This window comes from Blastococcus sp. SYSU D00868 (assembly GCF_054050575.1).
Genome location: NZ_JBJGZO010000019.1, coordinates 1 through 56758, shown reverse-complemented (window position 1 = coordinate 56758; position 56758 = coordinate 1). Strand labels below are relative to the sequence as shown.

Below are 56758 nucleotides of genomic sequence, written 5' to 3'. Positions count from 1 at the left end.
TCAGGACGGCGGCGACGCGGTCCCGGCCGGCCTGCTTGGCCTGGTACATCGCCGCGTCGGCGCCGTCGAGCAGCCGCCACAGGCCGTCGGCCGGGTCCTCGCCCTCGGTCGGGCGGACCAGCGCGATGCCGATCGAGGCGGTCACGGTGTGCCCGTCGCCGGTGCGCGCCGCGGCCACGGCGGAGCGCAGCCGCTCGGCCAGCCGGTTGGCCTCCGCCGCGTCGCCGACCACGCCCAGCACCGCGAGCTCCTCGCCGCCCAGGCGGGCGAGCACGTCGGTGGGGCGGACGCCGGCCGACAGCGCCGCCGCGACCGCGCGCAGCACGGCGTCCCCGGCGGCGTGGCCGTGGGTGTCGTTGAGCCGCTTGAAGTGGTCCAGGTCCAGCACCATGGCCACCACGCGGGCGCCGTCGCGCCGGGCCTGCCGCCACACCCGGCCGGCCTGCTCCTCGAGGTGGCGGCGGTTGCTCAGGCCGGTGAGCGGGTCGCGCAGGGAGAGCTGCTGGGTGGCGCTGAGCAGCCGCTCGATCCGCCGGCGCAGCACGAACACCCCGGCCGAGGCGAGGTCCAGCACGCCGGCGTTGACGCACACCTGCACGGCCAGGGCCGTGTGGTTGTCGTAGCTGCCCCACAGCGCGCCGGCCACGACGGCCGGGGTCAGCACGAGGTGCACCACCAGCATCCAGCCGTCGAGGAACCACGCCGCGACGAAGGCGGCGAACAGCATCATCAGCGGCGTCGCGTACCGGGTCGGGTCGGTGATCGACAGCGCGACGACGAGGTAGACCAGGTCGCCGAGCAGGACGAGCCCGAAGATCGTCCGGCGGCCGATGCGCCGCCGCACCGCCAGCGGCACCGCGACCGCGACGAGCAGCACCATCGTCGCGGCGTAGACCCAGCGCGAGGCGCCCGGGCGCAGCACGCCGTCCACCAGCAGGTTGACCGACCCCATCAGCGCGCCGGTCGCCAGCAGGACGGCGACGGTCAGCGCCGCCACCCCGCGCTCGCCCACCCGCGTCGGCGGCGCGGCCGCGGGCCCCCCGTCCCCCCGTGCGGCTGTCACGGCTGCAGGATGCCGTACCGGGAGGACGGGCCGGGACGTCGTCGTCCTGCCGGGTCGCACGAGGGGGTGGTCACGACACCCGCCCGGGGGCCAGGGTGGGGGCGTGACGCACCTGGAGCCCGGCCTCGTCGACGTCCGGACGCTGGCCGACCACCCGCTGACCGAGGCCGGGTCCGCCGCCCTGCGCATGGTGGCCCCCGGGGCCGTGACCGCCGGGCGCTTCGGCCTGGTGGAGTACCGCCTGGCGCCGCGCTCCGGCGGGGCCGCCCCGCACTACCACCAGACGTTCTCGGAGTCCTTCTACGTCGTGTCCGGCGAGCTGACGCTCTACGCCGGGGACCGGTGGCAGCCGGCCCGGGCCGGCGACTTCGCCCTGGCCCACGAGCGCGGGGTGCACGGCTTCCGCAACGACTCCGACGAGCCGGTCACCTTCCTCATCCTCTTCACGCCGGGGATCGCCCGGGAGACGTTCTTCGCCGAGATGGCCGAGCTGCGCCGCAGCGGCCGCAGGCCCAGCCCCGAGGAGATGACCGCGTTCTACGCCCGGCACGACCAGGTCATGGTCGATGTCTGAGGCCGTCTCCGAGGAGTTCGACGCCTACGTGCTCAACGACCGGGTGACGGTCGTCGTGGTGACCACCGACGGCGGCGACCGCTACGTGCTGCGCGACACCGACGCCCACCGGGCGGAGATGGCGGCCGCGTTCGGCCCGGACTCGGAGGAGGCCACCGCGCTGGACGAGTCCGTCGAGCTGACCGACGACCTGCGCGTGCGGCTGGGCATCGGCCTGGTGACGCTGTGGGACTACACCGGCCACCGCCCGGGCCCGGTCGACGACCGGCGCGGGAAGGGCTGAGGTCCTACCGTCCGTTGCAGTCGACCGTCCGCGCCCGCCGGGCGCGGGCACGCCGTCCGAGGAGGACAGATGGCCGAGGGCCCGTGGTTCTACTGCCTGAAGCACCACACCGTGGAGACGCGGGACGGCTGCGCCGAGCGGCACCGGCTCGGCCCGTACGCCACCCGCGAGGAGGCCGAGCACGCCCTGCAGTCGGTGGCCGAGCGCGAGCAGCGGCTCACCCAGGAGGACCGCGCGTGGGAGGGCGACTGACCCGCCCGGCATGATCGGGCCGGGACGCCGGACGGTCCGGGGTCGCGAGGAGGCACCGTGTCGGACGGACGCGCCGTGGAGGATCTGGTCGTCGGGGTGCTCGGGGGCACCGGACCACAGGGCCGGGGCCTGGCCGTGCGGCTGGCCGCCGCCGGGCAGCGGGTCCTGCTGGGCTCCCGCGACGCCGACCGCGCCGCGGAGGTGGCCACCCAGGTCGCCGAGCGGGCGTCGACCGCCGGCGGCCTGGAGGCCTCGGTGCAGGGCGGCGGGAACGCCGACGTCGCCGGCGCCGCCGACCTGGTGATCGTCGCGGTGCCCTTCGACGGGCACGCCGCCACGCTCGCCGACCTGGCCGCCCCGCTGGCCGGCAAGGTCGTCGTCGACTGCGTGGTGCCGATGGGCTTCGACGAGCTCGGCGCCTACGTCCTCGACGTCCCGGAGGGCAGCGTCGCCCAGCAGGCGGCCGCACTGCTGCCCGACTCGCACGTCGTCGGCGCGTTCCACCACCTCTCCGCCGTCCTCCTGGAGGACCTGTCCAGGCCGACGCTGGACGGCGACGTGATGGTCGTCGGCGACGACCGCGCCTCGACCGACCTGGTGCAGGCGCTGGCCGGCCGACTGCCCGGCATGCGCGGCGTCTACGCCGGCCGGCTGCGCAACGCCCGCCAGGTCGAGGCGCTCACGATCAACCTGGTGTCGGTCAACCGCCGCTACAAGGCCCACGCCGGCGTCCGCATCACCGACGTCTGACCCTCGCGGCCCGCCCCGCCCGGCCCGCATCGCGGGTTCCTCGTCCCTCGGCGGTCCTGCAGCACCCGCGACACGCGAGGAACGCCCGCAATGCGCCGGTGCGGCCCGGCGGGGGGCTACTCGAAGCTGTGCTCCGGGCCGGGGAAGGTGCCGCCGCGGACGTCGTCGGCGTACTCGCGGGCGGCCCGCAGCAGCTCGGCGCGCAGGTCGGCGTACTTCTTCACGAAGCGCGGCACCCGCCCGCCGGTGAGACCGGCCATGTCGGGCCAGACCAGCACCTGCGCGTCGGTGTCCACGCCGGCGCCGATGCCGATCGTCGGGATGCGCAGCTCCTTGGTCACCTCGCCGGCGATCGCGGCGGGCACCATCTCCAGGACGACGGCGAACGCCCCGGCCTCCTCGACCGCGTGCGCGTCGGCCCGCAGCTGCTCGGCGCCGGCGCCGCGGCCCTGCACCCGGAACCCGCCGAGCGCGTGCTCGCTCTGCGGCGTGAAGCCGATGTGCGCCATGACCGGGATGCCGGCGTCGACCAGGGCCCGGATCTGGGCGGCCACCCGCACGCCGCCCTCCAGCTTGACCGCCTGCGCCCCGCCCTCCTTCATCAGCCGGAACGCGTTCTCCAGCGCCTGGGCCGGCCCGGCCTCGTAGCTGCCGAACGGCATGTCGGCCACGATCAGCGACCGCTTCGTCGACCGGGTGACGGCCTTGGTCAGCAACAGGATGTCCTCGACGGTGACCGGCACGGTGGAGGTGTGCCCGAGGACGACGTTGCCCGCCGAGTCGCCGACGAGCAGCACCGGGATGCCGGCCTCCTCGAACACCGACGCGCTGACCGTGTCGTAGGCGGTGAGCATCGCCCACTTCTCGCCGCGCTCCTTGGCCTGCTGCAGGTGGTGCACCCGCACCCGCGCCGTCGACGTCCCCCCGTACAGCGGTGACTCGCTCATGCCTGTGCTCCCTCGCGGACGGTCGGCAGGGTCTCCCGCCAGCGGTTGGTGACGGGCAGCCGGCGGTCCCGGCCGAACGCCTTGAGGCTGATCTTGGTGCCGGGCGCGGACTGCCGGCGCTTGAACTCCGCGCCGTCGACCAGCCGCAGCACCCGCGCCACCACCTCGGGGTCGTGGCCCCGCTCCAGCAGCTCGGCCATGCCGAGGTCGCGGTCGACGTAGTCGGCGACGACCGCGTCGAGCTCGTCGTAGGACGGCAGCGAGTCGGTGTCCTGCTGGCCGGGGGCGAGCTCGGCCGACGGCGGCTTGTCGATCGAGTTCTGCGGGACGGGCTCGACCTCCCCGCGGTCCCGGGCGTACGCGTTGCGCCACCGGGCGAGCTCCCACACCAGGGTCTTGGGCACGTCCTTGATCGGCCCGAAGCCGCCGGCCGAGTCGCCGTACAGCGTCGAGTAGCCGACGGCGATCTCGCTCTTGTTGCCGGTGGTCAGCAGCAGGTGCCCGTGCTGGTTGGACAGCGCCATGAGCAGCGTGCCGCGCACCCGCGCCTGCAGGTTCTCCGCGGCCAGCCCGGACAGCTCGACCGACGACTCGTAGGCGTCGACCATCGGCGCGATCGGCACCACCGAGTAGTGCAGCCCCAGCCGCTCGGCGCTGTCCTCGGCGTCGGACAGCGAGTGCTCGGTGGACCATCGCGACGGCAGCCCGACGCCGTACACCCGGTCGGCGCCGAGCGCGTCGACGGCGATCGCGGCCACCAGCGCCGAGTCGATGCCGCCGGACAGCCCCAGCACCACCGAGGGCATGCCGTTCTTGTCGATGAAGTCGCGCAGCCCCAGCACCAGCGCCCGCCAGACCTCCTCGCAGTCGCTCAGCGGCTCCGCCACGGTCCCCGGCCGGGGCTCGAACGCCGGCACCGGCTCGGTGGACACCACGTGCCGGGTCACGGTCATCGGGCCGATCCGGCCCTCCCGCCGCTCCGGCACCGCCGCCGGGTCGATCGCGAGGTCGACGGTCAGCAGGTGCTCGACGAACTGCGGCGCGCGGGCCAGCAGGGTGCCGTCGGCGGCGACGGCCATCGAGTCGCCGTCGAAGACCAGCTCGTCCTGCCCGCCGACCTGGTTGCAGTAGACGATCGTCGCCCGCGCCTCCGCCGCCCGGCGGCGCACCAGCGGCAGCCGCAGGTCGTCCTTGGCCCGCTCGTAGGGCGAGGCGTTGGGGGAGAGGACGACGTCCACCCCGGCCTGGCCGGCGACCCCGCACGGCCCGCCCTCGACCCACAGGTCCTCGCAGATGGTCAGCGCGACGTCGACCCCGTGCAGCCGCACCACCGGCATCTCGGTGCCGGGCACGAAGTACCGCGCCTCGTCGAAGACGCCGTAGTTGGGCAGGTGCCGCTTGTAGTAGCGGACGACGACCTCGCCGCCGTGCAGCAGCGCCGCGGCGTTGCGCGGGGCGCCGCGGCGGGGGTTGGCGTCGCCGGGCCGGTCCTCGTCGGCGGTCGGCGGCTCGTCGACGGCGGCCGGCCCCGGGCCCTCGGTGTGCGCGAGATAGCCGACGACGACGGCGGTGTCGCCGAGCCCGCGGTCGGCCAGCGTCGCCGCCAGCTCGACCAGGGCCCGCTCGCTGGCCCGGGCGAAGGACTCGCGCAGCACCAGGTCCTCGGGTGGGTAGCCGGTGAGGGTCATCTCGGGGAAGACGACGACGTGCGCGGCCTCCCGCGCCGCCTTCGCCGTCCACTCGATGACGAGCTCCGCGTTGCCGGTGACGTCGCCGACGCGGGTGTCCACCTGCGCGAGGGCGACCCTGAGCTGCACCTGTTCTCCCACGCGACCATCCAACTCCGCGCCCCCGGGCGCGGCCACGCGGGTCCCGGTGCGGGGCGTTCAGCCGCCGAGCAGGGCCGCCAGCTGGTCGGCGTGGTCGCGCTGGTGGCCGGGGAGGAAGCCGAGGACGTCGGCGAGCGTGACGGGTCCGTCGGTCTCGTGGACGCCGGCCCGGCTCAGCTCGTCGGTGCGCAGGCCGGCCACGCTGCCGAACAGCGCCGCCTGGGCCGCGCGCAGCTGCTCGGCCAGCTGCACCGGCGGCACCGCGGCGTAGCTGGCCACCCGGGCCGGGTCGGTCGGGACGAAGTCCGGGAGCAGCGGGCCGTCCTCGGTGCGCAGCCGGTAGATCCGCTCGGTGAAGACCAGGGCGCTGTCGCGCAGGTGGCCGGCGACCTCGCGCGGCGTCCAGTCCAGCTCGGCGGCGTAGGCGGGGAAGTGCCCGAGGCGCGCCAGCTCGGCCCGCCCGGCGGGGGAGGGGCGGGCGTCCCAGCCGTCCCCGGCCAGGGCGCGGGCCACCCGGACGTCGACGCGGGCCTGCTGGCGCGCGAGGGAGTCGGCGGTCTCGGCCACGAGGTCGCGTACGGCGGTCATGCGGCCGGAGCCTGGCGGCCCCGGCCGGGACCCGCCAGGGACGTCGTCCCCTGTCGGGGGTGTGTGCTCCGCCACACCCGCGCCCGGTCGCGCGGGGAGCCGCACCGGCGGCTTTCTTCCGTCAACGGTGATGAGTTCTAGAATCCCGGCATGGACGACGCCGTCTCCGCGGTCGCCGCGCTGGCCGAGCCGACCCGCCGCCAGCTGTACGAGCACGTCGTCCGCCGATCCGCGCCGGTCGGCCGGGACGAGGTCGCCGGCGCCCTGGGCCTGCCCCGGGCGACCGTGGCCTTCCACCTGGACCGGCTCGTCGCCGACGGCCTGCTCGCCGTCCACTTCGAGCGGCGCAGCGGGCGCACCGGCCCGGGCGCGGGCCGGCCGGCCAAGCTGTACCGGCGCGCGGAGTGCGCGATCGAGGTGTCGCTGCCCGGGCGCCGCTACGACCTGGCCGGCGACCTCCTGGCGGGCGCGCTGGAGGAGGCCGACGCCTCCGGGGAGCCGCCGCGCGCGGTCCTGGCCCGGCGTGCCCGCGCGCGGGGGCTGGCCCTGGCGGGCGCGGCCGCCGGCGGCGGGGACCGGGAGACCGTCCTCCGCGTGCTCGAGGAGCACGGCTTCGAGCCCCGCGACGAGGACGGCGGGATCGCGCTCGCCAACTGCCCGTTCCACGACCTGGCCCGCGAGCACACCGGCCTGGTCTGCGGGATGAACCTCGCCCTGCTCGCCGGGCTGCTGGAGGGCTCGCCGGCGGCCGGCCTGGTCGCCCGGCCGGCCGCGGGCCCGGGGCGCTGCTGCGTGCATCTGGAGGCCGCCGGCGCGACCGGTTGACAGGGGTGTGGTCCGGGTCTCTACTAGCAACATCGATTGGTCTTAGAAGCGCCCCGGGACGCACCCGACCGGAGGTGGGACATGCCCACGACCCGTCCGTTCGTGATCGTCGGCGCCGGGCTGGCCGGCGCCAGGGCCGCGGAGACGCTCCGCGACGAGGGCTTCGACGGGCCGGTGGTGCTCGTCGGCGCCGAGCCCGAGCCGCCCTACGAGCGGCCGCCGCTGTCCAAGGGCTACCTGCTCGGCCGGGCCGAACGGGACGAGGCCCGGGTGCACGAGGCGGGCTGGTACGCCGGGCACGACGTGGACCTGCGCACCGGCGTGCGCGTCACGGCGCTCGACCCGGCCGCGCACCGCGTCACCCTCGGGTCCGGGGAGGAGCTGACCTACGCGCGGCTGCTGCTGACCACCGGGTCCTCGGCCCGCCGTCTGCCGGCGCCCGGGGCCGACCTGGACGGCGTCCGCCACCTGCGCACCCTCGCCGACGCCGACCGGCTGCGCGCCGACCTCGCCGGCGGCGGGCGGACGGTCGTCGTCGTCGGGGCCGGGTGGATCGGCATGGAGGTGGCCGCCGCCGCCCGCACGCTGGGCAACGACGTCACGGTGGTCGAGCCGCAGCTGGCGCCGCTGTTCAGGGTGCTCGGCCGGGAGATGGGCGGAGTCTTCGCCCGGCTGCACCGCGCCCACGGGGTCGACCTGTTCACCGGCACCCGGGTCCGGGAGCTGCGCGGGGAGTCCGGCCGGGTGACCACCGTGGTGACCGACGACCTGGTCCTGCCCGCCGACCTGGTGGTCGTCGGCATCGGCGCCGTCCCGGAGGTGGGGCTCGCGGCCGCGGCCGGCCTCGACGTCGACGGCGGGGTGCTGACCGACGCCGGCCTGCGGACGTCGGCGCCGGACGTGTACGCCGCCGGCGACGTCGCGGCCTCGTTCTCCCCGCTGTACGGCCGGCACGTCCGGGTGGAGCACTGGGCCAACGCCCTCCACGGCGGCCCGGCCGCGGCGCGCGCCATGCTCGCGCAGCCGGTGGCCCACGACCGGGTGCCCTACTTCTTCACCGACCAGTACGAGCTCGGCATGGAGTACTCCGGGCTGGCCGACCCGGAGGACACGGTGGTCTGCCGCGGCCTGCCCGACGACGGCGAGTTCATCGCCTTCTGGCTGCGCGACGGGCGGGTGCAGGCCGGCATGAACGTCGGCGTCTGGGACGTCACCGAGCCGATCCAGGCGCTGATCCGGTCGGGCCGGCCGGTCGGCGCGGCCGCGCTCGCCGACCCCGCCGTCCCGCTCGCGGAACTGGCCGGCTGACCCGACACGCCCCGGGCACCGGCGGAGGACCCGTGTGCGAAGGGCCCGGAGGGGGCAGGCTGGGGGACGGCGTCACATCCCGGAAACGAGCGGACTGGATCATGGCGAGCATGGACCGACAGCAGGAGTTCGTCCTGCGCACCCTCGAGGAACGCGACATCCGCTTCGTGCGGCTGTGGTTCACCGACGTCTCGGGCTACCTCAAGGCGGTCGCGGTGGCCCCGGCGGAGATCGAGGCGGCCTTCGCCGAGGGCATCGGCTTCGACGGGTCGGCGATCGAGGGCTTCGCCCGGGTCTACGAGTCCGACATGCTCGCCAAGCCCGACCCCGGCACGTTCCAGGTGATGCCCGCCCGCGAGGGCCGGGCCAGCGACACCGCGCGGATGTTCTGCGACATCACGCTGCCCGACGGCTCGCCGGCGTGGGCGGACCCGCGGCACGTGCTGCGCCGGGCCCTGGGCAAGGCCGCGGACATGGGGTTCACCTTCTACACCCACCCCGAGGTCGAGTTCTTCCTCCTCGAGGACCTGCCGACCGACGGCAGCCCCCCGCGGCCGGCCGACAGCGGCGGCTACTTCGACCTGTCCACGCACAACGTGGCGCACGACTTCCGCCGCGAGGCGGTCTTCGCGCTGGAGGCCATGGGCATCTCGGTGGAGTTCAGCCACCACGAGGTCGCGCCCGGCCAGCAGGAGATCGACCTGCGCTACGCCGACGCCCTGTCGATGGCCGACAACATCATGACCCTGCGGCACGTCGTCCGTGAGGTGGCGCTGGCCCAGGGCGTGCACGCGACCTTCATGCCCAAGCCGTTCACCGAGCTGGCCGGCTCGGCGATGCACACCCACCTGTCGCTGTTCGAGGGCGACCGCAACGCCTTCCACGACCCGTCCGACCCGATGAAGCTGTCCACGACGGGCAAGCAGTTCATCGCCGGCCTGCTGACCCACGCCCGCGAGGTCACGGCCGTCACCAACCAGACGGTGAACTCCTACCGGCGGCTGCTGGCCGGCACGGAGGCGCCGACCGCGGCCACCTGGGGCCGGGCCAACCGGTCGGCGATGGTGCGGCTGCCCAGCTACAAGCCGAGCAAGGCCCAGTCGGCGCGGGTCGAGGTGCGGACGCCGGACTCCGCCTGCAACCCGTACCTGACCTTCGCCGTCCTGCTGGCCGCCGGCCTGCGCGGCATCGAGAAGGGCTACGAGCTGCCGCCGGAGGCCGAGGACGACGTCTGGTCGCTGACCGACACCGAGCGCCGCGCCGCCGGCTACGAGGACCTCCCGGTCTCCCTCGGCGAGGCGCTGACCGCGATGCAGGGCAGCGAGCTGGTCGCCGAGACCCTCGGCGAGCACGTGTTCGAGTTCTTCCTCCGCAACAAGTGGGAGGAGTTCAACTCCTACCGGCAGAACGTGACGCCGTTCGAGCTCAAGCGCTACCTGCCCGGCCTCTGAGCCCCCGAGGGGCGGCGGGCGCGCCCCGCCGGGGCCCGGGCGGCGCGCGGGTGTGCGAGGCTCCGCCCGGCCCGGAGGCATCGGGAGGTCGGGTGACCGACGACGGCAGCACGCCGCGCCGCGCGTGGCGGCCGGACGCCATGCTGCTGTGCGGCGTGCTGCTCGTCCTGCTGCAGACGGGCGTCCGCGCCGCGGTCGTGCTCCCGTCGTACTACTGGCAGGACGACTTCATCCACATGGAGGCGGCCGGCCGCCTCGGGCTGACCCGCGAGTTCGTCGTCCGGGACCACAACGGCCACCTCGAGATGGGGACCAACCTCGTCTACTGGCTGCTCGGGCGCGACGCCGGGCCGTCCTTCCTCCCCGCGGCGCTGCTCCTGCTGGCGATGCAGGTCGTCGCCTCCTGCCTCCTGCTGTCGGTCCTGCGGCAGCTGTTCGGCCGGTCGCCGTGGCTGCTGGTCCCGTTCGCCGGCTACCTCCTCACCCCGCTGGGCCTGCCCGCGGCCACCTGGTGGGCGGCGGGCATGCAGGCCCTGCCGCTGCAGATCGCGATGCTCACCGCCGTCGGGGCGCTGGTCCGGGCGGTGCGCACCCGGTCGTGGCGGTGGACCGCGGTCTCCGTCGCCGGCACCGCGACGGGCCTGTTCTTCTGGCAGAAGGCGGTCCTCGTCCTGCCGGTCCTGCTGGGCGTGCTGCTGCTGGTCGAGTGGGCCGGCGAGCCGCCGGGCCGCCGGCTGCAGCTGCTGGCCGCCTCGTGGCCGCGGCTCCTGCCGCACGTCCTGGTCGTGGCCGCCTACCTCCCCCTCTACGTCGCGGTGAGCTCCCCGGCGCAGGTGGTGGACCCCGACGCCGGCCGGGTGCTGTCGGGGACCGGCGACACCGTCCTGCGGATGCTGCTGCCCGGGCTGCTGGGCGGGCCCTGGACCGGGCGGGGCGCCGAGAACACCCTGTTCCCGGACGTCGGGGACGGCGTAGCCGCCCTCGCCGCGGCGCTCACCCTGGCCATCGTGGCCGGCAGCGTGTGGCTGCGCGGGGCGCGGGCGCTGCAGGGCTGGCTCCTCGTCGCCGGCTACGTCGCCGTCGACGTGGCGCTGCTCCAGCTGGGCCGCGCCGACTTCCTCGACATCACCGCCCGCGACCCGCGCTACATCACCGACGCGCTGCCCGTGGTCGCCATCGGGGTGTGCGCGGCGTTCAGCGGCCCCCGGCGCGAGCGGCGGGCGCCCGCGCGGATCCCCCGGACCCTGCCCGCGGGGGCCGCCGCGCTGGCGGTCGGCGTCCTCGCCGCGGGCTGCCTGCTGTCCACCTCGTTCGTCGCCGGCGAGCTGCAGCACCGGCAGTCGCGGGCGTACGTGGACGCCGTGGTGCGGGCGATGGACGAGCACCCCGACGTGTCGGTCGTCAGCACCGCCCTCCCGGGCCAGGTCGTCATGGCGCGGTACCCCGACGTGGCGGGGCTGCTGCGCGCCGTGGGGGAGGACCGGCCGTTCGACCGGCCGGGCACCGACCTGCGGGTGTTCGACGAGCGCGGGGAGCTGCGGCCGGTCGTGCTGCTGGAGCCGGCGCTCGAGCGGTCCGGGCCGGTCGCCGGCTGCGGGTGGCCGCTGGCGGGGACCTGGCAGCCGGTGGGCGAGCTCGCCGTCGACAGTCCCCACCCCCAGGTGCTGCGGCTGCGGTACGCGACCGCGCAGGCGGCCACCCTGCACGTGTCGGTCGGCGGGCGGGACCAGGAGCTGCGGCTGCCCGCCGGGGCCGGGCAGGCCGGGTTCGTCGTCACCGGCGAGCGGGGGCCGGTCGAGCTGCGGGCGACGGGCGCCCCGCCCGGCTCGGTGTGCGCGGACGGCGTCGTCGTGGGGGTGCCGTGGCCGGAGGGCGTCTCCTGACCCGACGGCGCGCCCGTTACGGCCGGCCGCGGCCGCACTAACCTCGACGGCGTGCCCGACCGCGCCGCCCGCCTGCTCGTCGTCGTCCCCAGCCCGACCGACCCGCCGGCGCGGCTGGGGGAGTGGCTGACCGAGGCGGGGCTGGAGCTCGACGTCCGGTCGGTGCGCGAGGGCGACGAGCTGCCCGCCGACCTCACCGGCTGCGACGGGCTGCTGGTCATGGGCGGCCCCCAGTCGTCCCTGGACGACGCCGCGACCTCCCCGGAGCTGGTCGGTGTGCGGCACCTGCTCGCCCAGGCGCTGGCCGCCGACACCCCCGTGCTCGGCATCTGCCTGGGCGCCCAGATGCTGGCCATCGCCGGCGGCGGCCGGGTCCGGGTCGGCGTCGAGGGGCCCGAGGTGGGCGCCACGCTCGTCGCCAAGCGGGACGCCGCCGACGCCGACCCGCTGTTCCGCCCGCTGCCGCTGTCGCCGGACGTCGTCCAGTGGCACCACGACGAGATCGCCGAGCTGCCGGCCGGGGCCACCCTGCTGGCCAGCAGCCCGCTGTACCCCCACCAGGCCTACCGGGTCGGCCGGCACGGCTACGGCCTGCAGTTCCACGTCGAGACGACGCCGGCGATGGTGCGCGCCTGGGCCGACAGCGACCCGGTGGGGGTGGCCGCCTCCCCGTTCGACCCGGCGGAGCACGAGGCCCGCGCCGCCGCGGCCGCCGACGACCTCGCCGCCGTGTGGGCGCCGTTCGCCGCGCGCTTCGCCGACCTGGTTCGGTCCCGGGCCGGGGCCCACGCGTGACCACCGCCCGGGAGATCCCGCGCCGGGCCGTCGTCCGGCTGGTCCGGTTCGGGTTCACCGACGGCGAGAAGGCCGCCGAGCTGCTCTCCGACCCCGCGCTCGGGCTCTGGGACCTCGACCGCAACGAGCCCGCCGACCCCGAGGCCGGCCCGGTCGTCTCCGCGCTCGCCCGCGCCGGCGACCCCGACCTCGCCCTGTTCTCGCTGCGCCGGCTGGTCGAGTCCCTGGACCGGGACGACGCCTCCGGCGGCTCCGCGGCCACCCTGCTGGCCCGACTGCGCGGCTCGGCGCAGCTGCGCGGCCGCCTGCTCGCCGTGCTGGGCGCCAGCTCCGGGCTGGCCGACCACCTGGCCACCCACCCCGCCGACTGGACGGTGCTCGACGACGAGGGCAGCGGCGCCACCCGCCCGACCCAGCAGGGGCTGCAGCGGCAGATGCTCGCGGCGGTCGGCGCCGACCCCGACGACCCGCCGTGGGGCGTGCGGCTGGGCCGGGCCGCGCCGGACGCCGACCCGCAGCGCGTGGCCGACCTCCGGCTGGCCTACCGCCGGGCCGTCCTCTCCCTGGCCGGGCGCGACCTCGGCGACGGGCTGGGCGCCGAGGAGGTCGCCGCCGAGCTGGCCGACGTCGCCGGCGCCGTGCTCACCGCCGGGCTGGCCCTCGCCGTCGCCGAGCAGCCGGCCTCGGCCGCCCCGTGCCGGCTGGCCGTCATCGCGCTGGGCAAGACCGGCGGCCGCGAGCTCAACTACGTCAGCGACGTGGACGTCGTGTTCGTGGCCGAGCCGGTCGACCCGAGCGACCCGGAGGCGCCGGCGGTCAGCAGCGCCACCCGGGTCGCCGCCGCGCTCATGCGGATCTGCCGGGAGGCGGCCTGGGAGGTCGACGCCGCGCTGCGCCCCGAGGGCAAGGCCGGGGCGCTGGTGCGCACCCTCAACGGGCACGCGAGCTACTACCGGCAGTGGGCGCACACCTGGGAGTTCCAGGCGCTGCTCAAGATGCGGCCGGTGGCCGGCGACCCGGACCTCGGCCGGGCCTACGTCGAGGAGCTGTGGCCGCGGGTCTGGGAGGCCGGCGACCGGCCGGGCTTCGTCGCCGAGGTGCAGGCGATGCGCCGGCGGGTGGAGGCGAACATCCCGGCCGGGCACGCCGACCGGGAGCTCAAGCTCGGCCGCGGCGGGCTGCGGGACGTCGAGTTCGCCGTGCAGCTGCTGCAGCTGGTGCACGGCCGGGTCGACGCGGGCCTGCGCGTGGGCGGCACGCTGCCGGCGCTGCGGGCGCTGTCGGCCGGCGGCTACGTCGGCCGCGACGACGCCGCCACGCTGATCGCCTCCTACCGGTTCCTGCGCACCGTCGAGCACCGGCTGCAGCTGCTCCGGCTGCGCCGCACCCACCTGCTGCCCACCGACGAGCAGCAGCTGCGCTGGCTGGCCCGCTCGATGGGCTACAAGCCCGACCAGCGCGGCGACGCCGTCGCCGTCCTCCAGGCGGAGCTGGCGCTGCACACCCGCGAGGTGCGGCGGCTGCACGAGAAGCTCTTCTACCGCCCCCTGCTGTCGGCCGTGGCCAAGGTGCCCGCGGAGGCCGCCCAGCTGGGGTCGACGGCCGCCCGCGACTGGCTGCGCGCGCTGGGCTTCGCCGACCCCGACGGCGCCCTGCGGCACATGGGGGCGCTCACCGGCGGGGTCTCCCGCTCGGCGTCCATGCAGAAGTACCTGCTCCCGGTGGTGCTGCAGACGCTGGCCGACTGCCCCGACCCCGACGCGGGGCTGCTGGCCTACCGGCAGGTCAGCGAGGCCCTCGGCGGCAACCAGTGGTTCCTGCGGCTGCTGCGCGACGAGGGCCAGGTCGTGGAGCGGCTGGCGCTGCTGCTGGGCTCCAGCCAGTACGTGGCCCAGCTGCTCACCCGGGCGCCGGAGGCGCTGCGGCTGCTGGCCGACGACGACGAGCTCGAGCCCCGCTCCGCCGCGGCGCTCACCTCCGCGTGGGGGCAGGCGGCGGCCCGGGCACCGGACCCGGAGGCCGGCGTGCGGGTGCTGCGCGGGCTGCGCCGGCACGAGCTGCTGCGGGTGTCCTCCGCCGACCTGCTGGGCCGGCTCGACGTCGTCCGGGTGGGCCGGGCGCTGACCGACATCGCCGTCGCCACGCTGCGGGTCGGCCTGGACGTCGCCGTCCGCGCGCACGCCGCGCAGGCCGGCATCGCCGTCGAGGAGGTGCCGATGGACCTCGCCGTCATCGGCATGGGCCGGCTCGGCGGCGGGGAGATGGGCTACGGCTCGGACGCCGACGTCCTGTTCGTGCACCGGGCCCGCCCCGGCGCCGACGAGTCGAGGGCCACCGCCGCCGCCAACGCCGTCGCGCACACGCTGCGCCGGCTGCTCGGCGAGCCCGCGCCGGACCCGGCCTTCGAGGTCGACGCCGACCTGCGGCCGGAGGGCCGCCAGGGCGCGCTGGTCCGCAGCCTCGACGCCTTCGGCGAGTACTACGCGCGGTGGGTCTCGGTCTGGGAGGTGCAGGCGCTGCTGCGTGCGGTGCCGGTGGCGGGGGACGAGGCGCTGGGCGCCGCCTTCGTCGAGCTGGTGCAGCCGCTGCGCTACCCGGCGGACGGGCTCACCCCTGAGCAGGTCGCCGAGATCCGCCGGATCAAGGCACGGGTGGAGCGTGAGCGGCTGCCGCGCGGCGCGGACCCGGCGACGCACACCAAGCTCGGCCGCGGCGGGCTCGCCGACGTGGAGTGGACCGTCCAGCTGCTGCAGCTGCAGCACGCCGCCGGGGACCCGCGCCTGCAGGTGACCTCGACCGTCGACGCGCTGGACGCGCTCGTCGACGCCGGCCACCTGGACGCCGAGCAGGGCGAGGCCCTGCGCTCGGCCTGGCGGCTGGCCACGGCCGCCCGCAACGCGGTGTTCCTGGTCCGCGGCCGGCCCAGCGACCAGCTGCCCCGGCCCGGGGTGGAGCTCGCCGGTGTCGCGCGGGCCGGTGGCGCGAGCCCCGACGTCGACCCGGGCCAGTTCCTCGACGACTACCGGCGCACCACCCGGCACGCCCGCAGCGTCGTGGAGCAGGTCTTCTACGGCCAGGCGCCGGGCGGCTGACCCCGCGCGGGTCTGGCGTGTCGCGGCGGTCCGCGACAGTCTGGCCCGACGGGGCTCCCGGCCGCCCGGTCGGGGGACAGGCTGGACCGCACCGGAGGTGCGCCGTGCCCCCCACGTACGTCCGCTCGCTGGCCGCCGAGTTCCTCGGCACCGCCCTGCTGGTGTTCCTGGCCGTCGGCTCGGCCGTGGCGGGCATCGAGTCGCTGGGCCCGGTCGGCGTGGCCTTCGCCTTCGGCTTCGTGCTGCTCGCCCTCGCCTACGCCATCGGCCCGGTCTCCGGCTGCCACATCAACCCGGCCGTGACCCTCGGCGTGCTGCTGTCGGGCGGGATGGCCGCCCGGGAGGCCGTCGGCTACTGGATCGCCCAGTTCGCCGGCGGGATCGCCGGCGCGGCGCTGCTGGAGCTGATGACGAGCGGGTTCGGCGACGTCACCGACCAGACCGGCACCCTGGGCAGCAACGACTGGGGCGCGAACATCAGCATGGGCGGCGCGTTCGTCCTCGAGGTCGTGCTGACCTTCGTGCTCGTCTTCGTGATCCTGCTGGTCACGGGCAAGGCGGCCACCCCCGGCTTCGCCGGCCTGGCGATCGGCCTGACGCTGACCGCCGTCCACCTGATCGGCATCCCGCTCGACGGCACGTCGGTGAACCCGGCGCGCTCGCTGGGCCCGGCGCTGTTCGCCGGCGGCGAGTCGCTCGAGCACGTCTGGCTGTTCATCGTGGCCCCGCTCGTCGGCGGCGCCGTGGCGGTGGGCGTGGCCCGGCTGCTGGAGACCGCCCCGTTCGACGAGGAGCCGGCCGGAGTGGCCGGCGGGCCGGGAGACCGCACCGGCGCCGCGGTGCCGGCCGAGCTGGTCGACCGCACCGGCGTCGACGTGCCGCGCGAGCCGGCCGACCGCACCGGGGCCGCCCTGCCCCCGGAGCCGCGGAGCGCCCCGCCGCTGCCCACCGACCGGTCCGGCGCGGCGGGGGAGGCCCAGCCGTAGACACCAGCCGCGTCCCCGCTGCGGGGGACGCCACGTGTGCCGGTGCCGCCGCCGGGGCACGCTGGACCCCGTGACCAGCGCGCAGCCCGAGGACGACGCCCTGCCCGGCCGGGAGCGGGGGGCGACGATCACGCCCTACCGCGACGGCCCGCTGATCGTGCGCGGCGACTTCCGGCTCGTCGACGCCGACGGCGAGGAGATCGACCCCGGCCGGGAGACCGTCGCGCTGTGCCGCTGCGGCAAGTCCGGCATCAAGCCGTTCTGCGACGGCACGCACAAGCGGGCCGGGTTCTCCGCGCCCAGCGGGCCGAGCCGGCCCCGGCCGGCCGCCGTGCTGCGCGCGGCGGGGGAGGAGCCGGGCCCGGCCTGAGGCTCAGCCGCGGTTCTCGAACGCCCGCGCCATCCGGACCTGCTGCTCGAGCACCTCGCCCATGCGGTTCTGCACGGCGTCGAGCTGGCGGATGACCTCGCTGGTCGCGTGGATCCCGGCCGACACCTGCTCGCTGCTGGCCTGGATGCCGGCGATCTGCTCGGACACCTTCTTGGTGGCCGCGGCGGTCTCCCGCGCCAGGTCCTTGACCTCGCTGGCGACGACGGCGAAGCCCCGGCCCAGCTCGCCGGCGCGCGCCGCCTCGATCGTCGCGTTGAGGGCCAGCAGGTTCGTCTGGTCGGCGATGCCGGAGATGATCTGGATGACGTCGCCGACGGCGGCCGAGGCCGAGCCGAGCGCCTCCACCTCCGCCGTCATCGCCGTGGCCTGCCCGACGGCGCCCTCGGCGACCCGCCCGGCCTCGTCGGCGGCCTCCCGCAGCAGGGAGACCGTCTCCAGCAGCGCCCGGGAGTTGGCGGCGTCGGCCTCGGCCCGGCGCAGGATGTCCAGCCGCTGGGAGACCAGCTGCTGCACGTTGCGCAGCGCCGACGCCCGCGACTCGGAGAGCTCGATGGTCTCGGTGACGAAGAAGTCCATGGTCCCGACGACGCGGCCGTCGGAGACGATCGGGAAGCACACCCCCGACTTGACGCCGGCGCGCTGGGCGGCCGGGCGGCGCACGCAGTCGGTGACCTCGGCCAGGTCGCGGACGAAGACCAGGTCCCGCCTGCGCCAGGCGCGGCCGGACAGGCCCACGCCCTCGGCGAAGCTGGCGGCGAGCGTGACCTGGCGGAACTCCTCACCGGCCGAGCCGGACTCCACGCTGAACCGCAGGACGCCGGCCTCCTCGTCCAGCGCCCAGTAGGAGCCGTAGGCCCAGCCGAACGCCGTCCGCACCGTCTCCAGCGCGGTGCGCAGGGCCGACTGCTCGTCGGTGGCCTCGCCGACGCGGCTGACGACCGTGGTGACCGCCTCCCGGTCGTGCAGCGTCTCCTGCAGCTGGGCGGCGGTCAGGGCCGACCGGCGCGCGTGCGCGGCGACCCGGCCGATGGCCTGCCACTTCTCCGTCCGCCCGCCGAAGAAGGGCAGCTCGCTGCGGGAGTAGTACTCCTGCAGGGCCACGACCCGGCCGTCCTCCACGATGGGCAGCACGCAGCCGTGCCGGGCGCCGCCGGAGACGGCGGTGGCCCAGCGCAGGCAGGTGCTGGTGTCGGTCGACGAGTCCATGAGCACCGGACGCCGCTCGCGCATGGCCCGGCCGCCGAGGCCGTCCTGCGGGGTCATCACGGTGCGGGTGTCCCAGTGGGCCGACATGGCCGGCGTCAGCTCACCCTGCTCGCCGACCAGCCGGAAGCCGCCGTCGGCGGGCATCCAGATGCCGCCGTAGTCCAGCCCGAGGGCGCCGACCATGGTGGTGGTGACCCGCGAGTGCGCGTCGGCCTCGCCGCTCACGCCCTCGTCCAGCGCCGCGAGCACCTGCTCGAGCGCCTCGACGTCCCGGGGCATCGGGGCCGACCCGGTGGCGGGCGGTGCGGGGTCCGTGCGTCGCCACATGGGGAGGTCCTCCGGGGGTCGTGGAGCGGCGTCTGTCCTTTCGGCAGCGCACCACCGATCTCCACTCGGCACGACCCGTTCCGGTATGGCGTCGGCCTCGTCAGGCGGCCAGCGGGCGCTCCCCGCGCAGGCCCGAGCGGCCGGCCTCCCACGCGCCGAGGAGGTGGCGCGCGGTCAGGCCGTCCAGCGCCAGCGAGGACGCCGCCCCGAACAGGACGTCGGCGGCGAGCCCGGGCTCGGCGGCGACCAGCGAGCCGCACATGTCCACGGCCGCGATCTGCTCGTGGACGGCGTCGGCCTCGACGTGCTCGTCGTAGAAGACGGTGGTGGCCGGGCCGTACCCGAGGCGGCGCAGCCCCGCGGAGTAGCGGCGGCTGGGCTCCGACGAGGTCATCTCCACCGCGGTGAGGTGCCCGAGCGCGGCCGCCCGCCAGCGCCGGTGCAGCCCGAACAGCGACATCGTGTTCACCGACGTGAACGCCACGGCCGGGGCGTCGTCCCACAGGGCGCCGTACGCGTCGTCGAGGCCGAGGTCGCGCAGCAGCCCGGCGAACAGCTCGCTGTGCATCCGGGCCGGGGTGCCGCCGCCGTACTCGTCGGCCTGGATCTCCACCATCGCGGACTTCGTCCGCCCGCCCAGCCGCGGGACGGCGAAGGTGTGCGGGTCGCCCTCCTTGAGGTGGTACACCGAGCGCAGCGTCAGGTACTCCTGCCACTGGGCGAGCGACCCGGACCGCGCCAGGTACCGGGACAGCGACGGGCCGTCGTCGGCGGCGATCAGGGCGGTGAGCTGCCGGTCGACGGTCTCGTCGGTGACCGGCACCGGGCCGACCAGCGCGCGCAGGGCCGCGGTGTGCGCCCGCTCCAGGTGCGCCCGCAGGGTCAGCAGCGCCGGGTCCCACTCCCACGCGTCCTCGACGCCGTCGAACCCGCGGTAGTGCAGCTCGTAGCAGGCGGCGAGGGCGATCTGCAGGTCCTCGTCGAGCAGCGGGTCGGCCGCGGTGGCCGCCGCCTCGACCGCCAGCCCGGTCGTCGACCCCGACAGGGAGCCGGTCGGCAGGTCGGCGAAGAGGGCGGCGCTGAGGGGACCCCGTGGCTCGGGAAGCTGCATGAGTTCGGCCATGCCCATTCCTGTCGTGCTCGATGCACTGTCGTGAGGGAGATCGCCCGAGGGTAGGACCCGGGACATGTGTGCAGCTCCCGGGCCCGGGGCCCGCGTCGTCCTGGTGACCGGCGGCAGCGCGGGCATCGGCCGCGCCACCGTGGCGCGGCTGGCCGCCGGCGGCGCGCTGGTGGTGACCTGCGCCCGGCACGGCGACCGGCTGGCCGAGGCGGTCGGCGGGCTGCGCGGGGTGACCGCGGTGCCCGCCGACGTCGCCGACGCCGCCGACCGCGCGCGCCTGGTCGAGGCCGTGCTGGAGCGCCACGGCCGGCTGGACGCCGTCGTCCTCAACGCCGGGCTGGGCTGGGCCGGGCTGGTCGAGGACATGCCGGGCGAGGCGGTCGAGGCGGTGGTCGGGCTCAACCTGACCGGCGTCGTCGACCTCACCCGGCGGGCGCTGCCCCACCTGCTGGCGGCCGCGGCCGGGCGCGGGCGGGCCGACGTCGTCGCCGTCTCCTCCGTCGCGGCCTGGTCGCAGGTGCCGCCGCTGACCGTCTACTCGGCCACGAAGGCCGGCGTCCTGGGCTTCGTGCGCGGGCTGCGCCGGGAGGTGACCTCGCGCGGGGTGCGGGTGCACTCGGTGCACCCCGGGCCGGTCGCCACGGAGTGGCTGGCCCGGGGGCACGGCGCCCCGCCGCGCTCGGACGCCGAGGCCCGGGGCCGGCTCTCGCGGGGCGTGCGCACCGAGCGGGTGGCCGCGGCGATCACCGGCCTGCTGGACGCGCCGCGGGCCCGGACGGTGTCGGTGCCGCGGTGGACCGGGCTGGCCCGCCTCGGCGAGGTGCCGCCGGTGGACCGGGCCCTGGACGTCGTGCTCTCCCGGCAGCACGACCGGATCCGCCGGGTCGCCGCGCGCGCCGTCGAGCGCCGCACCCGCTGACGGCCGGCCCCACCCGTCCCGAGTGGTGGGCCCGGCCCGGGGCTCGCATGCTGGCCGTGCACGCGGCAGCGGCGCCGGTGGTGCGGCGCCTGGTGGGCAGGAGGCGCGATGTCGACCACGGCAACAGCGGAGACCCGGACGGGGGGGGGGGGGGGGGGGGGGGGGGGGGGGGGGGGGGGGGGGGGGGGGGGGGGGGGGGGCGGCGGCGCGCACACCCCCACCCCACCCCCCCCCCCCCCGGCCGCCCCCCCCCCCCCCCCCCCGCTGCGCTCGGTGCTCGTGTGGACGGCGGTCGCCGCCGTCGGCGCGGTCTGCTGGACCGTGCTGGCCCTGGCCCGCGGGGAGACCGTCTCGGCGCTGTGGATCCTGTTCGCCGCGCTGTGCTCCTACGCGATCGCCTACCGCTTCTACTCGCGGTTCATCGCCCGCCGGGTGCTGCGGGTCGACGACTCGCGGGCCACCCCCGCGGAGCGGCACGGCGACGGCGTCGACTACGACGTCACCGACCGGCGGGTGCTCTTCGGCCACCACTTCGCCGCCATCGCCGGCGCCGGCCCGCTGGTCGGCCCGGTCCTGGCCGCGCAGATGGGCTACCTGCCCGGCACCATCTGGATCATCGTCGGCGTCATCTTCGCCGGCGCGGTGCAGGACATGACGGTCCTGTTCTTCTCCATGCGCCGCAACGGCCGGAGCCTGGGCCAGATGGTCCGCGAGGAGATCGGCCTCGTCGGCGGGATCGCCGCGCTCATCGCCGTGTTCGCCATCATGATCATCATCCTGGCGGTGCTGGCGCTGATCGTGGTGAACGCGCTGGCCGAGTCGCCGTGGGGCGTCTTCTCGATCGCGCTCACGATCCCGATCGCGCTGTTCATGGGGATCTACCTGCGGGTGCTGCGGCCCGGCCGGGTCCTGGAGGCCACCGGCATCGGCGTCGCCCTGCTGCTGGCGGCCGTCATCGGCGGCGGCTACGTCGAGGACACCGGCCTCGGCGACGCGCTGACGCTGTCCAAGGAGTGGCTGGTCGTCGCGCTCGTCGTCTACGGCTTCGTCGCCTCGGTGCTGCCGGTGTGGCTGCTGCTCACCCCGCGCGACTACCTGTCGACGTTCATGAAGGTCGGCGTCATCGTGCTGCTCGCCGTCGGCCTGCTGCTGGCCCGCCCGGTGCTGCAGGCCGACGCGGTCACCGACTTCGCCAAGGAGGGCACCGGCCCGGTCTTCGCCGGCTCGCTGTTCCCGTTCGTCTTCATCACCATCGCCTGCGGCGCGCTGTCGGGCTTCCACGCGCTGATCTCGTCGGGGACGACGCCGAAGATGGTCTCCAAGGAGAGCCACGTCCGGCTGATCGGCTACGGCGGCATGCTCATGGAGAGCTTCGTGGCGATCAGCGCGCTCATCGCCGCCGTCGTCATCGACCAGGGCCTCTACTACGCGATGAACGCCCCGGCCGGGGCCACCGGCGGGGCCGCGGACTCCGCCGCCGCGTTCGTGCAGGGGCTGGGCTTCGACACCTCCTCCGGGGACTTGGCCGCCGCGGCCGCGGCGGTGCAGGAACCGACGCTGATCAGCCGCACCGGCGGCGCCCCGACCCTCGCGGTCGGCATCTCGAACATCCTCAGCGACGCCTTCGGCGGCTCGCTGGCGGCGTTCTGGTACCACTTCGCGATCATGTTCGAGGCGCTGTTCATCCTGACGGCGGTCGACGCCGGCACCCGGGTGGGCCGCTTCATGCTGCAGGACACCGTCGGCAACGTGTGGAAGCGCTTCGGCGACCTCACCTGGCGGCCGGGCAACGTCATCGCCAGCGCGGTGGTCGTGGCGCTGTGGGGCTCGATCCTCTACATCGGCGTCACCGACCCGCTCGGCGGGGTGAACCAGCTCTTCCCGCTGTTCGGCATCGCCAACCAGCTGCTCGCCGCCATCGCGCTGCTGCTGGTCACCGTGCTGCTGATCAAGCACGGGCGCGCGAAGTACGCCTGGGTGTCCGGCGTCCCGCTGGTGTGGGATCTCGTGGTCACCATGACCGCGAGCTGGCAGAAGGTCTTCTCCAGCGACCCGGCGGTCGGCTACTTCGCCCAGCGGGACCGGTACGCCGACGCCCGCGACGCCGGCGAGGTCCTCGCGCCGGCGCAGGACCCCGGGCAGATGGACCAGATCGTCTTCAACTCCACCCTCAACGGCGTCCTGCAGGCGACCTTCGCGCTGCTCGTGGTGGTGGTCGCGGTGCACGCCGCCGTCGTGATCGTCCGGGCGCTGCGCTCGCGCGGGCCGGTGCAGACGACCGAGGAGCCGGCGGTGCCCTCGCGGATCGTCGAGCCCTCGGGGCTGTTCGCCACCGCCGAGGAGAGACGGGCGATGACCGAGCAGCGCGAGCTCGCCGGGGCCGGCCGGTGACCGGGGCGCTGGGCGCGGCCTGGCGCGGGGTGCGCTGGTACCTGCGGGAGTGGAGCGGGGAGGCCCGGTGGGACGACTACCTGGCCGCCTGCGCCGAGCACGGGCACCCGCCGATGACCCGGCGGGAGTTCGAGCGCCGGCGGGACGACGCCCGGGAGCGGGCCAGCGTGGCCCGCTGCTGCTGACCCCGCTCAGGCGCGCCGGTCATCGGTGCCGCCCGGCGGCGGGCCGGGGTCGCGACATCGTGCCACGCGCGTCCCGCCGGCCCCAGGCGCCCCGTGCGGTGCGCCGCGCGGTTCTGCCGGCGGCCGCGGCCGCCGACTACCAGGACGACGCCCCGCCCCGGGGCGACCGTCGAGGAGACCGCCATGTCGCCGTCGCGTCCCCGTCCCCTGACCGCGCCCGGGTGCGCCCGGTGAGCCGCGACCGCCGGACCGAGCTGCGCGCCGGCGCCCAGCTCGTCGCGGCCGCCGGCGCCGAGCTGGGCTGCGGCGACGCCCCCGAGGTGCGGGTGCTGCCCGACGGCCGGGTGTGGCTGGCCGACGTCGGCGCCGCCGTCTCGGCGATCGAGCTCTACCGGGCCGCCCGCGGCGTGCTGGCCGCGCAGCTGGACGCGATGGCGCAGGTGACCGACCAGTCGGCCGAGGAGGTCACCTTCGGCTGGCTGGTCGGGCTGCAGATGGACGACGTCCTGGCCGCGCTGGAGGACGGGTCGCCCGAGGCCGACGCCGCCTGACCGTCATCCGCGGACCCGGACCGGCGAGGGCGCCTCGGCGGTCTCGTCGCCCGGCGGCACCTCCGGCTCGTCGTGCCGGTGCGCCAGCTTGCTCGGCCACCACATCCACCGGCCGACGTCCAGGTTCAGCGCCGTGACCAGCACCGACCGCACGATGATCGTGTCCAGCAGGACGCCGAGGGCGACCGCGATGCCCAGCTGGGTGAGGAACGTCAGCGGCAGCGTGCCGAGGACGGCGAACGTCGCGGCCAGCACCAGCCCGGCGGAGGTGATGACGCCGCCGGTCGCGGCCAGCGCGATGAGGGCCGCCCGCCGGGTGCCGTGGTCGAACGCCTCCTCCCGCACCCGGGTCATCAGGAAGATGTTGTAGTCGATCCCGAGGGCGACCAGGAACACGAAGACGAACAGCGGGAACGAGCTGTCGGTGTCGGTCACGCCGAGCACCCAGTCGAAGATCCACGCGCTGAGCCCCAGCGCCGCGCCGAAGGACAGCACGACCGTGGCGATGAGGATCAGCGGCGCCACGACCGCCCGCAGCAGCACGCCGAGGACCACCAGGACGACCAGCATGATCAGCGGGATGACCACCCGGTTGTCCCGCTGCGAGGCGTTCTGGACGTCGAGGTTGACCGCGGTGTTGCCGCCGACCAGCGCCTGGCCGTCGCCGACGTCGTCCAGCGAGCTGCGCAGGTCCTCGATGGTCGACGCGGCGGCCGGGCTGTCGAAGGGATCGGCCAGCGTCGCCTCGATGAGGGCGGCGTCGCCCTCGACCCGCGGGGGTGCCACCTCGGCGATGCCGTCGTCCTCGGCCACGGCGGCGGCGACGGCGTCCGCGTCGGCCGCGGTGGTGATCACGTACACGGGGTTGCCGGCGACGGCGGGGTAGTGCTCCGCGGCCACCTCGTCGCCCTGGATGGACTCGGGGGTGTCGCGGAAGCCCTCGGCCGCGGTGAGGCCGCTCGGGTCGAGCTTGAGGACGCCCAGGCACGCGGCGAGCAGCAGCACGCTGGTGACCAACCAGGTGGCCCGCGGGCGCGGCCGGATCCAGCCGCCGACCCGCGACCACAGCCCGGTGGCGGTGGGCTCGGCGCTGCCGAGGGTGGGCCGCACCGGCCAGAACACCCAGCGCCCGCAGATGACCAGCAGCGCCGGCAGCAGCGTCATGAGGACGGCGAGGGTCACCGCGACGCCGATGGCCGCGACCGGGCCCAGCCCGGCGGTGGAGTTCATCTCCGCGGCGACCAGGCAGAGCATCCCGAGCACGACCGTCCCGCCGCTGGCCAGCACCGCCGGGCCGGCCCGGTGCACGGCCTCGGTCATGGCCTCGTGCCGGTCGGCGTGCAGCCGCAGTTCCTCGCGGTACCGGGCGACCAGCAGCAGGGCGTAGTCGGTGCCCGCGCCCACCACCAGGACGGTGAGGATGCTCGCGCTCTGGGCGTTGACGGTGAGGTCGGCGTAGCGGGCGAGCAGGTAGATCAGCGCCTGCGAGCAGACCAGCGCGATCACGGCCGAGAAGATCGGCAGCACCCACAGCACCGGGCTGCGGTAGGTGAACAGCAGGATCACGATGACGACGCCGAGCGCGGCGAACAGCAGCGCCCCGTCGATGCCCTCGAACGCCTCGGAGGAGTCGGCGGCGTTGCCCGCCGGGCCGGTGACGTAGGCCTCGAGCCCGTCGGGGCCGTCCTGGGCCTCGGCGCGGATGTCGTCGACCAGCGGGGCGATCGCCTCCCAGCCGTCCGGCCCGACGTTGAGCGGCACGATGAGCTCGAGCGCCTCGCCGTCCGCGGACGGGATGGGCCCGGTCACCTCGCCGTCGAGCTCGTCGATCCGGCTGAAGGCCTGCGCGTCCTCGGTGACGGCCTGCTGGTCCTCGGCGGTCAGCCCGCCGGACCGCTCGTACACCACCACCGCGGGGAAGACGTCGGGGTCCTGCCCGAGCGCCGCCTGGGCCTCCAGGGCCTCCGTCGACTCGGCGCTGCCCGGCAGCCAGGCGGCGATGTCGTTCTCCTGCTCGTCGGTGAGCTTCCCGGCGAGCGGCCCCGACACGGCGGCCAGGACCAGCCAGAAGACCAGGATCACCCACTTGAGGCGGGGACTGCTGACGCGCGACGCGTACGACCTGCCCATGGGAGGCCCCTCCGACGGCGCCGGCGGGCGCCGGCGCGGGAACGGTGCGGCGAAGACGCTAGCGATCGCCGCGGGGCGCTGTCACCGCCTTTCGGGCCGCCCGCCGCGGCCGTTCCCGTTCCGGTCCCGGCGGGCCTCCCTCGACGCCGTCGACCGGGCGCTCAGCGCCGGGCGGAGCCCGGCGGCTCGGGGGACAGCGGCGGCAGCACCGGCGGGGCGGTGAGCTCCCGGTAGGCGTCGGTGTGCGCGCGCAGGGCGGTGACGGCGTCGGCGACGTCGGCGCCCAGCCGGCCGGCCGCCGGCTGAACCCGCTCGGCCTGCCGGACGGCGTCCGCGACGTCGGCGAGCATGTCCAGGTACCCGCGGGCCTCGGCCAGCAGGCCCGCCGGGCCGGGGGAGGCGGACAGCGCCTGCTGGCGCAGGCACTGCTCGAGGCGGGTGCCCTCGGCGTCCAGCGCCGGCAGCAGCGCGGGGATGTCGCCGAGGTGCGCGCCCGCAGCCGCGGCGGCGGTGACCCGGCGGCGCAGGTCGCCGCGGGCCCGGTTCAGCTGCCCCTGCAGCTCCGCGGCGGAGCGCCGCTCGCCCGGCGGCAGCCGGCGGGCCGCCACGGCGGCCGCCCCCTGGACGCCGAGCTCCCGGCCGCGGGCGCTGAGCTCCCGGCCACGGGCGACCAGCGGGCTGCGGCGGACCCGCCGCAGCACCAGCCAGCCGGCCAGGACGGCCAGCAGCAGGAGCACCACGCCGACGCCGCCGAGCACGGCGAGCACCGCGGGGTCGAGGTCCGTCAGCCAGGTCAGCTCGTCGTCGTCCACGGGGCTCCTCGTTCTGGGGCGGCGGGCCGGGACTGCCGATGCTAGGTCGGCTCCCTGGGAGCCGGGCGCGGTCGGCCGCGGCCCGGTCTCGTCCGCCGGGAGTGAGGCGGCCGGCCGCGGGATGCGGGAGGAAGGACGGCGCCGGAGGGAGGACCGATGACCGCTGCCGCCGGGTCGACCGCACCCGACCGCGCCGGCCGGGTGCTCACCGCGCTGGTCCTCGTGGCCGCGGTCGCCAACCTGCCCTTGGCGTCGGCGAACGTGGCGCTGCCCAGCATCGGGCTGCACTTCGACGCCTCCCAGACGGAGCTGAACCTGGTCGCCGTCGCCTACTCCCTCGGCCTGGCGTGCTCGGTGCTGTGGCTGGGCGCGCTGGGCGACCGGTACGGGCGCAAGCAGATGCTGCTGCTCGGCGTGCTGCTGTCCCTGCCGGCGTGCCTGGTCATGGCGTGGGCGCCGTCGATCTGGGTGCTCGTCGCCGCCCGGTTCGTCGGGGGCGTCGCGGCCGGCATGGCCTATCCCACGACGCTGTCGCTGATCACGGCGCTGTGGTCGGGGCCGGCGCGGACCCGGTCGATCGCCCTCTGGTCGGCCACGGGCGGGGCCATCGCGGCGCTCGGGCCGCTGTTCGCCGGGCTGCTGCTGTCGTGGTGGTGGTGGGGCTCGGTGTTCCTGCTGACGCTGCCGCTCATCGTCGTCGCCCTGGTCATGGCCGCCCGGCTGGTCCCGAGCCACGTCGACGAGAGCTCCGACCCCGTGGACAACCTGGGCGGCATCCTCTCGGCGGTGCTCGTCGGCGCCGTCATCCTGGGCATCAACTTCGCCGTCGTCCCGGACTCCGGCACCCTGCTCCTGGGGCTCGGCGCGGTGGCCCTGGCCGCGCTGGCCGGGTTCGTGCTGCGCGAGCGGCGGGCCGGCAACCCCCTGTACGACCTGCACGTCGCCGGTCGGCGGATCTTCTGGGTCGCCGCGTGCGCCGGGATCATCGTGTTCGGCTCGCTGATGGGCGCGATGTTCATCGGCCAGCAGTTCCTGCAGAACGTGCTCGACTACAGCACCGTCGAGTCGGGCCTGGCGATCCTGCCGGCGCCGGTGGTCATGGTCGTGGCCGCCCCGGTCTCCGCGCGGCTGGTCGAGACGCGGGGCGCGCGGCTCACCCTGCTCATCGGCTACGCCTGCATCCTGGCCGGCTTCCTCGCCATGCTGCTGCTGTGGGACGAGGGCGCGTCCTACTGGCAGGTCGGGCTCGGGTACGCGCTCGTGGGTGCGGGGGTGGGCTTCGCGGGCACCCCGGCGTCGCACTCGCTGACCGGCTCGGTGCCCGTCGTCCGCGTCGGCATGGCCTCGGGGACCGCCGACCTGCAGCGCGACCTCGGCGGCGCGCTGCTGCAGTCGGTTCTCGGCGCGCTGCTCACCGCCGGCTACGCCTCCGCCGCGGCCGCGGCCGTCTCCGGGGCGCCGCCCGACGACGACGTGACGTCGGCGGTGCAGAGCCAGCTGACCAAGTCCTTCGACGGGGCCGAGGCGATCGCCGAGCAGTACCCGCAGTACGCCGACCAGATCGTCGCCGGCGCCCGGCAGTCGTTCGTCGACGGGCAGGACTGGGCCTACCTCGCGGCGATCGTCGCGGTGCTGCTCGGCGCCCTGCTCGTGGCGTTCCTCTTCCCGGGGGCGCAGCGCGAGCGGGAGCTGCTGCAGGAGTACCGGGACCGCGACGCCGCGGCGTCCCCGGCCGCGGCCGCCGTCCCGCCCGGCGCCGTGCCGCAGCCCCGGGCGCCGGCGGCCCCGGGCAGGGTCGGGCCGGCCGCGGCGCCGCCGGGCGACGGCTGAGCGCCGTGCTCTTCTTCGGGGTGAGCACCTGGGTGCTCGCGCTGCTGCTCGGCGGCCTCATGGCCGGCGCGACCGTCACCGGCCTGGTCGTCGGCCGGCGGCTGAGCCGGGGCGGGGCCAGCGTCCGTGAGCCGTTCAGCGTCCTGCAGGGCGTGCTCGTCGGGTTCATGGGCCTGGTGCTGGCGTTCGGGCTCAGCCTCGCGCTGGGCAGGTACGAGACCCGGCGGGCGGCCACGGTCGACGAGGCCAACGCCATCGGGACGGCCTACCTGCGCGCGCAGACGCTCGCCGAGCCGGTCCGGACCGAGAGCCTCGAGCTGCTGCGGGCCTACACGCGCACGAGCATCGCGATCGCCGACACCGTCCCGGGCAGCGACGCGCAGGCAAGGGCGCTGGCCGAGAGCGACACCCACCAGCGGGCGCTCTGGGCGCTGGCCGGGCAGGCGCTCGCGGACGCGCCCGTGGACAGCGCGCCGCGGCTGTACGTCGAGACCCTCAACGAGTCGTTCGACGCGCAGTCCGCCCGCGTCTACGCCCTGGGCAACCGGGTGCCCACGGCGGTGCTGGTCGTGGAGGTCGTCGGTGCCGCCGTGGCGCTCGGTGCGCTGGCCCTGCAGCTGGGCCTGCACCTAGAGACCCTCGGGCGGGGCCTGGCCGCGACGCTGGCGGCGGCCGGGCTCGTCACCGTCCTGCTGGTGGTCACCTTCGACCTGGACCGCCCGACCCGGGGCTCCATCCGCGTCCCGGACACCCCGCTGAGCGACGTCCTCGTCACCATCTCGGAGCCCCCGGCGGCCGCGGCCCCGGACTGACGCCGGTGCTCCGCGGGCGCGATCCCGGGCGTGGAGTCCCCGAGGTCAGGTCGCCTCCCTGTCGGTCGGGGGGTCCGCACGGTCCCGGAGCGGGACCCCGCGGGGGTCGGGGACTCCGGGCGGGGATCCGCCGTCGGCGCCCGTCGGCGGGGGAGCCGCAGGACCGGCGTCGACGAGGTCGCGCAGGAGCGTGTCGCGCGTGGCGGGATCGACGACCGCCTCGGCTGCGAAGGCCAGGGCTCCCAGAGCGGCGAGGAAGGCCGCGACCTGGATCAGACTGCGCGGCACGACGACCTCGGGACCACCGGCGCCGAGGGACGTCACGGCGGCGGCGGGGACGCCGGTCCACTCGCTCACCAGCTGGCGGTCCATGGTGGTGGCACCGAGGAGGACGAGCCCCACGCAGAGCGCCGCACCGAAGCCGATGGCCTCGGAGGACACCCGGGCGGTCGCCCGCCTCCTGAGCCGGCGATCGACCCAGCCGGGGAGGGCGCGGGGGAGCCCGATGGCCGCGACGAGCAGGGCGCCACCGACGGTGATGGTCAGGAGGACGACCAGCCGCCAGAGCGCCAGACGGCCGATGTACCGCCACGTCTCCGAGGTGACGAACAGCACGAGCAGCAGCCCCAGCAGGAGGCGCAACTCGCGGACGGTGACGAGGACGACGTCGGCGCCACGGGACCGCAGGCGCGACCGCGCCGGGCGACGCTCACCGATGGTCACGAGTGGTGTCCCGGCTCATGGCGACAGGGTGATGCCGCGCCGCGGACGTGTCACCCCGCCCCGACGGCGACGGGTCCGCACGGGCAGCCGTGGGCGTCGTGCCGGCTGCTCGTGCGGACCCGGTGGGACCGCCGCCGACCAGCGCTGGACGCGCGCTGGTCAGCGGCTCGTGGACTCAGATGTCGTAGTACATCGCGAACTCGTGCGGGTGCGGGCGGAGGCGGATCGGGTCGATCTCGTTCGCCCGCTTGTAGTCGATCCACGTCTCGATCAGGTCGGGGGTGAAGACACCGCCGTCGACGAGGTACTCGTGGTCGGTCTCGAGGTTGTCGAGGACGGCGTCCAGGCTGGCCGGCACCTTCTCGATGCCCAGGGCCTCCTCGGGCGGCAGCTCGTAGAGGTCCTTGTCGACCGGCGCCGGCGGCTCGATCTTGTTCTTGATGCCGTCGAGGCCGGCCATCAGCATCGCCGAGAAGGCGAGGTACGGGTTGGCCGACGGGTCGGGCACGCGGAACTCGATGCGCTTGGCCTTGGGGTTGTCGCCGGAGATCGGGATGCGGCAGCAGGCCGAGCGGTTGCGGGCCGAGTAGACGAGGTTGATCGGCGCCTCGTAGCCGGGCACCAGGCGGTGGTAGCTGTTCACCGTCGGGTTGGTGAAGGCCAGCAGCGACGGGGCGTGCGCGAGCAGGCCGCCGATGTAGTGGCGGGCGGTGTCGGACAGACCCGCGTAGCCGGTCTCGGCGTGGAAGAGCGGCTCGCCGTCCTTCCAGAGGCTCTGGTGGCAGTGCATGCCCGAGCCGTTGTCCCCGAACAGCGGCTTGGGCATGAACGTCGCCGTCTTGCCGTGCGCCCAGGCGGTGTTCTTGATGACGTACTTGAACAGCATCAGGCTGTCGGCCGACGCCAGCAGGGTGTCGAACTTGTAGTTGATCTCGGCCTGGCCGCCGGTGCCGACCTCGTGGTGGCCCCGCTCGAGCTCGAGCCCGACGCCGATGAGGTTCTTCATCATCTCGGCGCGCAGGTCGCTCTGCTGGTCGTAGGGCTCGACCGGGAAGTAGCCGCCCTTGGGCCGGGCCTTGTAGCCGCGGTTGGCGCCGACGCCGTTCTCGCCGGTCAGCGAGCCGGTGTTCCAGGAGCCCTCGACCGAGTCGATGTGGTAGTAGCCCTCGTTGATCCCGGTGTCGTAGCGGATCGAGTCGAAGACGTAGAACTCCGCCTCGGGGCCGAAGTAGGCGGTGTCGGCGATGCCGCTGCTGGCCAGGTAGGCCTCGGCCTTCTTCGCCACGTTCCGCGGGTCGCGGCTGTAGGCCTCGCGCGTGATCGGGTCGTGGATGAAGAAGTTGACGTTCAGCGTCTTGTGCCGGCGGAACGGGTCCACGTACGCGCTGTTGGCGTCGGGCAGCAGCAGCATGTCGGACTCGTTGATGGCCTGGAAGCCACGGATCGAGGAGCCGTCGAAGCCCAGACCCTCGGTGAACGTGTCCTCGCCGAACGTCGACGCCGGGATGGTGAAGTGCTGCATGACGCCGGGCAGGTCGCAGAAGCGCACGTCGACGAACTCGACGTCGTTGTCGCGGATGTAGGCGGCGACCTCGTCGGGACTGGTGAACATCGATCCTCCGGGAGTGGGCGAACAGCCGGGAACGAACCTACGAGCGAGGAGTTGCCCCGGGGTGTCTCCGGTGTTTCGGACCGGTAACAGCGGCCCCGGCGTGTCGCGCTGGGTCCGTCCTCCTCGCCCGGACCGGTCCGCGCCGTAGGGGTCCTACGCTGGCGGCATGGTCAGGGATGCCCAGCCACCCTCTCAGGAACGCCGGCGCGGCGCGTCCCTGGGGTTGCCCGCCGACGGTCCGGGCTCCCTGGCGCCCTTCGGCACCCGCATCGGCGCCTTCTTCGTCGACGCGATCGCCTCGGCGCTGGTCGCCGCGCTCTTCGTCGGGGGGATGCCCGGCAACTGGAGCCTGCTGGCGTTCGCCGTGATCACCGTGGTCACGCTCGTCGCCTTCGGCCAGACGCCGGGGATGCGGCTGTACTCGCTGCGCCTGGCCCACCCGCGGCAGGGCCAGCGGCTGGCGCTGTGGCGGGCGGTGGCCCGGACGGCGCTGCTGTGCCTGCTGCTGCCGGCGCTCGTCGTGGACGCCGACGGCCGCGGCCTGCACGACCGGCTCACCGACACCGCCGTCGTCCGCGAGTCCTGACCCCCCGGCCGGGATCAGGTCACCTGATCCCGGAGCGTCCTCCCTCGGCTCCCACGGTGAGGGAGGACGCGTCCCGGTGAGGGAGGACGCGTCCGGGTGGGGGAGGAGGACGGCCCCGCACCGGCCCCGGGACGACGAGAGCCCCGCACCACCACGGGTGCGGGGCTCTCGTCGTCCCGTGTCAGCGGCGGCGGATCTGCCGCTGGCTCACCGACATCTGCCGGCCGCCGGGCAGCGGGCCGCCGGGCACCGGCATCTTCGGGCCGCCCAGGGCGCTCATCCGGCGGGCCAGCGCGTTGACCTCGCCGGCGCTGAGGTTGCGCGGCAGCTTCATCACGTGGTTGCTCAGCTTCTTGAGCGGGACCTGGCCCTCGTCGTCCCCGACCGTGATGTCGTAGATCGGGGTGTCGCCGACGACGCGCGCGAGCTTCTTCTTCTCCTGCGCCAGCAGCGGGCGCACCCGGGACGGCGCCCCCTCGGCGACCAGGATGACCCCGGGCCGGCCCAGCACCCGGTGCACGGCGTCGAGCTGGGTCGTGCCGGCGACCCCGGAGGTGACCCGCCAGTCGCCGCGCATGCCCTCGAGCACCCAGGCCGCCGCCCCCGGCTGGCCCTCGACCTGCCGGTAGGCCGACCCCTGCGCGCGGCGGCCGAACACGATGAGCGCGGCCAGCAGGCCCAGCAGGACCGCGAAGAAGATCATGATGATCGGGATCCCGATCAGGATGCCGATCAGCTCGACCACGCCCGCGACGAGCACGAAGGCGATGAGCATGACCCAGGGCAGCTTGGGGTCGTTCTTGTAGGTGAGCGAGTACGCCTGCTTCATCATGCGGGCGTTGTTGCGGAGCTTGGACAGCCGCCCGACCTTGGGCTGGCCGTCCTTGCCGAGCTTCGGCGCCTTGCCCGGCGTGCCGGCCGGCGTGCCCGCGGCGCTCGCGCCCCGGCCACGGCCGCTGGAGCCGGGCGCCCGTCCGGCCTTGCCGGTGGGGGCGGGGGAGTCCGTGGGCTTGCTGCGTGCCATGTCCCCAGGATAGGGCCGCGGCCCGCCGTGCCCGGCGGACGACGCCGGGGGTCACCCCTGGCGGGTCAGCCCCCGGGCCTCGACCGCCTGCTGGTAGAGCCGGCCGGCGCGGTAGGAGCTGCGCACCAGCGGCCCGGCGAGGACGCCGGGGAAGCCGATCCGCTCGGCCTCGGCCGAGAAGCCGACGAACTCGTCGGGCTTCACCCAGCGGACGACGGGGTGGTGCCGGGGCGAGGGGCGCAGGTACTGGGTGATCGTGAGCAGGTCGCAGCCGGCGTCGTGCAGCGCCTGCATCGTCTCGACGACCTCGTCCGGCTCCTCGCCCATCCCGAGGATCAGGTTGGACTTGGTGACCAGCCCGGCCTCCCGGGCGGCGGTGATCACGGCCAGCGAGCGCTCGAACCGGAAGCCGGGGCGGATCCGCTTGAAGATCCGCGGCACCGTCTCGACGTTGTGCGCCAGCACCTCGGGGCGGGAGGAGAAGACCTCGGCCAGCTGGCCGGCGTCGGCGTTGAAGTCGGGGATGAGCAGCTCGACTCCGCAGCCGGGGACCGCGGCGTGGATCTGCCGGACGGTCTCGGCGTACAGCCAGGCGCCGCCGTCGGGCAGGTCGTCGCGGGCGACGCCGGTGACCGTGGCGTACCGCAGCTGCATGCTGGCCACGCTCTCGGCGACCCGGCGGGGCTCGTCGGCGTCGAAGGCGGCCGGCTTGCCGGTGTCGATCTGGCAGAAGTCGCAGCGCCGGGTGCACTGGTCGCCGCCGATGAGGAAGGTGGCCTCCCGGTCCTCCCAGCACTCGTAGATGTTGGGGCAGCCGGCCTCCTCGCACACCGTGTGCAGGCCCTCGCGGCGGACCAGCGACTTCAGCTCGGTGTACTCCGGGCCGGTGCGCAGCCGGGTCTTGATCCACTCGGGCTTGCGCTCGATGGGCACCTGGCTGTTGCGGACCTCGAGGCGCAGCAGCTTGCGGCCGGCGGGCTCGGTGGCGGATCCGGTGGACGTGGGGGCCGCCGTCTCGCTCATGACCTGCACGGTACGCCCGCACGACGACACCGCCCCCGCGGCCGGGGAGGCAGCGGGGGCGGTGTGGGCGAGGTCTCGCCGACCTCGGGCGTCGGGGCGGTCAGGCCATCCCGGACCCGGACGGGCCGGCGGTCGGGCCGGGGTCCTCGCTGCCGCCGCTGGTGAACGGCTCCGGGTTGTTCTTCGGGTCCACCGGGTGGGTCGGCGCGTCGGAGTCGACCATCTGGGCGTCGCGGATGCCCATGTCGGACTCGGCCGGCGCGGAGTCGCCGGCCTCCCAGGTCGCGCTGGAGACGGTCTTGCCGGACTCGTTGTTGCTCGGGGCGCTGGGCACGGGGTCCTCTCGGTAGCTGGGCACGGGCCCGTCACCGGTCGGGGCGGGGGTCCAGGCGTCGGTGTCGCCGCGGCGGCGGAGCACCGCGAACGCCACGGCACCCACCGCGGCGAAGACCGCGAGCCACGGCCACCGCCGCGGCGCGGGCTCCAGCGCCGTACCCCGCTTCGCCTTCGCCGACGCCTTCGCCGAGGCCTTGGCCGCCTTGGCCCTCGCCTTCTGCTTGGCGGCGGCCTTGGCGGCCTTCCGCTTGGCCTTGGTGCCGGTCTTGCCGGCCGCCCCGACGAGCTCCTCGCGGCGGGCCTCCAGCTCGTGCAGGGCCGTCTCGACGCCGCTCACCAGCGTCTCGCGGGCGTTCTCGAACGCCGGGCCGACGGCCTCGCGGGCCGCGACCACCTTCGGCAGGACCTCGGTCGCGAGCGCCTTCTGCGCCGCCTTCTGGGCGGCCTCGACGCGGGGCGCCAGGTCGGCCGCCGCCTTGCTGGCCGCGGCGGTGGTCGCCGCGACCGCCCCGGTCAGCGCCGGGACGGCGGCCTCGCGGGCGGCGTGCACCCGCGGGCTCAGCGCCTCGACGGCGGCGGCGAGGCCGGCGTCGACCGCCTTCTGCGCCGCCTCGAGCCGGGGCCCGGCCGCGTCGAGGGCGGCCTCGACACGCGGCGCGATCGCCTCCCGGGCGCCCTCGACGCGGGGGGCGATGGCGTGGCGTGCCGAGGCGACGGCCGGCGCGGCGACGGCCGCGGCGGCGGCGACCTTGGGGGCCACGGCGAGCTGCGCGGCGCCGATCGCCGGTGCGGCGGCCTCGCGGGCGGCCGCGAGGCGGGGGGCCAGCTCGTCCGCGGCCGCACGGCCGGCCTCGGTCATCGCCGTCCCGATGTGGCTGAAGCCCTCCTGGAGCTCGGCAGCGATGACCTGACCTCGCGTCTTCTTGCGGAACACGGGATGTACCTCCACGTTGATCGTCTCCGCGGTCATCCTGCCGTGTCCGCGCGGCGAGCACACCCCGAGCGGCGGCGGGACCGGCGCCGCGGGAGCGGCACGGATAGCGTTCCCGCCGTGCAGCTGCGTGTCTTCACCGAACCCCAGCAGGGCGCCACGTACGACGACCTCCTCGCCGTGGCCCGGCGGGCCGAGGAGACCGGCTTCGACGCGTTCTTCCGCTCCGACCACTACCTGGCCATGTCCGGCGACGGCCTGCCCGGACCCACCGACGCGTGGGTGACGCTGGCCGGCATCGCCCGCGAGACCAGCCGGATCCGGCTGGGCACGCTGATGACGGCCGCGACCTTCCGGCTGCCCGGGCCGCTGGCGATCTCCGTGGCGCAGGTCGACCAGATGAGCGGCGGCCGGGTGGAGTTCGGCCTCGGCGCCGGCTGGTTCGAGGCCGAGCACGACGCCTACGGCATCCCGTTCCCGGACGTCGCCGAGCGCTTCGACCGCTACGAGGAGCAGCTCGCCGTCGTCACCGGGCTGTGGTCGACGCCACCGGGGGAGACCTTCGACTTCGCCGGCGAGCACTACCGGGTCACCGGGTCCCCGGCCCTGCCCAAGCCGGTGCAGGCCGGCGGCATCCCGGTGCTCATCGGCGGCAAGGGGGCGAAGCGCACCCCCCGCCTGGCGGCGCGGTACGCCGCCGAGTTCAACGTGCCGTTCATGTCGGCCGACGAGAACGCGCGGCTGTTCGCCGGCGTCCGGCAGGCGTGCGCGGAGGCCGGCCGCGACCCGTCGTCGCTCACCTGCAGCTCGGCGCTGGTGCTGTGCGTCGGCCGGGACGAGGCGGAGGTCGCCCGCCGGGCCGCCGCGATCGACTGGAGCGTCGACGACGTGCGGGCCCACGGCGTCGCGGGCACCCCGGCGGAGGCGGTCGAGACCCTCGGCCGCTACGCCGAGGCGGGCGCGACGCGGGTGTACCTGCAGGTGCTGGACCTCGCCGACCTCGACCACCTGGACCTGGTCGCGGCCGAGGTGGCGCCGCAGCTCGCCTGACCGCCGTCCGGGCGCCGCTGCACCGGGGAACTCCCGCGAGGCGGCGCCCGCGCGGCGGTAGACTGGGCGCGTGACCCGGCGGTCCCTCCTCTGCCGACCGCGCTGACCCCCACCTGCGAGGACAGCGCGGCGACCCCTCCTGTGCGAGGGGTCTTTCCATGTGCGGACCAGGACGCCCCGCCCGGACGCGCGACCACCCTCGAGACCGGAGCACGACGATGAGCCAGACGGCCAGCAGCCACCCCGGCGCTGCCAGCACCGAGCACGGCAGCGACGGCGTCCCGCCGCACCGCTACACGCCGGCGCTGGCGCAGCAGATCGAGCTGGCCTGGCAGGACCGCTGGGAGGCGGAGGGGACGTTCCACACCCCGAACCCCAGCGGCCGGCTGTCCCAGGGCTTCGAGCGGGTCGCCGACCGGCCGAAGTACTTCCTGATGGACATGTTCCCGTACCCCTCGGGGGCGGGGCTGCACGTCGGGCACCCGCTGGGCTACCTGGGCACCGACGTCACCAGCCGGTTCCGCCGGATGGACGGCGCCAACGTGCTGCACCCGATGGGCTACGACGCCTTCGGCCTGCCCGCCGAGCAGTACGCCGTCCAGACCGGGCAGCACCCGCGGGTCACCACCGAGGCCAACATCGCGGCCATCAGGGCGCAGCTGCGCCGGCTGGGCGTCGACCACGACGACCGCCGCAGCTTCGCCACGATCGACCCCGGCTACTACAAGTGGACCCAGTGGATCTTCCTGCAGATCTTCGGGTCCTGGTTCGACCCCGAGGCGGGCAGGGCCCGGCGGATCGAGGAGCTGGTCGCCGAGCTGGACGCCGGCGTGCGGGAGCCGGCGGAGGGCACGAACCCGACCGGCCGGCCGTGGGCCGAGCTGTCCGACGCCGACAAGCGCCGGGTCGTCGACGCGCACCGCCTGGCCTACCTGCACGAGGCGCCGGTCAACTGGTGCCCGGGGCTGGGCACGGTGCTGTCCAACGAGGAGGTCACCCCCGACGGGCGCTCCGAGCGGGGCAACTTCCCGGTGTTCCGGCGGCCGCTGACCCAGTGGATGATGCGGATCACCGCCTACGCCGAGCGGCTGCTGGCCGACCTGGACCGGCTGGACTGGTCCGACTCGCTGAAGCAGATGCAGCGCAACTGGATAGGCCGCTCGACCGGCGCGCGGATCGGCTTCTCGATCGGGAACGAGACGATCGAGGTCTTCACCACCCGCCCCGACACGCTGTTCGGCGCCACCTACATGGTGCTGGCGCCCGAGCACCCGATGGTGGAGGCGCTGACCGCCGACGCGTGGCCGGCGGGCACCGACCCGCGCTGGACCGGCGGCGCCGCGACCCCGGCCGAGGCGGTGCGCGAGTACCAGCGGCAGGCCTCCCGGCGCTCGGAGCTGGACCGGCAGAACGAGGCCCGGGAGAAGACCGGCGTCTGGCTGGGCGTCACGGCCACCAACCCGGTCAACGGCCGGGAGCTGCCGGTGTTCATCGCCGACTACGTGCTGACCGGGTACGGCACCGGCGCGATCATGGCGGTGCCCGGCGAGGACGCCCGCGACTGGGACTTCGCCGCGGCCTTCGGCCTGCCCCACGTGCGCACCGTGCAGCCGCCGGCGGACTGGGACGGCGGCGCCTGGACCGGCCCCGGCGAGATGATCAACTCGTCGAACGACGAGGTCTCGCTGGACGGCCTGGACAAGGCCACCGCGATCGAGCGGATCACCGAGTGGCTGGTGGCCAAGGGCCACGGCGAGTCGACGACCACCTACAAGCTGCGGGACTGGCTGTTCAGCCGGCAGCGCTACTGGGGCGAGCCGTTCCCGATCGTCTACGACGCCGACGGCGCGCCGCGGGCGGTGCCGGAGTCGCTGCTGCCGGTGCTGCTGCCCGAGGTCGACGACTACTCGCCGAAGACCTTCGCCGACGACGACGCCGACTCCGCCCCGGAGCCGCCGCTGTCGCGGGCCACCGAGTGGACGACGGTCACCCTGGACCTGGGCGACGGCCCGAGGCAGTACCGCCGCGAGACCAACACGATGCCCAACTGGGCCGGCTCGTGCTGGTACTACCTGCGCTACCTGGACCCCGGCGACGACACGCAGATGGTCGACCCGGAGCTGGAGCGCTACTGGCTGGGCCCGCGCGAGCCCGGCGACGTCGGCGGCGTCGACCTGTACGTCGGCGGCGTCGAGCACGCGGTGCTGCACCTGCTGTACGCCCGGTTCTGGCACAAGGTGCTGTTCGACCTGGGGTACGTCTCCAGCGAGGAGCCGTTCCGCCGGCTGGTGAACCAGGGCTACATCTCCGCCTACGCCTACACCGACGAGCGGGGCTTCTACGTGCCCGCCGCCGAGGTGGAGGAGCGCGACGGCCAGTTCTTCTTCGAGGGCAACCCGGTCACCCGCGAGTACGGGAAGATCGGCAAGAGCCTGAAGAACATGGTCACGCCCGACGAGATGATCGGCGCGTACGGCGCGGACACCTTCCGGGTGTACGAGATGTCGACCGGCCCGCTGGAGCAGTCCCGGCCGTGGGAGACCAAGGCGGTGGTCGGCTCGCAGCGGCTGCTGCAGCGCATCTGGCGCGTGGTGGTCGACGAGGAGACCGGCGCCGTCCGCGCGGCCGACGACGTCGAGCCGGGCGAGGACACGCTGCGGGCGCTGCACAAGGCGATCGCCGGTGTCCGGGACGGCATGGCGACCCTGCGGTTCAACATCGCCATCGCCCGGATCACCGAGCTGACCAACGCGCTGACCCAGGCCTACGGGGCCGACCGGCCCGTGCCGCGGTCGGTGGCCGAGCCGCTGGTCCTGATGGTCGCGCCGCTGGCCCCGCACATCGCCGAGGAGCTGTGGTCGCGGCTGGGGCACGGGGAGTCGCTGGCGTGGGCGCCGTTCCCCGAGGCCGACGAGCGCTGGCTGGTGGAGGACACCGTCGAGGTCGCCGTCCAGGTCAACGGCAAGGTGCGGGCGCAGGTCACCGTGCCGGCCGACGCCGACGCCGCCGCGCTGGAGGCCGCCGCCCGCGCCGAGGAGAAGGTGGCGGCGCAGCTGGCCGGCAAGACCGTGCGCCGGGTGATCGCCGTCCCGGGCCGGCTGGTCAACTTCGTCGTCGGCTGACCGGAGTCGCTCGGGAGCGGAAATCGTCACCGGGCGACTCCGCTCAGGCGGTAGGACCGGGGGGTGACACGGACCGCCGCCGCCTCGATCGTCGAGCTGGACCCGGACGACCCCGCCTTCGCCGGGTGGTGCGCGGTCTGGGCGGCCGCCGAGACCGCCGACCGCCCGGGCGACCAGCCCCGGCCGGCCCGCGAGCACGTCGCCCTGGGCCGGCAGCTCGTCGCGCCCGGCGGGTCGCGCGACGGCACCCACCGGGCGGCGGTGGTGGACGGCGACGTCGCCGGCGCGCTTCGGCTGCTGTTCCCGCTGCGCGACAACACGGCGGCCGCCATCGTCGACCTGGCCGTCGCCCCGGCCCACCGGCGGCGGGGGATCGGGAGGGCGCTGCTGGACGAGGCGGTGCGGACGGCGGCGGCCGCGGGCCGGACCGAGCTGATCACCGAGGTCGACGAGCCGGGGCCGGACTCGGCCGGGCGGCGGTTCGCGCTGCGCCACGGCTGGGCGTGCGGCCTGCTCGAGACCCGCCGCGACCTGCTGCTGCCCCCGGACGAGGCCCGGCTGTCCGCCGTCGAGGCGCAGGCGCGGGAGGCCGCTCGTGGCTACGACGTCGTGACCTGGCGCGACTCCGTCCCGGAGCACCTGGTCGACGACCGGGCGCTGCTCGAGCAGCGGATGAGCACCGACGCCCCGATCGGCGACATCCCGATGGAGGAGGAGCGCTGGGACGCCGCCCGCGTCCGCGAGCGCGAGGCGGCGAACCTGGAGCGGGGCCGGACGGTGCTCTCGGCCGGCGCGGTGGCCGGCGGCCGGCTCGTCGCCTTCACCGACCTGCACGTGCTGCAGGCGCAGCCGCGGCGGGCGCAGCAGGCCGGCACGCTGGTGCTGCGCGAGCACCGGGGGCGCCGGCTGGGGGCGCTGGTGAAGGCGGCGGTGCTGCGCGAGCTGGCCGCCGGCTTCCCGCAGGTCGAGCGGATCACCACGTACAACGCCGACGGCAACGAGCCGATGGTCGCCGTCAACCGGGCCCTGGGGTTCGAGCCGGCCGGCCGGCTGTCGATGTGGTCGCTGCGGCTGGGCGGAGTCGCCGGGTGACGGGATCCGTTCCCGAGCGACTCCGCTCAGGCGGGGCGGATGCGGATGAGCTCGTGGCGGTCGCCGGGGCGCCGCAGCAGCCCGTGCCACAGCCGTGAGGTGGCCGAGCCGACGGTGAACCGCCACCCGTGGGCCCGACGCACCCGGGAGGTGTGCCGCGGCCGCTCGACCTCGCCGGAGTCGGCGCGGAGTGAGGGCCCCGTCCTACCCACCGCTCGCACGCTCGCGGCGAGCCTCTGGACGGGGCCGAACGAGCGAGCTAGGTGGTCAGGCTGACGTAGGTGCTGACCGGCAGCGCGGTCACGCGGTCAGGCGGCGGGCGCGGGTTGGCGGGACAGCACCCGGCGCATCGCGGTCTCCACCGGGTCGATCGCCTCGGCCACGGTCACGTCGCGGCCCAGCTCGGCGGAGAGCGAGGTGGCGCCGGCGTCGACGATCCCGCACGGGATCATGTTCGCGAAGGCGCCCATGTCCGGGTCGCAGTTGAGCGCGAAGCCGTGCATGGTCACCCCGCGGGCGACCCGCACGCCGATCGCCGCCACCTTGCGGTCGGGGCCGCGCGAGTCCGCGCGCACCCACACGCCGCTGCGGCCCTCGACCCGCTCGGTCGCCAGCCCGAGGCCGGCGCACACCTCGATGAGCGCCTCCTCCAGCCGGCGCACGTGCGCGACGACGTCCACCGGGTCGGGGAGGGCGACGATCGGGTAGCCGACCAGCTGACCCGGCCCGTGCCACGTGATCTTGCCGCCGCGGTCGACGTCGATGACCGGCGTGCCGTCGAAGGGGCGCTCGTGCGGCTCGGTGCGCTTGCCGGCCGTGTACACCGGCGGGTGCTCCAGCAGCAGCATCGTGTCGGGGCCGGTGCCCTCGACGCGGGCCGCGTGCAGCTCGCGCTGCCGCGCCCAGGCCTCCTCGTAGTCGACGAGCCCGGCCCGGATGACGCGCAGATCGCTCACGACCCTCAGCGTAGGCGGCGCGGCGCGAGGGGCGTCTCGACCGCCGTCCCGTCCGGGCCGCGCTCGACGCGGTAGGCGCCCTTGCCCGGCCGGTCGGCGACCGCCTCGACCAGCTCGGTGCCGCGGTACACCAGCCCGACGCCGTCGTCGGTGGCGTGGCCCGGCGGCAGCGTGCCGTCGGCCACCAGCCGCTGGTACAGCGGCCGCCGCTGCTCCTCGGAGTCGTAGTGCACGCTGTTGGACGCCGGGATGAGCGCCAGGCCGTTCGTCACCGGCCGCAGCTGCGGGCCGTAGGAGTCGGTGTTGCCGCCGACGTGCCAGCACAGCGACCCGGCCGAGACCCCGCCGAGCACGACGCCGGCCGCCCACACCTCGCGGAACACCTCGTCGAGGCCGTGCACCCGCCACACGGCGAGCAGGTTGGCCACGCTGCCGCCGCCGACCCACACGACGTCCTGGGCGAGCAGGTGCGCCCGCACGTCCGCGACGGTCGGCATGGGGAACAGGCTCAGGTGGCTGACCCGGACGGCGCTGCCGGCGAACGCCCCGTACACGCCGGCGAGCCGTGCCGGGTCGTCGCCGGTGGCCGTGCCGAGGTAGCACAGCCGCGGCTGCGCGGGGGCGCCGGCGAGCTCCACGGCCAGGTCGAACACCGGCCCGGGCGCCCAGTCGTAGGGCCCGCGGCCCCGGGAGTCGAAGCCGATGCTCGTGGCGAGGACCGTCGGTGCGGAGGCGGGCATCAGGTGGCTCCCACCTGGTCGGGGCGGACCGCGCGGAGCACGGCCCGGGCGGCGCGGGCGCCGCTGGCCATCGCGCCCTGGATCGAGGGGGTGTCGCGGTGGTCGCCGCAGACGTAGACGCCGTCGCCGAGGTCGACCGGTCGGCGGAGGTGCAGTGGCGGTACCGCGGCCGGCTGGGCGCCGGGGACGGTGACCGACGTGAGGTGGTCCAGCTCCGTCGTCGGCACGCCGTGCAGCCGGGCCACCTCCTCGCGGACCTCCGCCTCCGCCGTCGGCGCGAGGCTGGAGCTGGCCACGAGGGCACGGCCGTCGGGGGAGTAGGCCGGCTGCGCGTCGGTGAGGACGACGCTGTTGACCAGCCGCCCGCCGGGGGGGCCGAGCACGATCAGCGGGTCCCGCCACGGGGAGGCCGGCAGCACGTGCAGGTGGGTGGTGACCTGCCGGGGCGCCGCCGCGTCGACCCCGGGGAGCAGGGCCGCCGCGGTGGCCGGGTCGGTGGCGACGACGACGGCGTCCGCCCGCACCAGCCCCTCCGCCGTCGTCACCCGGCCCGACGCCACGTCGCTCACCCTCAGGTGGAGGTGGAGCCTCTCGGTCCCGAGCCGCGCGGCGAGCTGCTCGCCCACCGCCTGCATCCCGCGCGCCGGCAGGCCGATCCGGCCGCGGGCGAAGCTGCGCCACAGCAGGTCGAGATAGCGGCTGGAGGTGGCCAGCTCCGGCTCCAGCAGGACGCCGGACAGGAAGGGGCGGAAGAACCGCTCGAGGGCCTGCTCGCCGACGCCCGCCGCGCGCAGGCGCACCTCCGCCGTCGTCTCGGGCTGCCGCAGCAGCCGCTCGACCGGCGTGTAGCCCGCCTGCGCCGAGTAGGCCGCGATCGCGCCCTTCGCCAGCAGCGACCCGATCGGCGCGCGCAGGGTGTCCAGCGCCGTGGCCGGGTGCCGGCGCGGGTCCACCACCCGGGCGGTGCGGCCGTCCGCGTGCAGCACCGCGCCCGGCCAGAACCAGCCCATCTGCAGCGCGCCGACGTCGAGGTCGGCCGCCACCCGGGGGTAGCCCGTGTTCAGGACCTGGAAGCCGCGGTCGACGAGGAAGCCGTCGACCCGCTCGGTCGCCAGCCGCCCGCCGGCGTGGCTCCCGGCCTCGACCACGTGGACGTCGCACCCGGCGTCGGCCAGCCGCACGGCGGCGGACAGGCCGGCCAGCCCGGCGCCCACGACGACGACCTCGGCTCGGGCGGGGAGGGGCATGCCCCGAACCTAGGCGGCGCCCGCCCGGCCGGCCCGCCGGGATCAGGTCCCCTGATCGTGCGGCGTCCTCCCTCACGGTCTGCGGTGAGGGAGGACGCTCCACGATCAGGGAGGCTGATCCCAGCCGGGCGGCCTGTGGACAACGGCGGGGCGGGGGGCCGCGGGCGCCTACCGTGCCGCCGTGCCCGATCGACCGACCCCCGGCCACGCCGCCCCGCCGGATCCGGATCCGCCCGCGGTCCCCGGCTACCGGCTCGAGGCGCTGCTCGGCCGCGGCGGGTCCGGCGAGGTGTGGCGAGCGGTGCCGCGCGGCGGCGGGGCGGCCGTGGCGGTCAAGGTCCTGGTGGCCGGCGACCCGGAGCGGCAGGCCCGGGAGGCGGCGCTGCTCGGCGAGCTGGACCACCCGCACCTGGTGCGCCTCGTCGAGGTGGTGCACCAGCCCCGCCGCGGCGGGCGCGCCCGGGTCGCGCTGGTGCTGGAGCTGCTGCCCGGCGGCAGCCTGGCCGCGCTGCTGGCCCGCCGGGGCCGGCTGCGCCCCGGCGAGGTGGTGACGGCGATCGCCCCGGTCGCCGCCGCGCTGGCCTCCGCCCACGCTGCGGGCGTCGTGCACGGGGACCTCTCCCCGGGCAACGTCGTCTTCACCGCCGAGGGCCGGCCGGTGCTGACCGACCTCGGTGTCGCCCGCGTGCTGGGCGAGGAGGCGGCCGGCGAGGTGACCCCGGCCTACGTCGACCCGACGGTCGCGCGGGGCGGCGCGCCGGGGCCGGCGTCGGACGTCTTCGGCGCCGCCGCCGCGGCCTTCCACGCCCTGACCGGGGTCGCGCCCTGGAACGCGGCGACGCCGGCCGACACCCTCGCCGTCGCGGCCGCGGGGGAGCTGCCCGACCTCGACCTGCTGGCCCCGGAGGCCCCGCCTGCGCTCCGCGAGGTCATCGCCCGCGGGTTGGCGGCCGACCCCTCCGACCGGCCGACGGCCGCCGAGCTCGCCCTCGACCTCCGGCACTCCTGCCGGCCCGAGCCCGTGCGGCTGCCGGTGGCCGGCGTGCCCGACGCCGAGCTCGGCGCGACCGGCCGCGGCCCCCGCACCGAGCTCACCCACCAGGTCGCGCGCCGCCCGCCCACCGAGTCCCGGCCCGCCGGCGGAGGACGGCGGCCGGTCGCCGCTGTCCTGGCCGGCCTGCTGCCCGGGCGGGTCCGGCGGCCGGCCGGGCTGCTGCTGGCCGTCGCCGTCCTGCTCGGCGGCGCGGGCTGGCTGGGGGCGGTCTGGGCCGGGACGGCGGGCGAGCCCGTGCCGGCCGCCGCGGCGTCGGCCGCCTCGTCCGCGCCGGCGTCCGTCCCGGCGTCGGCGGGTCCGGGACCGGCCGCGGCGGCGGACCCGCCGGTGGACGCCGGACCAGACTGGCTGGCCGTGGTCGGGGAGCTGTACGCCCGCCGCGCCGAGGCGTTCGCGCGCGCCGACCCGGCGGCGCTCGACGCGGTGTACACCGCCGACAGCCCGCTGCGCGCGGCGGACGACGCCGCCGTCCGGGCGCTGGCCGCGGCAGGGGAGCGGCTGGCCGGCTTCGCGCCGCGCGTCGAGGGGCCGGCCGCGGTCGTGGCCGCCGGCGACCGGGCGCGGGTGGAACTCCGCGACGGCTGGGCCGGTTACGACGTCGTGGCCGCCGGCGACCCGGACGGCCGCCCGCTGCGCGCGGTCCCGGGCCGGGCGAGCGCACCCGTCGCGCTGGACCTCGTGCGCGGCCCGGACGGCTGGCGGATCGCGACCGCGGGGCGGACCGGCTGAGCGGCCGGGATCAGTCCCGGCCCAGCGCCCAGCGCAGCGCCGACGCGACGTCGGGGTGGGTCCAGGTGAACCCGGCGGTCTCCAGCACCGCCGGCACCGCCCGCTGGCCGCCGAGGACGCCGACCGGGGCGAACTCGCCCAGCGCCGCGCGCAGCGCGAAGCCGGGCACCGGCAGCGCCGTCGGCCGGTGCAGCACCTCCCCGAGCGCGCGGGTGAACTCGGCGTTGGTCACCGGCGCCGGGCCGGTCAGGTTGACCGGGCCGGAGACGGGAGCGCTGAGCAGGAACCGGATCGCGTCGATCTCGTCCTGCAGGCTGATCCACGGCCAGTACTGCTCGCCGGATCCGAGCCGGCCGCCGACGCCCAGCTTGAACAGCGGGGCCATGCGCCCGAGCAGCCCGCCGCGGCCCAGCACCAGCCCGCTGCGCAGCCTCACCACCCGCACGCCGGCCTGCTCGGCCGGCGCCGTGGCGGTCTCCCACTGCTCGCAGACGTGCGCCAGGAAGTCGCGCCCGGCGGGAGCCGTCTCGCGGACGACCGTGTCGCCGGTGTCGCCGTACCAGCCCACCGCCGAGGCGTTGAGCAGCACGCGCTCCCGGCCGGGGTCGGCGGCGGCCGCCTCGGCCAGCGCGGTGCTCACCGTCGTGGTGGCGTCCACCCGGCTGCGCAGCACCGCCTGCTTGTGCTTCTCGGTCCAGCGCCTGTCGGCGATGCCGACGCCGGCGAGGTTCACCACCGCGTCGACGTCGGCGAGCAGCGCGGGGTCGATCCGCCGGTGCTGGGGGTCCCAGCGGTGCTCGTCGGCGGTCCGGGGCGTGCGCCGGACCAGCCGCAGCACGTCGTGGCCGTCCTCGGTCAGCGCGGGCACCAGGCGGGCACCGATCAGCCCGGACGAGCCGGTCACGGCGATCCTCAACGAGCCACCTCCGGGGGAGCGGACAGTGCAGAGGGGCCCCGGCGGATGCCGGGGCCCCTCCGTGGGCGGTCAGGCGAGGCCGAGCTCGCCCTCGAACTGGCCGGCCTCCAGCCGCTCGCGCACCGCGGTGAGGAAGCGCGCGGCGTCGGCGCCGTCGACGATGCGGTGGTCGTAGGTCAGCGCCAGGTACACCATCGAGCGCACCGCGATGACCTCGCCGAGCTCGGGGTCGGAGACGACGACCGGGCGCTTGACGACCGAGCCGGTGCCGAGGATGGCCACCTGCGGCTGGTTGATGATCGGCGTGTCGAACAGCGCGCCCCGGCTGCCGGTGTTGGTCAGCGTGAAGGTGCCGCCGCCGAGCTCGTCGGGGCTGACCTTGTTGTTGCGGGTGCGGTCGGCCAGGTCGGCGATCTTGCGGGCGAGCCCGCCGATGCTCAGGTCGCCGGCGCCGTGGATGACCGGCACGAGCAGCCCGCGCTCGGTGTCGACGGCGATCCCCAGGTTCTCCGCGTCGTGGTAGGTGACCGTGCCGGCCTCCATGTCCACCGAGGAGTTCACCGACGGGTAGGCCTTCAGCGCCTCCACCGCCGCCTTCGCGAAGAACGGCAGGAACGACAGCTTCACGCCCTCGCGCGCCTCGAAGTCCCGCTTGGCCCGGTTGCGCAGGTTCGCGATCCGGGTGACGTCGGCCTCGACCACGGTGGTCAGCTGCGCGCTGATGGCCAGCGACTCGACCATCCGCTGCGCGATGACCTTGCGCAGCCGCGGCATCTTCTCCGTGCGCCCGCGCAGGGAGGTGTCGGGCTGGGCGGCCGGCGACGGGCTCGCCGCCCGCGCCGCGGGGGCCGACGGTGCCGCGGGCGCCGCCGCCGGGGCGGCCTGCTCGGCCACGGCGAGGACGTCCTGCTTGCGGATCCGGCCGCCGACGCCGGTGCCCTTCACGCCGGACAGGTCGACGCCGTGCTCGGCGGCGAGCCGGCGCACCAGCGGGGTCACGTACTGGCCGCCGCCGTCACCCGCGGGCTCCGCGGGGGCGGACGACGGTGCGGACGGCTGGGCCGGCGCCTGGGGGGCGACCGCCTGGGCCGGGGCCGGGGCCGAGGTCGGCGACTGCGCGGGCAGCGAGCCGCTCGAGCCGTAGTCGGCGCCGGGGGCCTCGGTGGCCGGCTTGGCCGTGGGGGTCTCCTCCTGCGGCTGCGGGGCGGCCTGCTGCGGCTGGGCCTGCTGGGGCGCCGGGGCGGAGCCGCCTCCGGACGAGGCGCTGCCGATGACGGCGAGCTGGGCGCCCACCTCGACCGTCTCGTCCTCCTGCACCGAGATGGACAGCAGCGTTCCCGAGACCGGCGCCGGGATCTCGGTGTCGACCTTGTCGGTGGACACCTCCAGCAGCGGCTCGTCCGCGGTGACCTCGTCGCCCACGGCCTTGAGCCAGCGGGTGACGGTGCCCTCGGTGACGCTCTCGCCCAGGGCCGGCATCGTCACCGGCGTCCCCTCGCCGCCACCCGAGCCGCCGCCCGCGCCACCGCCCGAGTCACCGCCCTGGTCGGCGGCCGCCGGGGCGGGGGCCTCCGCCGGGGCGGGCTGACCGGCGTCGGCGTCGGAGGCCGGGTCGGCGTCCTGCACCTGCTGGTCGGGCGTCTGCGGGGTCGAGTCGGCGTCCTCGGCGGAGGCCGGGGGAGCGCCGCCGGCCGCACCGGAGCCGTCGCCGTCCCCACCGATGACCGCGAGCTCCGCGCCGACCTCGACCGTCTCGTCCTCGGCGACCAGGATCTTCGTCAGCACGCCGGCGGCGGGGGAGGGGATCTCCGTGTCGACCTTGTCGGTCGACACCTCGAGCAGGGGCTCGTCGGCCTCGACCTGCTCACCCTCCTGCTTCAGCCATCGAGTGACCGTGCCCTCGGTGACGCTCTCGCCCAGGGCGGGCATGGTGACGGACGTCGGCATCGGTGCGGGGCTCCTTCTGTGGTGGCGCTGGTGGGGGAGGGGTGCGGTGGGTCAGCCGTGCACGTGCAGCGGCTTGCCGGCCAGCGCCAGGTGCGCCTCGCCGAGGGCCTCGCTCTGGGTCGGGTGCGGGTGGATGAGGCTGGCGACGTCGCCCGGCTCGGCCTCCCAGTTGTAGATGAGCTGGGCCTCGGCGATGAGCTCGCCGACGCGGCTGCCGACCATGTGGACGCCGACGACCGGGCCGTCGACCGCCTGGACCAGCTTGACCGCGCCCGCCGTCTTGAGGATCTGGCTGCGCCCGTTGCCGCCGAGGTCGTAGGTGAGCGTCTTGACCTCGCCGTAGCGCTCCTTGGCCTGGGCCTCGGTGAGCCCCACGGAGGCGACCTCGGGGTCGGAGTAGGTGATCCGCGGGACGCCGGCGTAGTCGATCGGCGCCGGGTCCAGCCCGGCCAGCCGCTCGGCCACGAGGATGCCCTCGCCGAACCCGACGTGGGCCAGCTGCAGGGTGGGGACCAGGTCGCCGACGGCGGAGATGGTGGGCACGTTGGTGCGGCAGTACTCGTCGACGAGGACGAAGCCGCGCTCCATGGCGACGCCGGCCTCCTCGTAGCCCAGGCCCTGGCTGACCGGCCCGCGGCCGACGGCGACGAGCAGCAGCTCGGCCTCGATCTCCTTGCCGTTCTCCAGCGACACCTTGACGCCGTTCTCGGTGTGCTGGACGCCGGAGAAGCGGCTGCCCAGCTCGAAGGCGATCTTGCGGCGGCGGAAGGCGCGCTCCAGCAGCTTGGAGGAGGCCTCGTCCTCGAGCGGGACGAGGTGGGGCAGCGCCTCGACGATCGTCACGTCGACGCCGAAGGACTTCCACGCGCTGGCGAACTCGCAGCCGATGACGCCGCCGCCCAGGATGACCGCCGAGGCCGGCACCCGGTCGAGGTCGAGCGCGTGCTCGCTGGTGATCACCCGCGTGCCGTCGATCTCCAGGCCGGGCAGCGAGCGGGAGTAGGACCCGGTGGCCAACAGGACGTGGCGGCCCTCGTAGGTCTGGCCGTTCACGCTGACGGAGGTCGGGGAGGCCAGCCGGCCCTCGCCCTCGACGTAGGTGATCTTCCGGCTCTTGATCAGGCCCTGCAGGCCCTTGTAGAGCCGGCCGATGACGCCGTCCTTGTAGGAGTTGACGCCGTCCATGTCGATGCCGGCCAGGGAGGTCTTCACGCCGAACTGCTCGCCCTCGCGGGCCAGGTCGGCGACCTCACCGGCGTGCAGCAGGGCCTTGGTGGGGATGCAGCCGCGGTGCAGGCAGGTGCCGCCGACCTTGTCCTTCTCGACCAGGACGACCGACATGCCCAGCTCCGCGGCGCGCAGCGCGGCGGCGTAGCCACCCGAGCCACCGCCGAGGATGACCAGGTCGGCGGGAGAGGTGGGTGCACTCACGAGTGGCTCCTCGAGTTCTTGCGGCCCCCGTGTCGCACGGACGGGGGATGGTCAGCGCCCATCCTGCCACTCCGGGAACGGCGGAGCCGGACGCCCCGTTGGTCAGCACGGGCGTGGTGCGACTCACCCGCGACCGGGGACGGGAGGCGGCGAGATGGGGCTCTTCGGCCGACGGCGACGGGGCTCGTCGGGCGGCGACCGCCGCAGCACGCTGGACCGGGCGTCCGCGCGCACCGACCTGACCCACCTCGAGCAGTTCGTGGCCAGCCGCCACGGCGTCGAGGGGTACGTCGAGCCGCGCACCGCCGTCACCGAGACGACGATCCTGCTGGTCGCCGCGGACGGCGAGTGGACCCGCCGGCGCATCGCCGGGCCCGACGTCGCCCGCAAGATGTCACGCGACCTGGGCATCCCGGTCTACGACGCCCAGGTCACCGGCTACCCCCAGCGGATGCGCGACTGGAGCGCCCGCCAGAAGGACAAGCTGAGCTGATCGCGGTCCTCCGGACCGCACCACGGGCTCTGACATCGCGATCCTCCGGATCGCACCGCGGTCGGGTGCCGTCCCCCTACGGCGCTGAGCCCACCCTGACGTCCCTGCGCGGACCCTCCGGGCCCACTCAGGCCGGCGAGCTCACGCGAGCAGTGCCCGCCTACGCCTCGGCGATCGCGTCCTCGATCGCCGCCAGCAGGGTGCGCACCGGGACGCCGGTGCCGCCCTTGGGCGTGAAGCCCCACGGGCCGCCGGTGTTGTAGCTGGGCCCGGCGATGTCGATGTGCGCCCACGGCAGGCCCGCGGGCACGAACTCGCCGAGGAAGTGCGCCGCGACGAGCATGCCGCCCATCCGGTCGGCGTTGGCGTTGACCATGTCGGCGATCGGCGAGTCGATGCCCTTGCGCAGCTCCGGCGGCATCGGCATCGCCCACATCGGCTCGCCGCTGCGCCGGCTGGCCGCGACCACGGCGTCGCGCAGGTCGTCGCTGCCCATCACGCCGGCCGTGCGGCTGCCCAGCGCGACGAGCTGCGCGCCGGTCAGCGTCGACGTCTCGATCAGCAGGTCGGGGGAGTCCTCGGCGGCCCGCACGATCGCGTCGGCGAGGATCAGCCGCCCCTCCGCGTCGGTGTTGGTGATCTCCACCTTGCGGCCGTTGCGGAAGGTGAGGACGTCGCCCGGGCGGTAGGCGGTCCCGCTGGGCAGGTTCTCCGCCATCGGCACCGTGGCGGTGACCTCGACCGGCAACCCCAGCTCCGCGACCAGGCACACCGTGGCGATGACGGCGGCCGCGCCGGCCATGTCGCTGGTCATGTGGTGCATGTTCGCGGCCGGCTTGATGGACAGGCCGCCGCTGTCGAAGGTGATCCCCTTGCCGACCAGCGCGACCTTCCGGCGGGCCTTCCTGCCCTTGTAGGTCAGCCGCAGCAGCCGGGGGCCACGGGTGGAGCCGCCGCCGACGGCGAGGATGCCGCCGTACCCGCCGGAGGCCAGCGCCGCCTCGTCGAGCACCTCGACCGACAGGCCGGCCTTCTTCCCGGCGGCCGCGCCGCGGGCGGCGAGCTCGGCGGGGAAGAGGTCGTTCGGCGGCGTGTTGACCAGGTCCCGGGTCAGGGCGACCGCCGCGGCGACCGCGCGGACCCGGGCCAGGGGCGCCTTCGCCTCGGCGGCGTCCGGGACGACGACCGTGTACTCCCTCGGCGGCGTCGGCCGGTCGGCGGGCAGGTCGGAGCGGTACGCGGTGAACTCGTAGGCGCCCAGCAGCGCGCCCTCGCCGACGGCGTGCAGCCGCTCGGCGTCCGGCGCCCCGCCCACGGCGGCCAGCAGGCTCACCACCGAGCCGCGGCCGCTCAGCGCCCGGCTGGCCGCGCCCGCGGCGCGGCGCACGGCCTCGGCGCCGTAGCGGCCCTCGGCGTCCGGCGCGCCCAGGCCCGCGGCGGCGACCACCGGGAACGGCGCCTGGCCCAGGGTGGCCACCCGGGTGACCTCGTCCTCGCCGCCGCGCGCGCCGAGGTCGGCCAGCGCGGTCAGCAGCCGGCCGCCGAGCAGCCGGTCGACGGCCTCGGCGCCGGGGGTGGCGAGCAGCCCCGACGGGCCGCGGCCCACACCGACGACGACGGCGTCGCCGGGGACCTTCTCGAGCGGGCGGTCGGTGGCGGTGATCTGCGGCGGCACGCGGAAGAGCTTAGGCGGCGCCCCGGAGCGCGTTCGTGAGGACGGCGAAGGACCCCCGGCCCGGGCCACTAGCGTTGCCCGGCATGGAGCCGCGGACCTCGCCCCTGCACGACCGGCACGTCGCGGCCGGCGCGAAGCTGGCCGACTTCGGGGGCTGGTCGATGCCCATCGAGTACGCCGGCGGCGGGGTGCTCGCCGAGCACGCGGCCGTGCGCGAGGGGGTCGGCCTCTTCGACGTCTCGCACCTGGGCACCGCGACCGTGCGCGGACCGGGGGCGGCGGCGTTCGTCGACTCCTGCCTGAGCAACGACCTGGGCCGGATCGGTCCGGGCCAGGCGCAGTACACGCTGTGCTGCGTGCCGGACGGCGAGCCGCAGGCCGGGGGCGTGGTCGACGACCTGATCGTCTACCTGCACGGGCCCGACGACGTCCTGCTGGTGCCCAACGCCGCCAACGCCGCCGAGGTCGTGGCCCGCCTGACCGCCGCCGCGCCCGCCGGGGTCACGGTCGCCGACCGGCACGCCGAGGTCGCCGTCCTCGCCGTCCAGGGGCCCCGCTCGCCGCAGGTGCTGTCACTGCTGGGCCTGCCCGGCGAGCTGTCCTACATGTCGTTCGTCACCGGCGTCGGCGGCGGCGACACCGAGGTGACGGTCTGCCGCACCGGCTACACCGGCGAGCACGGGTACGAGCTGCTCGTCGCCGCCGAGCGGGCCGGCGAGCTGTGGGACGCGCTCGTGGCGGCCGGCGCCGACGAGGGGCTGCGGTTGTGCGGGCTGGGCGCCCGCGACACCCTGCGCACCGAGATGGGCTACCCGCTGCACGGCCACGAGCTCTCCCGCGACATCACGCCGAACCAGGCCCGCAGCGGCTGGGCGGTCGGCTGGCGCAAGCCGGCGTTCTGGGGCCGCGAGGCGCTGCTGGCCGAGCGGGAGGCCGGGCCGGCGCGGCTGCTGTGGGGGCTGCGGGCGCCCGGCCGGGGCATCCCGCGGCCCGGCATGGCGGTCCTCGACCCGGCCGGCGCGCGCATCGGCGAGGTCACCAGCGGCACGTTCTCCCCGTCCCTGCGCACCGGGATCGCGCTGGCGCTGCTGGACACCGCCGCCGGCGTCGAGGAGGGCGCCGACCTGGCCGTCGACGTCCGCGGGCGGCCGCAGCCGGTCACCGTCGTGCGCCCCCCGTTCGTGGAGTCGCACGTCCGGTGACGGCGGCTACCGCTGCGGTTGCGACGCCTTGGTCGGCTCGGGCGGGTCGGGGAGCGTGTCGGCCACGGTGGCGTTGCGCTGGCCCATCGGCAGCGGGTCGCCCTCGGTGGTGTCCTGCGCGGTCTGGTGCTCGGCCTCGGAGTTGATCTCGGCGCCCAGCAGGATCAGGTAGCAGGTCAGGTACAGCCACAGCATCAGCACGATCACGCCGGCGATGGCGCCGTACGTCTCGTTGTAGGACCCGAAGTTGTCCACGTAGAAGCTGAACGCCAAGCTCACCGCGGCCCAGACGACGGTGACGACGACCGACCCGAGGCTGACCCACGACAGCCGGGGGGAGTCCCGGTCCGGCGCCACGCGGTACAGCACGGCGAGCGACCCCGAGGCCACCACGAGCAGCAGCACCCAGCGGGCGATCTCGGCGAACACGTTGCCGACCGCGCCCAGCGGCAGCGCGTCGAGCAGCGCAGGGACGACGGCGATGAGGCCGAAGGTCAGCAGCACGAACACGATCGCGCCGAGCGTCAGCCCCAGCGACAGCAGGCGGAGCTTGACGAAGCTGCGGGCCTCCACCTCGTCGTAGGCGATGTTCACCGCCTGCACCAGGTTGTTCACGCCGCCGGACGCGCTCCACAGGGCGGCGCCGACGGAGATGACCAGGCTGAGCGTCAGCGCGCCGCCGGCGTTGCTGGTGATCGCCGTCAGCTGGTCGCCGATCAGGTCGGCGGCGCTCGCCGGCAGCTGCTCCGACAGCGTCTCGATCTGCCGCGCGACCGTCTCCGGGGAGGCGACGAGCCCGTAGAGCGAGATGATCGCGATCATCGCCGGGAAGACGGCGAGGAACGCGAAGAAGGCCACGCCGCCGGCGATGATCGGCATGTTGTCGGCCTTGTTCTCGGCCCAGGCGCGCTTGACGATCTGCTTCCAGCCCCGCGCGGGGATCTGCGCCGGCGTCTCGGCGTGCACGCCGGGCAGCGCGTCCGGTCCCGGCGACCCCGGCGGCGGCCGGGACGGGTCGGGCTCCGGCTCCCCGCGGGCGCCACGCTCGGCGGCCGCCCGCGCGGCCGCGCGGCGCGCCGCCTTCTCCTCGACGCGCTCCCGGATGCGGTCGACGGCGCTCTCCCGGGGCCGGGTGCCGGACATCAGTCGCCGGGCCAGTTGCCGGTCAGCTGGAAGAAGCCGCGGGCGCCGGCCCGGTCGATGGCCGCCTTCGTCGCCGCGAAGATCGCGCCCTGCAGGGCCGCGGCCAGCACGACCTCGCGCATCCGGTACTCGCTCTGCAGCGCGCCGGGGGCGTCGTCCTCGTCGGCGATGAGCTTCCAGACCTGCTTGAACAGCACCCCGGAGACCGTGCCGGCCGCGATGCCGCCGAGCAGGCCGATCGGGCGGTAGAGCAGTTTGCTGCCCTTGCTCTTCTTGGCCTTGCTGACCTCGCCCTTGCTCACTTCGTCCTCCTCGCGGCCCGCCGCGTCTTCTTCGCGGTCCTGCGCGCCACCTTCTCAGCAGCGGCCCGCCGCGCGGCCAGGACCTTCGCCGCCCGCTTCGCCTCCCGCTTCACCTCTCGCCTCGCCCGGCGGACGTCGCGGGTGCGCCGGCGCCAGACGAGGAGGCCCAGCAGGCCGGCCACGGCGGCGCCCGCGCCGATCACCGCCGGCGGGCTCTCCCGGTAGGTCTCGACCGCGGTGTCGCGGGCGCGGGCGGCGCCCTCCTTGGCCCGGGCCGGGACGTCGAGGCGGGAGCTGAGCTCGTCGACCGTGCGGCCGAGCTGGGCGCGCGTCTCCTCGATCTCGGCCTTGATCGCGTCGGGGTCGGTGGGACCGGTGTTCGCCGGGTCGCTCATCGGGAGGCCGCCTTCTTGACCGTGGTGATGTCCGCCTTGGTGCTGGCGATGGCCTGCGTGGGCACGGGCGGGCTGCCCTGCTGCACGTCCTTCTTGCCGAGCAGCGCGAGGACGCCGGCGACGGCGAACAGGACCACCGCCACGATCAGCGCGGCGAGCCAGCCCGGCAGCGCCTCGGCCAGCGCCAGGACCGCGGCGGCGATCAGCACGGCCAGGCCGAAGAAGGCGACCAGGCCGGCGCCGCCGAAGAGCCCGGCGCCGATGCCCAGCCGCTTGGCCTTCTGGGTCACCTCGGCCTGCGCCAGCCGGGCCTCGTCGCGGACGAGCGTGCTGATCTGCTCGGTCAGCCGGCCGATCAGCTCGCCGGTGGAGGCGTCCTCGGGCGCGGGTGGGGGCGGCGTGGCGCGCGAGGCGCCGGACGGGGACGGGGCGGTCATCGGTCCTCCGGGTCGCAGGGACGTTCGATGCACCTCCATGCCCCCGGTGATCGCCGCCGTAACCCGGCCGGGGGTCACGGACCGGTCGCGACGCGTGCCGTCGGCACCGGGTCCCCGCCGGGCCCGGCCCGCGCTCTAGCCTCGCGGTCATGAGCTGGACGTGGCGCCTGGAGGGCCCGGCGGGGGAGACGGTGGACCCGGCGTCGGTCGGCGTGGCGATCCCGCCGTCGGACAACCAGGGGGACGCCGAGTCCTGGCTGGGCGAGCACTGGCGGCTGCTGCTGGCCCGGGGCGTGCACAGCGTGACGCTGCTCGACGGCGAGACCCGGGTGTACGGGCCGATGGGGCTCGCGCCGAACTAGCCCGCCGGGTCAGCCGCGGCTGGTCTTGGCGGGGTCGCGCTCCACGACGTCCCCGAGCACCTCGTCGATGCGGGCGAGCACGTCGTCGTCCAGGCGCACACCGGCGGCGGCGACGTTGTCGTGCACCTGCTCGGGCCGGGTGGCGCCGATGATCGCGGCGGCCACGTTCCGGTTCTGCAGCACCCAGGCGACGGCGAGCTGGGCCATCGACAGGCCCAGGTCCTCGGCGACGGGGCGCAGGTCCTGCACCCGGGTCAGGACGTCGTCGCGCATGAAGCCGCGGATCATGTTCCCGATCTCCGGGTCGGCGGCGCGGCTGCCCTCGGGCGGCTGCTCCCCGGGCCGGTACTTGCCGGTCAGCACGCCCTGGGCGAGCGGGGACCACACGATCTGGGAGACGCCCTCCTTCTCGGAGGTGGGGACGACCTCGTCCTCGATGACCCGCCACAGCATCGAGTACTGCGGCTGGTTGCTGATCAGCTGGACGCCGAGCTCGCGGGCCAGCGCCGCGCCCGCGGCGATCTCGTCGGCCCGCCACTCCGAGACGCCGATGTAGAGCACCTTGCCCTGCCGCACCAGGTCGGCGAAGGCGGTCATCGTCTCCTCGAGCGGCACCGTGGTGTCGTACCGGTGGGCCTGGTAGAGGTCGAGGTAGTCCGTCTGCAGCCGGCGCAGCGACGCGTGGCAGCTCTCGGTGATGTGCTTGCGGGACAGCCCGCGGTCGTTGCGGCCCGGGCCGGTCGGCCAGTAGACCTTCGTGAAGATCTCCAGGCCCTCGCGGGGGGGGGGGGGGGGGGGGGGGGGGGGGGGGGGCGGCGGGGGGGGCGGGGGGGGGGGGGGGGGGGGGGGGGGGGGGGGGGGGGGGGGGGGGGGGGGGGGGGGGTGGGGGGGGGGGGGGGGGGCGGGGCGCCGGGGCGCCCGGCGCCC

The 56758-nt window shown here is 75.8% G+C and carries 52 protein-coding genes (1 of these 52 cut by a window edge); 26 read left to right on the top strand and 26 right to left on the bottom strand.

Annotation, left to right across the window (positions count from 1 at the left end; genetic code table 11):
* Window positions 1–1063, bottom strand: the 5' portion of a protein-coding gene (locus ACI79F_RS16165; RefSeq protein WP_456544936.1) for a diguanylate cyclase domain-containing protein. It extends 65 nt beyond the left edge of the window; only the first 1063 of its 1128 coding nucleotides appear in the window; it begins with the start codon at window positions 1061–1063; the stop codon falls past the left edge of the window.
* A 103-nt stretch (window positions 1064–1166) separates the two neighbouring features.
* Between ACI79F_RS16165 and ACI79F_RS16160 the strand changes: the two genes are divergently transcribed.
* The 4 genes from ACI79F_RS16160 (at window position 1167) to npdG (ending at window position 2922) form a co-directional block, all read left to right on the top strand.
* Window positions 1167–1637, top strand: a complete 471-nt coding sequence (locus tag ACI79F_RS16160; RefSeq protein ID WP_456544935.1) for a cupin domain-containing protein — start codon at window positions 1167–1169, stop codon at window positions 1635–1637.
* Window positions 1630–1920: a hypothetical protein gene (locus ACI79F_RS16155; protein ID WP_456544934.1), complete on the top strand. Its 291-nt coding sequence runs from the start codon at window positions 1630–1632 to the stop codon at window positions 1918–1920. The genes ACI79F_RS16160 and ACI79F_RS16155 overlap by 8 nt, the downstream gene beginning before the upstream one ends.
* 69 nt (window positions 1921–1989) lie before the next feature.
* Window positions 1990–2172 (top strand): hypothetical protein, encoded by a 183-nt coding sequence (locus ACI79F_RS16150; RefSeq protein WP_456544933.1) that lies wholly within the window; start codon window positions 1990–1992, stop codon window positions 2170–2172.
* A gap of 57 nt (window positions 2173–2229) precedes the next feature.
* Entirely contained in the window at window positions 2230–2922 is a 693-nt protein-coding gene (gene npdG, locus ACI79F_RS16145) for an NADPH-dependent F420 reductase (protein ID WP_456544932.1), read from the top strand.
* Between the two features lie 116 nt (window positions 2923–3038).
* Here npdG and panB read toward each other — a convergent pair whose 3' ends face one another.
* From panB to ACI79F_RS16130, 3 genes are read right to left on the bottom strand one after another with little or no spacing between them, the layout of a single operon-like run.
* Window positions 3039–3869 carry a 3-methyl-2-oxobutanoate hydroxymethyltransferase gene (gene panB / locus ACI79F_RS16140; protein ID WP_456544931.1) on the bottom strand — a complete coding sequence of 277 codons (831 nt, stop codon included), beginning with the start codon at window positions 3867–3869 and terminating at the stop codon, window positions 3039–3041.
* Complete coding sequence (locus ACI79F_RS16135; protein WP_456544930.1) at window positions 3866–5698, bottom strand: NAD+ synthase; 1833 nt, start codon at window positions 5696–5698, stop codon at window positions 3866–3868. The genes panB and ACI79F_RS16135 overlap by 4 nt, the downstream gene beginning before the upstream one ends.
* Before the next feature lie 57 nt (window positions 5699–5755).
* Window positions 5756–6286, bottom strand: coding sequence for a DinB family protein (locus tag ACI79F_RS16130; RefSeq protein ID WP_456544929.1), 531 nt, complete (start codon window positions 6284–6286; stop codon window positions 5756–5758).
* A 150-nt stretch (window positions 6287–6436) separates the two neighbouring features.
* Between ACI79F_RS16130 and ACI79F_RS16125 the strand changes: the two genes are divergently transcribed.
* The 8 genes from ACI79F_RS16125 (at window position 6437) to ACI79F_RS16090 (ending at window position 16996) form a co-directional block, all read left to right on the top strand.
* Entirely contained in the window at window positions 6437–7111 is a 675-nt protein-coding gene (locus tag ACI79F_RS16125; protein ID WP_456544928.1) for a helix-turn-helix transcriptional regulator, read from the top strand.
* Between the two features lie 81 nt (window positions 7112–7192).
* A complete protein-coding gene (locus tag ACI79F_RS16120) occupies window positions 7193–8419 on the top strand; it encodes an NAD(P)/FAD-dependent oxidoreductase (RefSeq protein WP_456544927.1) in 1227 nt (408 codons plus the stop codon).
* A gap of 110 nt (window positions 8420–8529) precedes the next feature.
* Window positions 8530–9870, top strand: a complete 1341-nt coding sequence (locus ACI79F_RS16115; protein WP_456544926.1) for a glutamine synthetase family protein — start codon at window positions 8530–8532, stop codon at window positions 9868–9870.
* 92 nt (window positions 9871–9962) lie between these two features.
* The gene (locus ACI79F_RS16110; RefSeq protein WP_456544925.1) at window positions 9963–11753 is read left to right on the top strand and encodes a hypothetical protein; all 1791 of its coding nucleotides are present in this window, start codon (window positions 9963–9965) and stop codon (window positions 11751–11753) included.
* Window positions 11754–11804: 51 nt separating this feature from the next.
* Window positions 11805–12548 (top strand): type 1 glutamine amidotransferase, encoded by a 744-nt coding sequence (locus tag ACI79F_RS16105; protein WP_456544924.1) that lies wholly within the window; start codon window positions 11805–11807, stop codon window positions 12546–12548.
* Window positions 12545–15640 carry a bifunctional [glutamine synthetase] adenylyltransferase/[glutamine synthetase]-adenylyl-L-tyrosine phosphorylase gene (locus ACI79F_RS16100; RefSeq protein WP_456544923.1) on the top strand — a complete coding sequence of 1032 codons (3096 nt, stop codon included), beginning with the start codon at window positions 12545–12547 and terminating at the stop codon, window positions 15638–15640. Before ACI79F_RS16105 ends, ACI79F_RS16100 begins: the two co-directional genes overlap by 4 nt.
* A gap of 104 nt (window positions 15641–15744) precedes the next feature.
* Entirely contained in the window at window positions 15745–16626 is an 882-nt protein-coding gene (locus tag ACI79F_RS16095; protein ID WP_456544922.1) for an aquaporin, read from the top strand.
* Window positions 16627–16696: 70 nt separating this feature from the next.
* Window positions 16697–16996: a CDGSH iron-sulfur domain-containing protein gene (locus ACI79F_RS16090; RefSeq protein ID WP_456544921.1), complete on the top strand. Its 300-nt coding sequence runs from the start codon at window positions 16697–16699 to the stop codon at window positions 16994–16996.
* A 3-nt stretch (window positions 16997–16999) separates the two neighbouring features.
* On the opposite strand, the gene ACI79F_RS16085 is transcribed toward ACI79F_RS16090, so the two are convergent.
* A complete protein-coding gene (locus ACI79F_RS16085) occupies window positions 17000–18550 on the bottom strand; it encodes a methyl-accepting chemotaxis protein (RefSeq protein ID WP_456544920.1) in 1551 nt (516 codons plus the stop codon).
* Between the two features lie 100 nt (window positions 18551–18650).
* Window positions 18651–19673 carry an iron-containing redox enzyme family protein gene (locus ACI79F_RS16080; protein ID WP_456544919.1) on the bottom strand — a complete coding sequence of 341 codons (1023 nt, stop codon included), beginning with the start codon at window positions 19671–19673 and terminating at the stop codon, window positions 18651–18653.
* Between the two features lie 64 nt (window positions 19674–19737).
* Between ACI79F_RS16080 and ACI79F_RS16075 the strand changes: the two genes are divergently transcribed.
* The 4 genes from ACI79F_RS16075 to ACI79F_RS16060 all read left to right on the top strand — a co-directional run bounded on the left by ACI79F_RS16075 (window position 19738) and on the right by ACI79F_RS16060 (window position 23719).
* Window positions 19738–20592, top strand: a complete 855-nt coding sequence (locus tag ACI79F_RS16075) for an SDR family oxidoreductase (RefSeq protein WP_456544918.1) — start codon at window positions 19738–19740, stop codon at window positions 20590–20592.
* A gap of 273 nt (window positions 20593–20865) precedes the next feature.
* Window positions 20866–22983, top strand: coding sequence for a carbon starvation CstA family protein (locus tag ACI79F_RS16070; RefSeq protein ID WP_456544917.1), 2118 nt, complete (start codon window positions 20866–20868; stop codon window positions 22981–22983).
* Window positions 22980–23168 (top strand): CstA-like transporter-associated (seleno)protein, encoded by a 189-nt coding sequence (locus ACI79F_RS16065; protein WP_456544916.1) that lies wholly within the window; start codon window positions 22980–22982, stop codon window positions 23166–23168. Before ACI79F_RS16070 ends, ACI79F_RS16065 begins: the two co-directional genes overlap by 4 nt.
* Window positions 23169–23398: 230 nt before the next feature.
* Entirely contained in the window at window positions 23399–23719 is a 321-nt protein-coding gene (locus tag ACI79F_RS16060; protein WP_456544915.1) for a hypothetical protein, read from the top strand.
* 3 nt (window positions 23720–23722) lie between these two features.
* On the opposite strand, the gene ACI79F_RS16055 is transcribed toward ACI79F_RS16060, so the two are convergent.
* Together ACI79F_RS16055 and ACI79F_RS16050 are read right to left on the bottom strand one after the other, a co-directional pair.
* Window positions 23723–25849: an MMPL family transporter gene (locus ACI79F_RS16055; RefSeq protein ID WP_456544914.1), complete on the bottom strand. Its 2127-nt coding sequence runs from the start codon at window positions 25847–25849 to the stop codon at window positions 23723–23725.
* Window positions 25850–26010: 161 nt separating this feature from the next.
* A complete protein-coding gene (locus ACI79F_RS16050) occupies window positions 26011–26661 on the bottom strand; it encodes a hypothetical protein (RefSeq protein ID WP_456544913.1) in 651 nt (216 codons plus the stop codon).
* Window positions 26662–26817: 156 nt separating this feature from the next.
* Here ACI79F_RS16050 and ACI79F_RS16045 point away from each other — a divergent pair, with 156 nt between their 5' ends.
* Together ACI79F_RS16045 and ACI79F_RS16040 are read left to right on the top strand one after the other, a co-directional pair.
* A complete protein-coding gene (locus tag ACI79F_RS16045; protein ID WP_456544912.1) occupies window positions 26818–28491 on the top strand; it encodes an MFS transporter in 1674 nt (557 codons plus the stop codon).
* Window positions 28492–28496: 5 nt separating this feature from the next.
* The gene (locus ACI79F_RS16040) at window positions 28497–29303 is read left to right on the top strand and encodes a bestrophin-like domain (RefSeq protein ID WP_456544911.1); all 807 of its coding nucleotides are present in this window, start codon (window positions 28497–28499) and stop codon (window positions 29301–29303) included.
* 45 nt (window positions 29304–29348) lie between these two features.
* Here the strand turns inward: ACI79F_RS16040 and ACI79F_RS16035 are convergent, their stop codons facing one another.
* Window positions 29349–30026: a hypothetical protein gene (locus ACI79F_RS16035; protein ID WP_456544910.1), complete on the bottom strand. Its 678-nt coding sequence runs from the start codon at window positions 30024–30026 to the stop codon at window positions 29349–29351.
* 175 nt (window positions 30027–30201) lie between these two features.
* On the bottom strand, window positions 30202–31638 hold the full coding sequence (gene glnA / locus ACI79F_RS16030; protein WP_456544909.1) for a type I glutamate--ammonia ligase: 1437 nt from the start codon (window positions 31636–31638) through the stop codon (window positions 30202–30204).
* Between the two features lie 166 nt (window positions 31639–31804).
* Here glnA and ACI79F_RS16025 point away from each other — a divergent pair, with 166 nt between their 5' ends.
* On the top strand, window positions 31805–32224 hold the full coding sequence (locus tag ACI79F_RS16025; RefSeq protein ID WP_456544908.1) for an RDD family protein: 420 nt from the start codon (window positions 31805–31807) through the stop codon (window positions 32222–32224).
* Window positions 32225–32405: 181 nt separating this feature from the next.
* Here ACI79F_RS16025 and ACI79F_RS16020 read toward each other — a convergent pair whose 3' ends face one another.
* The 3 genes from ACI79F_RS16020 to ACI79F_RS16010 all read right to left on the bottom strand — a co-directional run bounded on the left by ACI79F_RS16020 (window position 32406) and on the right by ACI79F_RS16010 (window position 35577).
* Entirely contained in the window at window positions 32406–33248 is an 843-nt protein-coding gene (locus tag ACI79F_RS16020; RefSeq protein ID WP_456544907.1) for a DUF4191 domain-containing protein, read from the bottom strand.
* A gap of 51 nt (window positions 33249–33299) precedes the next feature.
* A complete protein-coding gene (gene lipA, locus ACI79F_RS16015; protein WP_456544906.1) occupies window positions 33300–34271 on the bottom strand; it encodes a lipoyl synthase in 972 nt (323 codons plus the stop codon).
* Window positions 34272–34371: 100 nt separating this feature from the next.
* Window positions 34372–35577 (bottom strand): hypothetical protein, encoded by a 1206-nt coding sequence (locus ACI79F_RS16010; protein ID WP_456544905.1) that lies wholly within the window; start codon window positions 35575–35577, stop codon window positions 34372–34374.
* 81 nt (window positions 35578–35658) lie between these two features.
* Here ACI79F_RS16010 and ACI79F_RS16005 point away from each other — a divergent pair, with 81 nt between their 5' ends.
* From ACI79F_RS16005 to ACI79F_RS15995, 3 genes are all read left to right on the top strand, one after another.
* Window positions 35659–36588 (top strand): LLM class F420-dependent oxidoreductase, encoded by a 930-nt coding sequence (locus ACI79F_RS16005; RefSeq protein WP_456544904.1) that lies wholly within the window; start codon window positions 35659–35661, stop codon window positions 36586–36588.
* 218 nt (window positions 36589–36806) lie between these two features.
* On the top strand, window positions 36807–39710 hold the full coding sequence (leuS, locus tag ACI79F_RS16000) for a leucine--tRNA ligase (protein WP_456544903.1): 2904 nt from the start codon (window positions 36807–36809) through the stop codon (window positions 39708–39710).
* A 63-nt stretch (window positions 39711–39773) separates the two neighbouring features.
* Complete coding sequence (locus tag ACI79F_RS15995) at window positions 39774–40802, top strand: GNAT family N-acetyltransferase (protein WP_456544902.1); 1029 nt, start codon at window positions 39774–39776, stop codon at window positions 40800–40802.
* A gap of 26 nt (window positions 40803–40828) precedes the next feature.
* Here the strand turns inward: ACI79F_RS15995 and ACI79F_RS15990 are convergent, their stop codons facing one another.
* From ACI79F_RS15990 to ACI79F_RS15975, 4 genes are all read right to left on the bottom strand, one after another.
* Window positions 40829–41014, bottom strand: a complete 186-nt coding sequence (locus ACI79F_RS15990; protein WP_456544901.1) for a hypothetical protein — start codon at window positions 41012–41014, stop codon at window positions 40829–40831.
* A gap of 96 nt (window positions 41015–41110) precedes the next feature.
* Window positions 41111–41758 carry a lipoyl(octanoyl) transferase LipB gene (gene lipB / locus ACI79F_RS15985; protein WP_456544900.1) on the bottom strand — a complete coding sequence of 216 codons (648 nt, stop codon included), beginning with the start codon at window positions 41756–41758 and terminating at the stop codon, window positions 41111–41113.
* Window positions 41759–41763: 5 nt separating this feature from the next.
* Window positions 41764–42498 carry a Type 1 glutamine amidotransferase-like domain-containing protein gene (locus ACI79F_RS15980; RefSeq protein ID WP_456544899.1) on the bottom strand — a complete coding sequence of 245 codons (735 nt, stop codon included), beginning with the start codon at window positions 42496–42498 and terminating at the stop codon, window positions 41764–41766.
* On the bottom strand, window positions 42498–43745 hold the full coding sequence (locus ACI79F_RS15975; protein WP_456544898.1) for an NAD(P)/FAD-dependent oxidoreductase: 1248 nt from the start codon (window positions 43743–43745) through the stop codon (window positions 42498–42500). The genes ACI79F_RS15980 and ACI79F_RS15975 overlap by 1 nt, the downstream gene beginning before the upstream one ends.
* 181 nt (window positions 43746–43926) lie before the next feature.
* On the opposite strand from ACI79F_RS15975, the gene ACI79F_RS15970 reads away from it, so the two are divergent.
* A complete protein-coding gene (locus ACI79F_RS15970; protein ID WP_456544897.1) occupies window positions 43927–45528 on the top strand; it encodes a protein kinase domain-containing protein in 1602 nt (533 codons plus the stop codon).
* 10 nt (window positions 45529–45538) lie between these two features.
* On the opposite strand, the gene ACI79F_RS15965 is transcribed toward ACI79F_RS15970, so the two are convergent.
* From ACI79F_RS15965 to lpdA, 3 genes are all read right to left on the bottom strand, one after another.
* The gene (locus ACI79F_RS15965) at window positions 45539–46432 is read right to left on the bottom strand and encodes a TIGR01777 family oxidoreductase (protein ID WP_456544896.1); all 894 of its coding nucleotides are present in this window, start codon (window positions 46430–46432) and stop codon (window positions 45539–45541) included.
* Between the two features lie 81 nt (window positions 46433–46513).
* A complete protein-coding gene (gene sucB, locus ACI79F_RS15960; RefSeq protein ID WP_456544895.1) occupies window positions 46514–48391 on the bottom strand; it encodes a 2-oxoglutarate dehydrogenase, E2 component, dihydrolipoamide succinyltransferase in 1878 nt (625 codons plus the stop codon).
* 51 nt (window positions 48392–48442) lie between these two features.
* Window positions 48443–49822, bottom strand: coding sequence for a dihydrolipoyl dehydrogenase (gene lpdA / locus ACI79F_RS15955; protein ID WP_456544894.1), 1380 nt, complete (start codon window positions 49820–49822; stop codon window positions 48443–48445).
* 154 nt (window positions 49823–49976) lie between these two features.
* Here lpdA and ACI79F_RS15950 point away from each other — a divergent pair, with 154 nt between their 5' ends.
* Window positions 49977–50315 (top strand): oxidoreductase, encoded by a 339-nt coding sequence (locus ACI79F_RS15950; RefSeq protein ID WP_456544893.1) that lies wholly within the window; start codon window positions 49977–49979, stop codon window positions 50313–50315.
* A gap of 160 nt (window positions 50316–50475) precedes the next feature.
* Here ACI79F_RS15950 and ACI79F_RS15945 read toward each other — a convergent pair whose 3' ends face one another.
* Window positions 50476–51990, bottom strand: a complete 1515-nt coding sequence (locus ACI79F_RS15945; protein WP_456544892.1) for a leucyl aminopeptidase — start codon at window positions 51988–51990, stop codon at window positions 50476–50478.
* Between the two features lie 83 nt (window positions 51991–52073).
* Between ACI79F_RS15945 and gcvT the strand changes: the two genes are divergently transcribed.
* Entirely contained in the window at window positions 52074–53192 is a 1119-nt protein-coding gene (gcvT, locus tag ACI79F_RS15940) for a glycine cleavage system aminomethyltransferase GcvT (protein WP_456544891.1), read from the top strand.
* A gap of 6 nt (window positions 53193–53198) precedes the next feature.
* Here gcvT and ACI79F_RS15935 read toward each other — a convergent pair whose 3' ends face one another.
* Genes ACI79F_RS15935 through ACI79F_RS15920 form a run of 4 tightly spaced genes read right to left on the bottom strand, consistent with a single transcriptional unit; the run spans window position 53199 to window position 55469 of the window.
* The gene (locus ACI79F_RS15935) at window positions 53199–54335 is read right to left on the bottom strand and encodes a YihY/virulence factor BrkB family protein (protein WP_456544890.1); all 1137 of its coding nucleotides are present in this window, start codon (window positions 54333–54335) and stop codon (window positions 53199–53201) included.
* Complete coding sequence (locus tag ACI79F_RS15930; RefSeq protein WP_456544889.1) at window positions 54335–54637, bottom strand: DUF4235 domain-containing protein; 303 nt, start codon at window positions 54635–54637, stop codon at window positions 54335–54337. The genes ACI79F_RS15935 and ACI79F_RS15930 overlap by 1 nt, the downstream gene beginning before the upstream one ends.
* Entirely contained in the window at window positions 54634–55032 is a 399-nt protein-coding gene (locus tag ACI79F_RS15925; protein WP_456544888.1) for a DUF3618 domain-containing protein, read from the bottom strand. The genes ACI79F_RS15930 and ACI79F_RS15925 overlap by 4 nt, the downstream gene beginning before the upstream one ends.
* Entirely contained in the window at window positions 55029–55469 is a 441-nt protein-coding gene (locus ACI79F_RS15920; protein WP_456544887.1) for a phage holin family protein, read from the bottom strand. Before ACI79F_RS15920 ends, ACI79F_RS15925 begins: the two co-directional genes overlap by 4 nt.
* A gap of 149 nt (window positions 55470–55618) precedes the next feature.
* On the opposite strand from ACI79F_RS15920, the gene ACI79F_RS15915 reads away from it, so the two are divergent.
* A complete protein-coding gene (locus ACI79F_RS15915; protein ID WP_456544886.1) occupies window positions 55619–55831 on the top strand; it encodes a hypothetical protein in 213 nt (70 codons plus the stop codon).
* 9 nt (window positions 55832–55840) lie between these two features.
* On the opposite strand, the gene ACI79F_RS15910 is transcribed toward ACI79F_RS15915, so the two are convergent.
* Window positions 55841–56758, bottom strand: a 918-nt coding sequence (locus ACI79F_RS15910) for an aldo/keto reductase (RefSeq protein WP_456578918.1), incomplete at its 5' end; no start/stop codon positions are given.

Coding starts and splice junctions, on each gene's coding strand:
- ACI79F_RS16020 (WP_456544907.1), bottom strand. CDS start 33,248: ATGGCACGCAGCAAGCCCACGGACTCCCCCGCCCCCACCGGCAAGGCC.
- ACI79F_RS16150 (WP_456544933.1), top strand. CDS start 1,990: ATGGCCGAGGGCCCGTGGTTCTACTGCCTGAAGCACCACACCGTGGAG.
- ACI79F_RS16130 (WP_456544929.1), bottom strand. CDS start 6,286: ATGACCGCCGTACGCGACCTCGTGGCCGAGACCGCCGACTCCCTCGCG.
- sucB (WP_456544895.1), bottom strand. CDS start 48,391: ATGCCGACGTCCGTCACCATGCCCGCCCTGGGCGAGAGCGTCACCGAG.
- ACI79F_RS16045 (WP_456544912.1), top strand. CDS start 26,818: ATGACCGCTGCCGCCGGGTCGACCGCACCCGACCGCGCCGGCCGGGTG.
- ACI79F_RS15925 (WP_456544888.1), bottom strand. CDS start 55,032: ATGAGCGACCCGGCGAACACCGGTCCCACCGACCCCGACGCGATCAAG.
- ACI79F_RS16010 (WP_456544905.1), bottom strand. CDS start 35,577: ATGACCGCGGAGACGATCAACGTGGAGGTACATCCCGTGTTCCGCAAG.
- ACI79F_RS15935 (WP_456544890.1), bottom strand. CDS start 54,335: ATGTCCGGCACCCGGCCCCGGGAGAGCGCCGTCGACCGCATCCGGGAG.
- ACI79F_RS16075 (WP_456544918.1), top strand. CDS start 19,738: ATGTGTGCAGCTCCCGGGCCCGGGGCCCGCGTCGTCCTGGTGACCGGC.
- ACI79F_RS16025 (WP_456544908.1), top strand. CDS start 31,805: ATGGTCAGGGATGCCCAGCCACCCTCTCAGGAACGCCGGCGCGGCGCG.
- ACI79F_RS16115 (WP_456544926.1), top strand. CDS start 8,530: ATGGACCGACAGCAGGAGTTCGTCCTGCGCACCCTCGAGGAACGCGAC.
- ACI79F_RS15920 (WP_456544887.1), bottom strand. CDS start 55,469: ATGACCGCCCCGTCCCCGTCCGGCGCCTCGCGCGCCACGCCGCCCCCA.
- lipA (WP_456544906.1), bottom strand. CDS start 34,271: ATGAGCGAGACGGCGGCCCCCACGTCCACCGGATCCGCCACCGAGCCC.
- glnA (WP_456544909.1), bottom strand. CDS start 31,638: ATGTTCACCAGTCCCGACGAGGTCGCCGCCTACATCCGCGACAACGAC.
- ACI79F_RS15950 (WP_456544893.1), top strand. CDS start 49,977: ATGGGGCTCTTCGGCCGACGGCGACGGGGCTCGTCGGGCGGCGACCGC.
- ACI79F_RS16120 (WP_456544927.1), top strand. CDS start 7,193: ATGCCCACGACCCGTCCGTTCGTGATCGTCGGCGCCGGGCTGGCCGGC.
- panB (WP_456544931.1), bottom strand. CDS start 3,869: ATGAGCGAGTCACCGCTGTACGGGGGGACGTCGACGGCGCGGGTGCGG.
- ACI79F_RS15980 (WP_456544899.1), bottom strand. CDS start 42,498: ATGCCCGCCTCCGCACCGACGGTCCTCGCCACGAGCATCGGCTTCGAC.
- ACI79F_RS16155 (WP_456544934.1), top strand. CDS start 1,630: ATGTCTGAGGCCGTCTCCGAGGAGTTCGACGCCTACGTGCTCAACGAC.
- ACI79F_RS16080 (WP_456544919.1), bottom strand. CDS start 19,673: ATGGCCGAACTCATGCAGCTTCCCGAGCCACGGGGTCCCCTCAGCGCC.
- gcvT (WP_456544891.1), top strand. CDS start 52,074: ATGGAGCCGCGGACCTCGCCCCTGCACGACCGGCACGTCGCGGCCGGC.
- ACI79F_RS16055 (WP_456544914.1), bottom strand. CDS start 25,849: ATGGGCAGGTCGTACGCGTCGCGCGTCAGCAGTCCCCGCCTCAAGTGG.
- ACI79F_RS16085 (WP_456544920.1), bottom strand. CDS start 18,550: ATGTGGCGACGCACGGACCCCGCACCGCCCGCCACCGGGTCGGCCCCG.
- leuS (WP_456544903.1), top strand. CDS start 36,807: ATGAGCCAGACGGCCAGCAGCCACCCCGGCGCTGCCAGCACCGAGCAC.
- ACI79F_RS15975 (WP_456544898.1), bottom strand. CDS start 43,745: ATGCCCCTCCCCGCCCGAGCCGAGGTCGTCGTCGTGGGCGCCGGGCTG.
- ACI79F_RS16125 (WP_456544928.1), top strand. CDS start 6,437: ATGGACGACGCCGTCTCCGCGGTCGCCGCGCTGGCCGAGCCGACCCGC.
- ACI79F_RS15915 (WP_456544886.1), top strand. CDS start 55,619: ATGAGCTGGACGTGGCGCCTGGAGGGCCCGGCGGGGGAGACGGTGGAC.